The 57,671-nt window shown below is 72.2% G+C and carries 40 protein-coding genes and 1 tRNA gene (1 of these 41 running past the window's edge); 27 read left to right on the forward strand and 14 right to left on the reverse strand.

Annotation, left to right across the window (positions count from 1 at the left end; translation table 11 throughout):
- Nucleotides 1-118: 118 nt before the first annotated feature.
- Nucleotides 119-793, reverse strand: a complete 675-nt coding sequence (locus ACWGR4_RS10600) for a Crp/Fnr family transcriptional regulator (RefSeq protein WP_078976497.1) — start codon at nt 791-793, stop codon at nt 119-121.
- Between the two features lie 217 nt (nt 794-1,010).
- Between ACWGR4_RS10600 and nth the strand changes: the two genes are divergently transcribed.
- The 3 genes from nth (at nt 1,011) to ACWGR4_RS10615 (ending at nt 4,005) form a co-directional block, all read left to right on the forward strand.
- The gene (nth, locus tag ACWGR4_RS10605; RefSeq protein WP_379998890.1) at nt 1,011-1,901 is read left to right on the forward strand and encodes an endonuclease III; all 891 of its coding nucleotides are present in this window, start codon (nt 1,011-1,013) and stop codon (nt 1,899-1,901) included.
- Entirely contained in the window at nt 1,898-2,632 is a 735-nt protein-coding gene (locus ACWGR4_RS10610) for an NUDIX hydrolase (RefSeq protein WP_379998892.1), read from the forward strand. The genes nth and ACWGR4_RS10610 overlap by 4 nt, the downstream gene beginning before the upstream one ends.
- A 188-nt stretch (nt 2,633-2,820) precedes the next feature.
- Entirely contained in the window at nt 2,821-4,005 is a 1,185-nt protein-coding gene (locus ACWGR4_RS10615) for a MarP family serine protease (RefSeq protein WP_379998894.1), read from the forward strand.
- Nucleotides 4,006-4,433: 428 nt separating this feature from the next.
- On the opposite strand, the gene ACWGR4_RS10620 is transcribed toward ACWGR4_RS10615, so the two are convergent.
- The 5 genes from ACWGR4_RS10620 to ACWGR4_RS10640 all read right to left on the reverse strand — a co-directional run bounded on the left by ACWGR4_RS10620 (nt 4,434) and on the right by ACWGR4_RS10640 (nt 10,175).
- Nucleotides 4,434-5,354 (reverse strand): alpha/beta fold hydrolase, encoded by a 921-nt coding sequence (locus tag ACWGR4_RS10620; protein ID WP_379998896.1) that lies wholly within the window; start codon nt 5,352-5,354, stop codon nt 4,434-4,436.
- A gap of 76 nt (nt 5,355-5,430) precedes the next feature.
- Nucleotides 5,431-5,850, reverse strand: a complete 420-nt coding sequence (locus ACWGR4_RS10625) for a phage holin family protein (protein ID WP_379998898.1) — start codon at nt 5,848-5,850, stop codon at nt 5,431-5,433.
- Nucleotides 5,851-5,967: 117 nt separating this feature from the next.
- A complete protein-coding gene (gene nhaA / locus ACWGR4_RS10630; protein WP_452130113.1) occupies nt 5,968-7,284 on the reverse strand; it encodes a Na+/H+ antiporter NhaA in 1,317 nt (438 codons plus the stop codon).
- 287 nt (nt 7,285-7,571) lie between these two features.
- A complete protein-coding gene (locus ACWGR4_RS10635) occupies nt 7,572-8,906 on the reverse strand; it encodes a polysaccharide deacetylase family protein (protein WP_379998902.1) in 1,335 nt (444 codons plus the stop codon).
- 207 nt (nt 8,907-9,113) lie between these two features.
- Nucleotides 9,114-10,175 carry an urease accessory protein UreH domain-containing protein gene (locus ACWGR4_RS10640; protein WP_452130114.1) on the reverse strand — a complete coding sequence of 354 codons (1,062 nt, stop codon included), beginning with the start codon at nt 10,173-10,175 and terminating at the stop codon, nt 9,114-9,116.
- 259 nt (nt 10,176-10,434) lie between these two features.
- Here ACWGR4_RS10640 and ACWGR4_RS10645 point away from each other — a divergent pair, with 259 nt between their 5' ends.
- Complete coding sequence (locus tag ACWGR4_RS10645) at nt 10,435-12,783, forward strand: SulP family inorganic anion transporter (protein ID WP_452130115.1); 2,349 nt, start codon at nt 10,435-10,437, stop codon at nt 12,781-12,783.
- Between the two features lie 146 nt (nt 12,784-12,929).
- The gene (gene acs / locus ACWGR4_RS10650; protein ID WP_452130116.1) at nt 12,930-14,915 is read left to right on the forward strand and encodes an acetate--CoA ligase; all 1,986 of its coding nucleotides are present in this window, start codon (nt 12,930-12,932) and stop codon (nt 14,913-14,915) included.
- An 84-nt stretch (nt 14,916-14,999) separates the two neighbouring features.
- Here acs and ACWGR4_RS10655 read toward each other — a convergent pair whose 3' ends face one another.
- Nucleotides 15,000-15,980, reverse strand: a complete 981-nt coding sequence (locus ACWGR4_RS10655) for an ATP-binding protein (protein WP_452130117.1) — start codon at nt 15,978-15,980, stop codon at nt 15,000-15,002.
- Nucleotides 15,981-16,168: 188 nt separating this feature from the next.
- On the opposite strand from ACWGR4_RS10655, the gene ACWGR4_RS10660 reads away from it, so the two are divergent.
- Nucleotides 16,169-16,975, forward strand: a complete 807-nt coding sequence (locus tag ACWGR4_RS10660; RefSeq protein WP_126639193.1) for a Fic family protein — start codon at nt 16,169-16,171, stop codon at nt 16,973-16,975.
- A gap of 458 nt (nt 16,976-17,433) precedes the next feature.
- On the opposite strand, the gene ACWGR4_RS10665 is transcribed toward ACWGR4_RS10660, so the two are convergent.
- Nucleotides 17,434-18,240, reverse strand: a complete 807-nt coding sequence (locus ACWGR4_RS10665) for an HAD family hydrolase (protein WP_379998912.1) — start codon at nt 18,238-18,240, stop codon at nt 17,434-17,436.
- Between the two features lie 620 nt (nt 18,241-18,860).
- On the opposite strand from ACWGR4_RS10665, the gene ssd reads away from it, so the two are divergent.
- The 7 genes from ssd (at nt 18,861) to ACWGR4_RS10700 (ending at nt 24,152) form a co-directional block, all read left to right on the forward strand.
- Nucleotides 18,861-19,952, forward strand: coding sequence for a septum site-determining protein Ssd (gene ssd, locus ACWGR4_RS10670; protein WP_452130118.1), 1,092 nt, complete (start codon nt 18,861-18,863; stop codon nt 19,950-19,952).
- Nucleotides 19,949-21,319 carry a TadA family conjugal transfer-associated ATPase gene (locus tag ACWGR4_RS10675; RefSeq protein ID WP_452130119.1) on the forward strand — a complete coding sequence of 457 codons (1,371 nt, stop codon included), beginning with the start codon at nt 19,949-19,951 and terminating at the stop codon, nt 21,317-21,319. The genes ssd and ACWGR4_RS10675 overlap by 4 nt, the downstream gene beginning before the upstream one ends.
- Before the next feature lie 459 nt (nt 21,320-21,778).
- The gene (locus ACWGR4_RS10680; protein ID WP_379998918.1) at nt 21,779-22,408 is read left to right on the forward strand and encodes a type II secretion system F family protein; all 630 of its coding nucleotides are present in this window, start codon (nt 21,779-21,781) and stop codon (nt 22,406-22,408) included.
- A complete protein-coding gene (locus tag ACWGR4_RS10685; protein ID WP_452130120.1) occupies nt 22,405-23,118 on the forward strand; it encodes a type II secretion system F family protein in 714 nt (237 codons plus the stop codon). The genes ACWGR4_RS10680 and ACWGR4_RS10685 overlap by 4 nt, the downstream gene beginning before the upstream one ends.
- Before the next feature lie 83 nt (nt 23,119-23,201).
- The gene (locus ACWGR4_RS10690; protein WP_379998922.1) at nt 23,202-23,399 is read left to right on the forward strand and encodes a DUF4244 domain-containing protein; all 198 of its coding nucleotides are present in this window, start codon (nt 23,202-23,204) and stop codon (nt 23,397-23,399) included.
- A 40-nt stretch (nt 23,400-23,439) separates the two neighbouring features.
- Nucleotides 23,440-23,775: a TadE family type IV pilus minor pilin gene (locus ACWGR4_RS10695; RefSeq protein ID WP_452130121.1), complete on the forward strand. Its 336-nt coding sequence runs from the start codon at nt 23,440-23,442 to the stop codon at nt 23,773-23,775.
- Nucleotides 23,772-24,152 carry an Rv3654c family TadE-like protein gene (locus ACWGR4_RS10700; protein ID WP_379998926.1) on the forward strand — a complete coding sequence of 127 codons (381 nt, stop codon included), beginning with the start codon at nt 23,772-23,774 and terminating at the stop codon, nt 24,150-24,152. Before ACWGR4_RS10695 ends, ACWGR4_RS10700 begins: the two co-directional genes overlap by 4 nt.
- Before the next feature lie 948 nt (nt 24,153-25,100).
- Here ACWGR4_RS10700 and ACWGR4_RS10705 read toward each other — a convergent pair.
- Nucleotides 25,101-27,458: a DEAD/DEAH box helicase gene (locus ACWGR4_RS10705; protein WP_452130122.1), complete on the reverse strand. Its 2,358-nt coding sequence runs from the start codon at nt 27,456-27,458 to the stop codon at nt 25,101-25,103.
- A gap of 126 nt (nt 27,459-27,584) precedes the next feature.
- Here ACWGR4_RS10705 and ACWGR4_RS10710 point away from each other — a divergent pair, with 126 nt between their 5' ends.
- The 12 genes from ACWGR4_RS10710 to ACWGR4_RS10765 all read left to right on the forward strand — a co-directional run bounded on the left by ACWGR4_RS10710 (nt 27,585) and on the right by ACWGR4_RS10765 (nt 46,965).
- A complete protein-coding gene (locus ACWGR4_RS10710; RefSeq protein ID WP_078976516.1) occupies nt 27,585-27,926 on the forward strand; it encodes an STAS domain-containing protein in 342 nt (113 codons plus the stop codon).
- A gap of 79 nt (nt 27,927-28,005) precedes the next feature.
- Nucleotides 28,006-28,473 (forward strand): ATP-binding protein, encoded by a 468-nt coding sequence (locus ACWGR4_RS10715; RefSeq protein ID WP_452130123.1) that lies wholly within the window; start codon nt 28,006-28,008, stop codon nt 28,471-28,473.
- Between the two features lie 283 nt (nt 28,474-28,756).
- Nucleotides 28,757-31,111 (forward strand): sodium-translocating pyrophosphatase, encoded by a 2,355-nt coding sequence (locus ACWGR4_RS10720; RefSeq protein ID WP_379998932.1) that lies wholly within the window; start codon nt 28,757-28,759, stop codon nt 31,109-31,111.
- 147 nt (nt 31,112-31,258) lie between these two features.
- Nucleotides 31,259-32,029: a hypothetical protein gene (locus ACWGR4_RS10725; protein ID WP_379998934.1), complete on the forward strand. Its 771-nt coding sequence runs from the start codon at nt 31,259-31,261 to the stop codon at nt 32,027-32,029.
- 27 nt (nt 32,030-32,056) lie between these two features.
- On the forward strand, nt 32,057-33,589 hold the full coding sequence (locus ACWGR4_RS10730) for a DUF7059 domain-containing protein (protein ID WP_452130124.1): 1,533 nt from the start codon (nt 32,057-32,059) through the stop codon (nt 33,587-33,589).
- A 434-nt stretch (nt 33,590-34,023) separates the two neighbouring features.
- Nucleotides 34,024-36,894, forward strand: a complete 2,871-nt coding sequence (gene topA, locus ACWGR4_RS10735; protein WP_379998938.1) for a type I DNA topoisomerase — start codon at nt 34,024-34,026, stop codon at nt 36,892-36,894.
- Nucleotides 36,895-37,093: 199 nt separating this feature from the next.
- The gene (gene tmk / locus ACWGR4_RS10740) at nt 37,094-40,303 is read left to right on the forward strand and encodes a dTMP kinase (RefSeq protein WP_452134199.1); all 3,210 of its coding nucleotides are present in this window, start codon (nt 37,094-37,096) and stop codon (nt 40,301-40,303) included.
- A 228-nt stretch (nt 40,304-40,531) separates the two neighbouring features.
- Nucleotides 40,532-41,716, forward strand: a complete 1,185-nt coding sequence (locus tag ACWGR4_RS10745) for a DNA polymerase III subunit delta' (RefSeq protein WP_379998942.1) — start codon at nt 40,532-40,534, stop codon at nt 41,714-41,716.
- Between the two features lie 174 nt (nt 41,717-41,890).
- Entirely contained in the window at nt 41,891-43,369 is a 1,479-nt protein-coding gene (locus tag ACWGR4_RS10750) for an alpha/beta hydrolase-fold protein (protein WP_452130126.1), read from the forward strand.
- 106 nt (nt 43,370-43,475) lie between these two features.
- On the forward strand, nt 43,476-45,110 hold the full coding sequence (locus ACWGR4_RS10755; RefSeq protein ID WP_452130127.1) for an alpha/beta hydrolase: 1,635 nt from the start codon (nt 43,476-43,478) through the stop codon (nt 45,108-45,110).
- Nucleotides 45,111-45,257: 147 nt separating this feature from the next.
- Nucleotides 45,258-46,811, forward strand: a complete 1,554-nt coding sequence (locus ACWGR4_RS10760; RefSeq protein ID WP_452130128.1) for an alpha/beta hydrolase — start codon at nt 45,258-45,260, stop codon at nt 46,809-46,811.
- Between the two features lie 80 nt (nt 46,812-46,891).
- Nucleotides 46,892-46,965, forward strand: a tRNA-Thr gene (locus tag ACWGR4_RS10765).
- 56 nt (nt 46,966-47,021) lie between these two features.
- On the opposite strand, the gene ACWGR4_RS10770 is transcribed toward ACWGR4_RS10765, so the two are convergent.
- Nucleotides 47,022-48,164 carry a Dyp-type peroxidase gene (locus tag ACWGR4_RS10770; RefSeq protein WP_452130129.1) on the reverse strand — a complete coding sequence of 381 codons (1,143 nt, stop codon included), beginning with the start codon at nt 48,162-48,164 and terminating at the stop codon, nt 47,022-47,024.
- Between the two features lie 172 nt (nt 48,165-48,336).
- Between ACWGR4_RS10770 and ACWGR4_RS10775 the strand changes: the two genes are divergently transcribed.
- On the forward strand, nt 48,337-49,644 hold the full coding sequence (locus ACWGR4_RS10775) for a right-handed parallel beta-helix repeat-containing protein (protein ID WP_452130130.1): 1,308 nt from the start codon (nt 48,337-48,339) through the stop codon (nt 49,642-49,644).
- A 28-nt stretch (nt 49,645-49,672) separates the two neighbouring features.
- On the opposite strand, the gene ACWGR4_RS10780 is transcribed toward ACWGR4_RS10775, so the two are convergent.
- Complete coding sequence (locus tag ACWGR4_RS10780) at nt 49,673-50,473, reverse strand: hypothetical protein (protein ID WP_379998954.1); 801 nt, start codon at nt 50,471-50,473, stop codon at nt 49,673-49,675.
- A 184-nt stretch (nt 50,474-50,657) separates the two neighbouring features.
- Nucleotides 50,658-53,231, reverse strand: a complete 2,574-nt coding sequence (locus tag ACWGR4_RS10785; RefSeq protein ID WP_379998956.1) for an SdrD B-like domain-containing protein — start codon at nt 53,229-53,231, stop codon at nt 50,658-50,660.
- 478 nt (nt 53,232-53,709) lie between these two features.
- On the opposite strand from ACWGR4_RS10785, the gene ACWGR4_RS10790 reads away from it, so the two are divergent.
- The gene (locus tag ACWGR4_RS10790; protein ID WP_452130131.1) at nt 53,710-54,351 is read left to right on the forward strand and encodes a TetR/AcrR family transcriptional regulator; all 642 of its coding nucleotides are present in this window, start codon (nt 53,710-53,712) and stop codon (nt 54,349-54,351) included.
- A 20-nt stretch (nt 54,352-54,371) separates the two neighbouring features.
- Here the strand turns inward: ACWGR4_RS10790 and ACWGR4_RS10795 are convergent, their stop codons facing one another.
- Both ACWGR4_RS10795 and ACWGR4_RS10800 read right to left on the reverse strand, forming a co-directional pair.
- Complete coding sequence (locus ACWGR4_RS10795; protein WP_452130132.1) at nt 54,372-56,918, reverse strand: FtsX-like permease family protein; 2,547 nt, start codon at nt 56,916-56,918, stop codon at nt 54,372-54,374.
- Nucleotides 56,918-57,671: the 3' portion of an ABC transporter ATP-binding protein gene (locus ACWGR4_RS10800; protein ID WP_379998962.1), read on the reverse strand. Its footprint extends 74 nt past the window's final position; only the last 754 of its 828 coding nucleotides appear in the window; the start codon falls outside the window, past its right edge; it ends in the stop codon at nt 56,918-56,920. The genes ACWGR4_RS10795 and ACWGR4_RS10800 overlap by 1 nt, the downstream gene beginning before the upstream one ends.

Below are 57,671 nucleotides of genomic sequence, written 5' to 3' on the forward strand. Positions count from 1 at the left end.
GTGGGCCCGCGCCCTCGTGTTTTCGGTGGCGGCCGCCGCCCCCCCCTGCGCCCCCCCCCCCCCCACCCCGCCGGGGGGCCCGCCGCGGGCGGCCCCACGGGTCGATGTGTACGAAGTGCTAGCGCGAGCGGCGCGACAACCGCTCGACGTCCATCAGGACCACCGCACGCGCCTCCAGCCGCAGCCAACCCCGGCTCGCGAAGTCGGCCAGCGCCTTGTTGACCGTCTCCCGCGAGGCGCCGACCAGCTGGGCCAGCTCCTCCTGGGTGAGGTCGTGCGCCACGTGGATGCCCTCGTCGGCCGGCACGCCGAACCGGCGGGACAGGTCGAGCAGCGCCTTGGCCACCCGGCCGGGCACGTCGGAGAAGACCAGGTCGCCCAGGCTTTCGTTGGTCCGCCGGAGCCGACGGGCTATCGCCCGCAGCAGTGCCGCGGCGACCTTGGGCCGACCGGTCAGCCACGGCTGCAGGTCGGAGTGGCCCAGGCCGAGCAGCCGCACGTCGGTCAGCGCGGTCGCGGTCGCCGTACGCGGTCCGGGGTCGAACAGCGACAACTCGCCGAACATCTCGCCCGGGCCGAGCACCGCGAGCATGTTCTCCCGGCCGTCGTTGGAGCTGCGGTGCAGCTTGATCTTGCCCTCGATCACCACGTAAAGCCGGTCGCCCGGGTCACCTTCGTGGAAGAGCGAGTCCCCGCGCTCGAGCCCGACCTCCGTCATGGAGGCCCGCAGCTCGGCGGCGTCCTCATCTTCGAGCGCCGCGAACAGCGGAGCCCGCTGCAAAACGTCGTCCACGAGGTTCCTCCTAGGCCGGCCTGGTCGACACCAATGAAGCCGGACGGTCAAACAGTGCGATCGGTCACAGTCTGACGCACCGGTACCCGCAATCATCACGCGGGGTGGCCTGGATCACGAACGGGCGGATCCACAGTAACCGGACATGTCGCTCCTGTGATCGAGCGTGTGCGGACTGCTCGACCGTAGTGCCCGCGCATCTGCGTACTCTGGCCGGGTGTCGAGCAACGTGACGGAGCCCGCGCCGCGCGGGTCGCGGAGCACCGCGAAGGTCGTGAAAGCCACAAAAGCCGGGAAGGGCGAGTCCCGCCTGGCGCTGGTGCGCCGTGCGCGCCGGATCAACCGCGAACTGGGCGAGATATACCCGGGCGCGCACTGCGAACTCGACTACGGCGACGCGTTCCAGTTGCTGGTCGCCGTGGTGTTGTCCGCGCAGACCACCGACCGCCGGGTCAACACGGTCACCCCGGCGCTGTTCGCCCGCTTCCCCGACGCCGCCGCGATTGCCGCGGCGGAACCGGCGGAGCTGGAGTCGATCATTCAGCCGACCGGGTTCTTCCGGGCCAAGACCCGCTCGGTGCAGGGCCTGGCCCAGGCGCTCCTGGACCGCTACGCCGGCGAGGTGCCGGGGCGGCTCGCCGACCTCGTCACCCTGCCGGGGGTCGGCCGCAAGACCGCCAACGTGGTGCTCGGCGAGGTCTTCGACGTCCCCGGGATCACCGTCGACACCCACTTCGGGCGACTGGCCCGCCGCTTCGGGTGGACCACCGACGACGATCCGGTCCGGATCGAGAAGGAGGTCGGCGCGCTCTTCCCGCGCCGCGACCTGACCCTGCTCTCGCACCGGGTGATCTTCCACGGCCGCCGGGTGTGCCACGCCCGCCGGCCCGCCTGCGGGGCGTGCCCGATCGCGCCGTTGTGTCCGGCCTACGGCGAGGGCGAGACGGACCCGATCAAGGCCCGGGCCCTGCTCAAGTACGAGATGGCCGGACAACCCGGCCAACGGCTCAAGCCGCCGGCCAAACCGGTACTTGCCCAGCCGACCGAGCAGGCCGAGCCGACGCAGGACGCACCGAAAGCACCGAAAGACGAGGGGGACGCCGGGTGACGCAGACCGGGACCGGGATCCAGACGTGGGCCGAGGCCGACCTGCCGGAGTGGCTGCGCCCGGTGGCGCGCGCCGCCCGGTCGGTCAGCCCCGAACAGCTCAGCCGCTTCCTGCCGCCCGCCGAGGGCGGCCGGCGCTCCGCCGTACTGATCCTGTTCGGCGAGGGCCCCGAGGGACCCGACCTGCTGTTGCTCCAGCGTGCCGCGACGCTGCGCTCGCACGCGGGCCAGGCCGCCTTCCCCGGCGGCTCGGTGGATCCGGGCGACGACGGGCCCGAGGGCACCGCGCTGCGGGAGGCGCAGGAGGAGGTGGGGCTCGACCCCGCCGGGGTGCGGGTCTTCGGCCGACTGCCCGACCTGTACATCCCGGTGAGCAACTTCGTGGTCACGCCCGTGCTCGCCTGGTGGCATCAAGAGAGCGAGGTGGCCCCGGGCGCGCCGGAGGAGGTCGCGCGGGTGTTGCGGGTGTCCATCGCCGAACTCGCCGACCCGGCCAATCGGGTCCGGCTGCGGCATCCCGGCGGCCACCTGGGACCGGCGTTCGAGGTGCAGGACCTGGTGGTCTGGGGCTTCACCGCGGGGCTGATCGACCGGGTGCTGCACCACACCGGGTGGGAGCGGCCGTGGGATCCCCGGCGCGAGATCACGCTGTCCGACGCCGAGGACCGACTGGCCCGGCGCGGCTTCGACCCCTACGAGGAGACCGCCTCCGAACCCGAGGCCCGGGACTGATCGGCGCCCAGGCCCTGTCCGACGGATTCCGGCGCGGCCTCGGCGGCACCGATGCGACGCCCCGCCGGCCCGGGCGCGAGAGCGCGCCGGCGGTGTGTCGACAGGGGCTGTGTACGGCTGTGTCACCGGTGTTCGACGAACCGGCACGGCTGCGGACAGCGCGGGCTCGCACGTGAGAACGTGAGCGCGTGAATGTCCTGGACCTGTTGCTGCTCGCCGCCGCGGTGGCCTTCGCCATCTCCGGATACCGGCAGGGCTTCATCGTCGGCGTGCTCTCGTTCCTGGGCTTCATCGGCGGCGGCGTGTTCGGCATGTGGCTGGTGCCCTCGCTGCTGAACCGGTTCGAGCCGGGGCTCGGGCCCTCGATCGCGGCGATCTGCGTCGTGCTCGTGCTGGCCACCGCGCTCCAGGCGTTGACCACCGCGGCCGGCAACCGGTTGCGTCGCCGACTCACCTGGCGACCGGCGCGCCTGGTGGACGCGGCGGGCGGCGCGATCGTGAGCGTGTGCGCGCTGTTGATCGTGGTGTGGCTGATCGGCTCCTCCGTCGCGGGCGCGTCGATGCCCACCGTCTCGCGCGAGGTGCGCTCGTCCCAGGTGCTCGGCGGCGTGCAGAAGGTGTTGCCCCGGGGCGCGGACACGTGGTTCTCCTCGTTCGGCAATCTGCTCGACCGCAACGGCTTCCCGCAGGTGTTCAGTCCGTTCGTGCGCGAGGACATTCCGCAGGTGCCGCCGCCGGACCCCAAGTTGTTGTCGATGCCCGCGGTCCGGGAGAGCCAGGACAAGATCGTCAAGATCGTCGGCACCGCGAAGAGTTGCGGCAAGGTGATCGAGGGCTCCGGCTTCGTCTACGCGCCGCAGCGCGTGATGACCAACGCCCACGTGGTCGGCGGGGTGCGCAAGCCGAACGTGCAGATCGGCGGCGAGGGCCGGGAGTACCCGGCGGAGGTCGTGCTCTACGACTGGAAGCGCGACATCGCGGTGCTCAAGGTGCCCGGACTCAAGGCCACCCCACTGCTGTTCGAGCCCAAGGTGGAGAGCGGCGCGGACGCGATCGTGGCGGGCTTCCCGGAGAACGGCGCCTTCCACGTCGAGGCCGCCCGCGTGCGGGCTCGGATCCAGGCCGGCGGTCCGGACATCTACAAGCGCGGCACGGTCAGTCGCGACGTCTATTCGCTCTACGCGAAGGTCCGCCAGGGCAACTCCGGCGGGCCGCTGATCTCGCCGAACGGCAAGGTCGCCGGGGTGATCTTCGCCAAGTCGCTCGACGACGAGTCCACCGGATACGCGCTCACCGTCGAGGAGGTCCGCGCGGACGCCGAGGCCGGGGCGGTCGCCGACCGCCCCGTGGACACCCAGAGTTGCGCGATGTGACGTCGAACCGACGGGCCGCCGGGGCGCGGCGGCCCGTACCGGGTCAGCGGGGGAAGCGCAGGCGCAACGTCAACCAGCGCGCTCGCCGGCGCAATATCCCCATCAGCCCCGGGAAATGATCCCCCCGGTCGGCAACCGCGCCGACCGGCGCCCCTCGCTCGTGCTCGAACCCTTGGGTACCGGTGGTGTGGATCTCAACCATGAGGGTCTCTGCCGTCTCCGACCGGGTGTCCCCGGCCCCCGCCGCCATGCTCGGAGCGTTGTACGTCCGGCTCATACGGGGGCGCCTACCCGGGCCACCGACGGCGTAATCGCGCCGCCCATCGGGCCGGAAACGATTCCCGAGCCCACTCGGGGTGATCTGTACGGAAGTGTCGGATATGCCCATCGAGATCACACAACGAAGGCCCGAAAGCACTGTCGGAACTTCAACGTTCGGGTTCCGGATCCTTCAACCAGCCCAGCAGTTCCTCGGTGAACATCGCGGGTTGCTCCTCGTGCGGGAAGTGCCCGACGCCGTCCAGCAGTCGCCAGCGGTACGGCGCCTCCACGTAGCGCCCGGAACCGGCCGCGGTGCGCGGCAGGATCACCGGGTCGAGGGCGCCGTGCAGATGCAGCGTGGGCACCTCGACGGGAGCCTTCATCCGGGTCGAGTACTGGATGCCGTCCGGGCGCGGGATGGAGCGGATCAGCCACCGATAGTGCTCGGCCGCGCAGTGCGCGGTGCCCGGCACCAGCATCGCCTGGCGATAGCGGGTGAACGATTCGTCGACCGGCCGGCCCGGCGCCGACCACGCGCGCAGCATGTCGCCCACCATCGCCGCGTCGTCGCGGATCAGTTGCCGCTCGGGCACCCACGGCCGCTGGAAGCCGAAGATGTGCGAACTCGCCGCCATCTGATGACGGTCCGTCAGCAGCGCGCCGCGCAGTTGCCGGGGGTGCGGCATCGACACCGCGACCAGTCGGCGGACCACCTTGGGCCGCAACACCGCGGCGGTCCACCCCAGATAGGCGCCCAGGTCGTGGCCGACCACGATCGCGTCCGGCTCACCGAGCGAGCGGATCACCCCGGTCACGTCCAGGGCCAGGGTGATCGGGTCGTAGCCGCGCGGGGTGCGGTCGCTGCCGCCGTAGCCGCGCAGGTCCATCGCGACCGCGCGATAGCCGGCCCGGGCCAACGCCTGCATCTGGTACCGCCAGGTCCACCAGAACTGCGGGAATCCGTGCAGCAGCAGCACGACCGGTCCCTCGCCCGTCTCGGCGATGTGGAACCGCGCGCCGTTGGCGGCGATGTCGCGGTGCGTCCAGGGCCCGGCCACGTTGACCACGGTGCTCTCGGGAACCGTCATGCCGAGCAGCGTTGCACACTCGCGATCCCACTCCTGTTTCCGCGCCCGGTTTCCCCGGCCCGGGCGCGCCGCGAGGTCAGCCGACGTTCTTGAGCGTGGTGATCGTGTCCTGGGTGGTGGTGATCGTGCGCTCCGGCGGCCGCACCTTCTTGAACGACACGATCCCGTAGTACCCGAGCCCGCCCGCGAGCAGCAGGTAGAAGCCGCCGACGATCAGGAAGCTCCACGCCACACCCAGACCCAGGGCGTGGATTCCGTACACGACCGCGAAGCTCAGGAAGACGAACGCGAACACGCCGACGAAGGCCGCCGCGCCGAACGCGCCGCCGCCCTTCGCGACGTTGACGACGCTGACCTTGACCTCGCTCTTGGCGAGCGCGATCTCGCTGCGGACCAGGGTGGACATGTCCTTGCTGGCGGACGAGAACAGCTCGCCGAGGGATCGTTGTGCGTCGACGGGCACGTCCTGGGCCGGGGACCTGTCGGTGCCTGCCATGGTCACTCCTCGTACCGGTATGGATAAGCCGAACCCCGATCATGCCCTGCTGCGGTGATACGTATCCACCGGGGCACGTCGTACGAGTGTTTCGGATGGGAAACGAAACAATCCGGACTACGCGAGCTTGTCCCGGCGCAGCCCGTCGGCGTCCGTTCGATACACGTCGGGGATGCCGTCGCCGTCGTCGTCGCGGTTCTCCTCGACGCACAGCCGGGCGTAGGTGTTGTTCCGTATCCGCAGTACGACCGTGGCCGCCACGGCGGAGAGCACCGAGCCGACCAGGACCGCGGCCTTCGCCTGTTCGGTCAGCATCGGGTCGTCGGTGAAGGCGAGTTCGCTGATCAGCAGCGACACGGTGAAGCCGATGCCGGCCAGCATGGACATGCCGAACACGTCGGGCCAGGCCAGGTCGTCGCTGAGTTGGGCCCGGGTGAACCGGGCGACCAGCCAGGTGCCGACGAAGATGCCGACCACCTTGCCCGCGATCAGGCCGATCAGGACACCGAGCGTGGGCCGGTGCGTGAACACGTCGCCGAGCACCGGCCCCGAGACCGCGACACCCGCGGACAACAGCGCGAAGATCGGCACCGCCAGACCGGCGGAGACCGGCCGGACCAGGTGCTCGACGTGCTCGGCCGGCGAGGTGTGCTCGTCCCGGTCCGGAACCACCCGCATCAGCAGGCCCATCGCCACGCCGGCGACCGTCGCGTGCACCCCGCTCTCGTGCATCAGCGCCCAGATCACCAGCGCGAGCGGTACGTAGAACCACCAGCCGCGCACCCGCCGGCGCTGGAGCAGCCAGAAGACCACGAGCAGTGCGAACGCTCCGGCCAGGGCGAGGAAGTTCACCGAATCGGTGAAGAAGATCGCGATGATCAAGATCGCGCCCAGGTCGTCCACCACGGCCAGGGTGAGCAGGAACGAGCGCAGCGCGGACGGCAGGCTGGTGCCGATCACGGCGAGTACGGCCAGCGCGAAGGCGATGTCGGTCGCGGTGGGGATGGCCCAGCCGTCCGGCGAGCCGCCGCCGGCGTTGACCGCGAAGTAGAACAGCGCGGGGGTGAGCATCCCGCATCCGGCGGCGACCACCGGCAGGATCGCCTGGGCCGGATTGCGCAGGTCGCCGACCACCAACTCGCGCTTGAGTTCGATGCCGGCCACGAAGAAGAAGATGGCGAGCAGTCCGTCGGCGGCCCAGGTGCTCAGCGACAGGTCGAGGTGCAGTGCCGACGGGCCGAACCGGAAGTCGCGCAGGTCCTGGTAGGCGTTGCTCCACGCGGTGTTCGCCCAGACCACCGCGACCACCGCCGCGAGCAGCAACAGCGCGCCGCCGACCGTTTCGGTGCGCAGCGCGTCGGCGATGAAATTCCGCTCGGCCAGTGTGGACGGACGCCGAAAGAACTTGTTGCGTGGTGCGGACTCGGCACCCACGGGACCTCCAGGTCGGCTGCGGCTCGCGGGCGTATACCGCCCTGCGAAAACGACAAAACAGCGCCGACCAGACTTCCCGGCACGTCTCCCGACGGAGGAGACCCGTGACGCGGGAGCGGTCCGACCCGAACCCGGTCCCCGTCAGTGTATCGACAAGATTTTCGATTCTGCCGAACCGATCCGGGCCACGGCGCGCACCATGACCCGCCGCAGGCGGCAACACGAGGGCCCCGCACCGAGGTTGCGTTCGGTACGGGGCCCTCGTGGAGCAGTGGGTCGCCGGTCGGTCAGTCCTGTCGACGCGTCGGCAGCGCGTTCTCCTCGACAGAGAGCGCCCGGTTCGCGGCGGGCTTGTTCGGGCCCTGCGCGGCGGTGACGATCGAGTTCCAGTCGGCGGGAGTCTGGCCCACGCCCAGTCCCTGGAGCTTGGTGATCACCGCGGGGTCCTGCCCCTCGAGCCAGTCGGTCAGCTGACGGAAGGTCACGCAGCGCACGTCGGCCTTGGTGCAGATCGAGGTCACCGTGTCCCGGACGGCGTTCATGTAGATGCCCCCGCTCCAGTCCTCGAAGTGATTCCCGATGAACAGTGGAGCGCGGTTGGTGGTATAGGCGCGCTGGAATCCGTTCATGTAGAACTCGTGGGCCTCTTTCTCCCACGCGTCCTTCTTGGACGGGTCGTATTTACCGTGCCGCTGCTCCTGTTCGTACATGATGTTGTAGTCCATGGAGAGCTGCGACTTGTTCGCGTCACCCGGCCACGGCAGCGACTGCAGCGGGAAGTCCCAGATTCCGGTCTCCTTGCCGCGCTTGGGCCACACCTGAAGACCGCCGGGCGAACTCGCGTCGTAGCGGAAACCCATCTCCTTGGCCGCCCGCATCAGGTTCGGCTGGCCCTCCAGGCACGGCGCGCGGCCACCGATGAGTTCCTTGCCCGGTGCGTAGTCGAACGGCAGCGGCGGAAGGTCGGCGTAGCCGGTGTTGGTCTTCCAGTTCTGGACGAATTTCACCGCCTGCTCGGTTTCGTTCTTCCAGTCGGCCGGGCTCCAACTCTTGCCGCTCGTGGCGCTGTTGCAGAAGTGGCCGTTGAAGTGCGTACCGACTTCGTTGCCCTTGAGCCAGACCTCGCGCATCTGGATGATCGTGTTGCGCACGGTTTCGTCGGACATGAAGTTGATGTCCGACTGACCCGCGGTGTGCTTCGGCCCGGTGTACATGGCCTTCTTCGTCTTCGGGAGCGTGTAGATACCGCTCAGGAAGTACGTCATCTGGGCCTTGTTCGCCTCGGACACCTTCAGGAATTGCGAAACCAGCTTGTTGCCGTCCTCGGCCGCGCCATCCCACGAGAACACGACGAACTGCGGCGGTTTCTCCCCCGGCTTGAGCTTCTCCACCTTGGGCTGGTTCGGCTGGGGACCGGTGTCGGCGGTCGAGCCGTCACCGATCGGTTTGACCGGACCCCTCGGTTTGTCCGATTCCTTACCCGGATCGCTCGGATTTCCGCTGCCAGGGTTCTTTGCAGAGGAGTTACCGGAATCTTTCCCGTCCTTTGCGAAAACCACGAAACCGATAGCGGCCAGGACTGCGACAACGACGAGCACCGCAGCGCCGCGGACAGTTCGCACAGTTCACCTCTTCCCATGGACATGCCGGACCGGGCTGTATTCCCTATCGATACATACGCACGCCGGGGTCACCCGGTTGCGTGCGTCCCCGGTCCGCTTCCCCGCGTACCCGGGCCGGGATCCGTCGGATCGTCCGGAACGCGTGAGCGCGGACACATCACCGTACGGGGCGTCGGGCCCCGGAAGCGATCCGGCGTCACCCTCCGGTCACGGGTCGGCGCGGAACTCGATCCGCCCGCCGTACATGCCCATCGCACAGGTCCAGTCGACCGTTCCGGGGCGCGGTATGCCCAGGTCGATCGTGGTCTCGCCGGTCACCGGCAGGACCTGCTGCCGGTCGCGCGCGGGCAGCACGAAGCCCCGGGTACAGCCGGTGGTGTGGTCGGTGCGCAACACCAGGACGGTGGGTACGCCGGCCCGGGCCAGCGCGCGGGCCGGGTGGTAACCCTCGTTCGCCACCCGGACGGTGACCCGCTGAACACCGTCGGGCCCCGTGCTCGCCGCCGCGTGGTCGACCGCGCCGCGGGCCGCCGGGCTCCACCAGCCGGCCAGACGCAGTCCGGAGCCGACCGTCCACGCGGCCACCACGAGCACCAACACGCCCAGGGCGGCGGTCAGTCGCCCGCGCAGCACCCGCCCCGACGCGCCGACGAGCAGACCCAGGACGGTGAACAGCGGGATGGTGCCGAGTACGAAACCGGTCAGCACCGCGGCGCCGCCGAGCGCGTTCTGCGAGGTGACGGCGACCAGTTCGGCGCCCAGCGTCACCCCGCACGGGACGAACACGGTGGCCGCGCCCAGGAGCAGCGGGCCGTGCCCGGCGCCGCGGGCCGCGCCGCGCGGCAACAGCCGACCCACGCCGGGCACGCCGAGCATGGCCAATCCGAACAGCACCATCAGCGCGGCGGCGAGGAGCATCAGGATCGCCCGGGTGCTCGGCGCCGGTTGGATCGCGCCGCCGAGCAGGCCGAGCAGTGCGCCCAGGACGGCGTGGGCGACGAGCTTCGCGCCCAGGAAGGCGGCCAGCGCGCGGGGCAGCGGGCGGCGCATGGGGGAGGCGGCGCAGTCGGCGGCCCGGGCGGCCTCGACGGATTCGGCGGGTCCGGCGGGTCCCTTGCGATCGGCGCGATCGGTCGGCCCGGTGGCCGCGATCGGCCCGCACGGGCGGACCGCGCCGACCAGAAGGCCGCCCTGGACCGCTGCACAGGACGCGCCGCCCGCGGCGAACCCCGCGCCGAGCCCGGTCGCGAACAGCGTGAGCACCTGCACGGCACCACCCCCACTCCGGGGAGATTACGGGCCATCACACACAGTGTGGAAGGTGCTCGGTGTGAAACATCTGTTTCACCCATATGGGTGCACATTTTACGTTCTGAAAAGGATAGCCTTACTGTGACGAGGTAAACACTTAGAGTTAAGTTGGCCTATCCGGCCCAAACACTCTGCTTTCGACCCGCGCGCCGCCACCCCTGCGGCAGCCATGCCCGCCATGACATGACTGACATGACTGACCCCGGAGGACACGGACATGCCCGTTGCCCCTGTCACCACGCCCGCGCCGGTTTCCAGGGTCGCGTCCGCGCGGGCCGATCTCGGCGCCTCGCTGGTGGTTTTCCTGGTCGCCGTGCCGCTCTCCCTCGGCATCGCGCTCGCGGCCGGCGCCCCGCTCGGCGCCGGCATCATCTCGGCCGTGGTCGGCGGCATCGTGGTCGGCCTGCTCGGCGGCGCGCCGCTCCAGGTGAGCGGCCCCACCGCGGGCCTGACGGTGATCGTGGCCGGTCTCGTACAGAACTACGGCTGGCGGGTGACCTGCCTGGTCACCGTCGGCGCCGGCATGCTGCAGATCCTGCTCGGCGTGGCCAGGGTGGCCCGGGCCACCCTCGCCCTGTCGCCGGCCGTCGTACACGGCGTCGTGGCCGGCATCGGCGTGGTGATCGCGCTGGCCCAGTTGCACGTGGTCCTGGGCGGCGCGCCGCAACGGTCGGCCTGGGAGAACCTGCGCGAACTGCCCCATCAGATCGCCGACCTGCACACCCCTGCGGTCGCCGTCGGGGTGATCACCCTGGCCCTGCTGCTCGGTTGGCCGCTGCTCGGCCGACTGCCCGGTCGCGGGGCGGCGCTCCGCCGGGTGCCGGCGCCGCTGGTCGCGGTCTCCCTGGCCACCGCGTGCGCGAGCGTGCTGCACTTGGACGTGGCGCGGGTGGACCTGTCCTCGGTCGTGTTCACCACCCCGGTGCTGCCCCCGTCGGGCGCGTGGGGCGCGATCGTGGTCGGCGTGGTCAGCGTGGCGCTGGTCTCCGGGATGGAGTCGCTGCTCTCGGCCGCGGCGGCCGACCGGCTGCACGACGGGCCGCGCGCCCGACTCGATCGCGAACTGATCGGCCAGGGTGTGGGCAACGTGGTCTCCGGTGCGATCGGCGGCTACCCCGTCACCGGTGTGGCGATCCGCTCGGTGACCAACGTGCGGGCCGGCGCGGTCACCCGGGCCGCGACGATCCTGCACGGGGTGTGGGTGATGGTGTTCGTGGCCCTGCTCGGCGCGCTCGTAGAGCGCATCCCGCTCGCGGTGCTGGCCGCCCTGGTGATGGCGGTCGGCCTCCAGATGGTCAGCCTCGCGCACATCCGGCACGTCCACCGTCACCGCGAATTCCCGGCTTACGCCGCGACGATCGCGGGGGTGATCCTGGCCGGGGTGCTCCAGGGTGTGCTGTTCGGCGTGGTGGTCGCGGTGTGCACCGCGCTGTACCGGCTCAGCCGCAGCACCGTGCGGGTCCACCCCGGCGACGGGGTGCTGCACGTGGAGGTGCACGGCTCGCTCACCTTCCTGTCGGTGCCGCGACTGTCGCGCGTGCTCGCCAAGTTGCCGCCCGGGGAGCACGTGGTGATGGACATGACGGTGGACTACCTCGACCAGGCCGCGTTCGAGACCGTGCACTCGTGGCGCGCCGGCTACCTCGCGCGTGGGGGCCGGGTGGACATCGAGGAGATCCACGACGGTTGTTACGAGCGGGCCGCGGGCGGCACCCCGGGGCCCCGGCGGTCCCGATTGACTCCGTCGCCGCGCTGGTTCGCGCCGTGGTGGCACTGGCAGCGCGCGTGTCCGCGCGAGGACGGCACCGCGTCCCAGGCCCTGGTGGCCGGTGCCCGCGAGTTCCGTCGGCGCACCGCGCCCCTGGTCCAGCCGTTCCTGGAACGCCTCGCGCTGGAGGGGCAAAAGCCCGCGCAACTGTTCATCACCTGCGCCGACTCGCGGATCGTGCCGAACCTGATCACCGCGAGCGGTCCCGGCGACCTGTTCACCGTGCGCAACGTCGGCAACCTGGTGCCGCCCGGTGACACCGCCCGGGTCGAGCCGGGCACGGGCGACGCGTCGGTGGGCGCGGCGATCGAGTACGCGGTATCGGTGCTCGGGGTGCGCAGCATCACCGTGTGCGGGCACTCCGGGTGCGGGGCGATGAAGGCGCTGCTCGACAAGGTCGGCTCGGTGCCCGACGCCGGATCGAGGCCCGGTGCCACGCCGCACCTGGACCGCTGGCTGCGCCACGGCGACGCGTCACTGGCCCGTTTCACCGCCGAGCCCGCGCCGACCGTGACCGGTCATATCGTGCCGCCGGTGGAGCAGTTGTGCCTGACCAACGTGGTCCAGCAGCTGGACAACCTGCGCGAGCACACGGTGGTTGCGCAGGCGGTGGCGGCGGGCCGACTGCGGTTGTTCGGGCTCTACTTCGACCTTGCGTCCGCACAGATGTACCTCTACGACGCGGTGCGCGGCGACTTCGGTCCCGTGGATGCGGAACGGGCGGAGTCCGGGGCACTCCCGCAGGTCGTCCCGGCGAGCGCCGAAGATCACACTTTTCCGGCGCTCAATCCCGGGTAGCCGGCCCGTACCCTCGCGCGGTCGGCCACGATGTGTGCTGTGCATCGGAGTGGTCTAAACCAATCTCCGTGCTCCTCTTGCCGGCTCGGGCCGGTCCCTGATGAGCTACGGCAGAGAAGAGACCGCAGCCGCACGGAGGAGTACGCGTGAGCAACGCAGACCGGAACACGGGAGACAAGGCCGGCGAGGCACTGTCGAACCTGCTGCGCGAGGAGCGCCGCTTCGCACCTCCGCCCGCGCTCGCGGCCGACGCCAACGTCAAGGCCGACGCGTACGAACGGGCGGAGGCCGATCGGCTCGGCTTCTGGGCCGAGCAGGCCCGGCGGCTCGACTGGGCGGTCGAGCCGCAGGAGACGCTGGACTGGTCGACGCCCCCGTTCGCGAAGTGGTTCGCCGACGGCAAGCTGAACGTGGCCTACAACTGCGTCGACCGGCACGTCGAGGCGGGCCACGGCGACCGGGTCGCGATCCACTTCGAGGGCGAGCCGGGCGACACCCGCACGCTCACCTACGCCGACCTCAAGCGCGAGGTCTCCAAGGCGGCCAACGCGCTGACCTCGCTGGGCGTCGAGGCGGGCGACCGGGTGGCGATCTACCTGCCGATGATCCCGGAGGCGGTGATCTCGATGCTCGCGTGCGCGCGCATCGGCGCCCCGCACTCGGTGGTCTTCGGCGGCTTCTCCGCGGACGCGGTCTCCTCACGTGTCACCGACAACGACGCGCGGATCGTGATCACCGCCGACGGCGGCTACCGGCGCGGCAAGCCGTCGGCGCTCAAGCCCGCCATCGACGAGGCGCTGACGTCCTGCCCGGACGTGCGCAACGTGCTGGTCGTGCGGCGCACCGGCGGCGACGTCGCGTGGACCGAGGGCCGCGACATCTGGTGGCACGACCTGGTCGACGCGCAGCCGGAGGAGCACGAGCCGCAGCCGTTCGACGCCGAGCACCCGCTCTTCATTCTGTACACGTCGGGCACCACCGGTAAGCCCAAGGGCATCCTGCACACCTCCGGCGGCTACCTGACCCAGGCGAGCTACACCCACCATGCGGTCTTCGACCTCAAGCCCGAGACCGACGTGTACTGGTGCACCGCCGACATCGGCTGGGTCACCGGGCACTCCTACATCACCTACGGCCCGCTCTCCAACGGCGCCACCCAGGTCATGTACGAGGGCACGCCCGACACCCCGCACCAAGGCCGCTGGTGGGAGATCGTGGCGAAGTACGGGGTCACCATCCTGTACACCGCGCCCACCGCGATCCGCACCTGCATGAAGTGGGGCGACGACATCCCCGCCAAGTTCGACCTGTCCTCGCTGCGCATCCTGGGCAGTGTCGGCGAGCCGATCAATCCCGAGGCGTGGATCTGGTACCGCGAGCACATCGGCGCCGGGAAGACCCCGATCGTGGACACCTGGTGGCAGACCGAGACCGGCGCGATCATGATCAGCCCGCTGCCGGGCGTCACCTCCACCAAGCCGGGCTCCGCGCAGCGCGCGCTGCCGGGCATCTCGGCCAAGGTCGTCGACGACACCGCGACCGAGGTCGGCAACGGTGGTGGCGGCTACCTGGTCCTGGACCAGCCGTGGCCGTCGATGCTGCGCACCATCTGGGGCGACGACCAGCGGTTCAAGGACACCTACTGGTCGCGCTTCGAGGACCTGTACTTCGCCGGCGACGGTGCGAAGAAGGACGACGACGGCGACATCTGGCTGCTCGGCCGGGTCGACGACGTGATGCTCGTGTCGGGCCACAACATCTCCACCACCGAGGTCGAGTCGGCCCTGGTGTCGCACCCCAAGGTCGCCGAGTCGGCGGTGGTCGGCGCGACCGACGCGACCACCGGCCAGGCGATCGTGGCGTTCGTGATCCTGCGCGGCAGCGCCTCGGAGTCGGCCGAACTGGTCGCCGAACTGCGCGAGCACGTCGGCAAGGTGCTCGGCCCGATCGCCAAGCCCAAGCGGATCCTGCCGGTGGCGGAGCTGCCCAAGACCCGCTCCGGCAAGATCATGCGCCGCCTGCTGCGCGACGTGGCGGAGAACCGTACGCTCGGCGACGTCACCACGCTGACCGACTCGTCGGTGATGGACCTGATCTCGTCGCAGCTGCCGTCGGCCCCGACGGAGGACTGAGCGGGACGGAGTGGATGCGGGGCGGTCCGTCGTTGGTGGGCGGGCCGCCCCGCGTCGTCGGGATCTGGGCTTCGGGTGGGCGGTTCAGACCGGCGCGGAGATTGCCTGCGGGCCGAGTACGAACGCCGGGTCGACCTGCTCGGCCAGGTCGACACCGGTCTTCGCGTTGGCCCAGCCGCGTGCGTTGCGCAGGTGGAACTCGACCATCTGCGCGGTGTATTGCGCCCAGTCGCGGCGCTCGAAACCGGCGTCGGCGGCGTGCACCAACTCGTCCAGCGCGGCCCGGTTGGCCGGTTCCAGGCTGTCGAAGTCGGGGGAGTGGCCCTTCTCCAGGGCCCGTACGTAGTCGGACTGCACGGTCCAGGTGAGCAGGTCGTCGCCGACGTGCTCGCGCAGGAACTCGACGTCGTCGGGGCCCTGGACCTTGTTGCCGACCACCGCGAGCGCTACGCCCCAGTCGCGGGCGTAGTCGCGGTATTGCCGGTAGACGCCGACACCCTTGCGGGTCGGCTCGGCGACCAGGAAGGTCAGGTCGAACCGGGTGAACAACCCGGAGGCGAACGAGTCCGAACCGGCGGTCATGTCGACCACGAGATATTCGCCCGCGCCGTCGACGAGGTGGTTGAGGTACAGCTCCACCGCGCCGACCTTCGAGTGGTAGCACGCGACGCCGAGGTCGGACTCGGCGAACGGCCCCGTCGCCATCAACCGCAGTCCGGGCAGGCCGGGCACCTCGCGCGCGCACGCCGCGTGGATCGGGTTGTCCTCGGTGAGTCGGATCAGCCGCGAACCCCGGCCCGGCGGGGTGGTCTTGACCATCTGCTCGGTCGAGCCGATCCGCGGGTTGTCGCCGCGCAACCAGTCCTTGATCGTGGGCAGTCGGGCGCCCATCGCGGGCATCGCCGCCGCGGCCTGCTCGTCGAGGCCGAGCGCGGCGCCGAGGTGCTGGTTGATGTCCGCGTCCACGGCGACAACCGGGCGGCCGGCGGCCACCAGATGCCGGATGAACAACGACGAGAGCGTGGTCTTGCCGCTGCCGCCCTTGCCGACGAAGGCGATTTTCACGGCCTCTCCCTTGATATATGAGTTTGACAATCGTTTTCGATAGGATCATCCGTCGCGGACCGTGATCAGGTCAAGTCGGAAAGTAGTCGAAGTGTCGGCCGGGGGGCCGTCGACCGCGTGCGGGCGCGGCCGGGGTCGGTGCGGGCCCGTGTCGCGGGTGATTCCCGGCCCGGCGTAGGGTCGCTCGGGTGAGCACCGCAACCGATCCCCTCGCCGCCCTCGCGCTCCTGCCCGGCGTGCCGGAGTCCGTCGAGGACACCCGCACGGCGGTGGACCGGCTGCTCGGCCACCGCACGATGCGCCGCCGCAGCATGGACATCAGCGCCGAATCCGCGCTCCGGGGTGCGCGGGCCAGTGCCGCCCTGGAGGGCGTCGACTGGTCGCTGGAGGAGATTCGCCGCCGGACCGACTACTCGTCCTCGCTCGACGACGGCGGTGCGGTGGTCGCGGGTGCGTTGCGGCTGTCCGCCGAGATCGGCACGCTCCTCGGTACTTGGGGGCACAGTCCGCTCCAGGTGCTGGCCCGGCTGCACGTGGTCGCCGCGGCCGATGCGGTGCCCGCCGAGGCGCTGGGCCGGCCGCGCCGGGACGACGAGTCCTCGGCCGGGCAACTTCCGGCGGACGAGGTTGCGGCCCGCCTCGACGGGTTGTCCCGACTGCTGCTCGCGCCGTCCGCCGCGCCCGCGATCGTGGTCGCCGCGGTCACCCACGGGGAGATTCTGAGCCTGGCCCCGTTCGGCTGGGGCAACGGGCTGATCGCCCGCGCCGCGCAGCGGATCGTGCTGATCACCCGGGGCCTGGACCCGAAGGGCGCGGCGGTGCCGGAGGTCGGCCACCTGGAACTGGGCGTGGATGCCTACGCCGAGGCGCTGCGGGCGTACGAGAGCGGTACGGCCGAGGGTGTGGCGACCTGGATCCGGCACTGCGCGGAGGCGATGACGTTGGGTGCGCGCGAGAGCGTCGCGGTGTGCGAAGCGGTGATGCGCGGGATCTGACGGCCGGCGGGGTTGCTTCGGCCGGGGGCGGCTCGGGGCGGGGCGGCTCGGGTGGGCGCGGCCCGGCTCGGTGCGGTTCGTTGCGGGTGTTTCGGGTTCGGACGTACGAGACGGCGGCGCCCGTGAGGACGCCGCCGCTTTGTCACTCCCGCCGAGGTATCAGGCGTGTACCCGTTATGACGATCGGCCCCGGCATGCGCATCCACGGGGGGAAGAACATGCAGGTTGTCCGACGCGTTCGGCCCCTACGAGGGTCGGTCGCACGTGGGTTCCCGGCGGTCGTGCTCGATCCGTCTCGGCCACCCGGGTGAGCGGGGGCCGTACGGGCCGTTGGTCCCTTTTCTAGTGGGTTGCCGAGAGGAGGGGAACCCCTGACCCAAGATCTTTACTTTCGGCCTTTGTCGGATTTGCTCCGCTGTCGATGATCGTCGGGTGCCGCCGCGGCCTTGACCTTTCGGTCAGCGGCGCTTCCTGGCGAGGTACCAGACGAAGCCGGCGGCAGTGGCGCCCGCGCCGATCGCGGTCGCGGCGAGCACGGGGCGCGAGGGTACCGAGAGGCCGGGCACCCGCTGGCGCAGCGCCACGGGGCGGCTGAAGACCAGTACGGGCCACCCGCGGGCGGTCGCCTCGCGACGCAGGCCGCGATCCGGGTTGACCGCGTACGGGTGGCCGACCTCCAGGAGCATCGGCAGGTCGGTGATCGAATCGCTGTACGCGTAGCAGGAGGTGAGGTCGTAGCCCTCGGTGCGGGCCAACTCCTTGACCGCCGCGGCCTTGTTGGGCCCGTACGCGTAGAAGTCGATCTCGCCGGAGTAGTGGCCGTCCTCGACCACCATCCGGGTGGCCACCACGCGGTCCGCGCCGAGCATGTCGCCGATCGGCTCGACCACTTCGGCCCCGGAGGAGCTGACGATCACCACGTCGCGGCCGGCCGCGTGGTGTTCCTCGATCAGCGACGCGGCCTCGTCGTAGATGATCGGGTCGATCATGTCGTGCAGGGTCTCCGCGACGATCTCGCGCACCTGCTGCACGTCCCAGCCGCGACACAGCGCGGACAGGTATTCGCGCATGCGCTCCATTTGGTCGTGATCCGCGCCGCCGACGAGGAAGACGAACTGGGCGTAGGCGCTCTTGAGGACGGAGCGGCGATTGATGAGTCCGCCGTGGTAGAAGGATCTACTGAACGCCAGCGCACTGGACCTGGCGATGATGGTCTTGTCGAGGTCGAAGAAGGCTGCTGTCCGCTTCGGCGCCTGGGTTTCCACAGTTCACGAGGATAAGGGCAGCCATTCGGCGTAAACTCCGCGTCGTGGGTTTGCTAGAGAACCCCCTCGGGTACATCCTGGAAGTCACGGATCGTTCGCGACCGTGCTAACCCGGTCCGACTCCTCCCCCCCCGAGTCGGCCGCGGAGACGACCCCCGCTCTCCCCCCCGGCGGGGGTCGTCGCTTGTCCGGGGGCTTTTTTGCGTCCCGATGCGGGTGGGCGCGGGGTTGTGTTCGAGTGGTCGCCGGGGTGGTAATCCCCGATGCCGGTCGGTTCTCTCGTGATTGTCGGCGGTTGCTTGGCTGCGCTTCGTTGTGGGGAATCGGGTGGGGCTTTCGGAGTGGGGCCGGGGCCGGGGCCGGGACCGGTGCCCGGGACCGGGGCCTGGGTCGTGCCGTGGGGTGGGTGGGGGTGCGGGCCTTGTGGTCGGGGCCTGGGTCGGGGGTGGCGCCGGAAACGGCTCGGGTGTCCCTCACACGAGTGAATCCGTAATCCACAGTCGCGGGCTTGTCCACAGGTGGGAACCACCCGCTCGGCGGAGCGCGCGATCGCCGCGACGGTTGGGGTCAGTTCCCGGGAGGGCCGGTGCGGCCGGACCTCCCCGACCCCTGGAGGTTCCGTGGCAGCGCTTTCCCCACCTCGGCCGGCTCGTCCGCTCCTGGTGACCGGCGATCCGGCCCTGCTCGACGAACTCCTGCGGCTGTGCGCGGTGGCCGGGATCGAGCCGGAGGTGCAACCGGACGCGGGCGCGGCGCGGGCCGCCTGGCCGGGGGCGCCGTTGGTGATCGTCGGCGACGACGTGACGCCGGGATTGGCCCGGTGCGGGCTGCCGCGCCGCGAGGACGTGGTGCTGATCGGCGACGACCTGGACGACGGCGACGTGTGGCGGCGGGCGGTGGACGTCGGCGCGGATCATGTGGTGTTCCTGCCCGACGCGGAGCACTGGATCGTCGATCGCTTGGGCGATGTCGCCGAGGGCACCGGGCCCGACGCGCACACCATCGCGGTGCTGGGTGGGTGCGGCGGCAGCGGGGCCAGCACGCTGGCCTGTGCGCTCGGGGTGGCGGCGGTGCGGACCGGACTGGCCACCGCGCTGGTGGACGTGGACCCGCTGGGCGGCGGCCTCGACGTGCTGCTCGGCGGCGAGGACGAGAGCGGGCTGCGCTGGTCCGATCTGGCGAGCGCGCGCGGGCGGATCGACGGGGGCGCGCTTTCCGATGCGCTGCCGCACCTGCACGGGTTGACCGTGCTGTCCTGGGACCGGGACAGGCCGCCCGCGATCCCGCCGGAGACGGTCCGCTCGGTGGTGCGGGCGGTGCGCAGACGACACGACGTGGCGGTGCTCGACGTGCCCCGGCATACCGACCCGGGGGCGGCGGAGGCGCTGCGGTTGTGCGACACGGGGCTTTTGGTGGTGCCGGCCGAGGTGCGGGCGCTGGCCGCGTCGGCGCAGGTGGCGGGCCGGGTGGGCTCGATGGTGCGCGATCTGCGGGCGGTGGTGCGGCAGCCGAGTTCGTCGGGGCTGACCTCCGAGGCGGTCGCGCGGGGCCTGGGGTTGCCGCTCGCGGGGGAGTTGCGGCCGGAGGCGGGGTTGGCGGCGGCCACCGAGCGGGGTGATCCGCCGGGGCTGCGCTCGCGGGGGCCGTTGGCCCGGTTCTGTCGGGACTACCTCGCGGGCAATCCGGCCGGCGTGGCGCGGGAGGCGGCGTGAGCGCGCGCGAGGTGCCGCCGATGCCGCCGTTTCCGCCGCCGGGCGCGCCGCCGCTGCCGCCGAGGGGTGTGCGGTCGGGCCGGGTGCCGCAGCCGCCGCCGTGGCCGGTGCCGGCGCCGCCGGTCGGGGGTACCGGGGTCTTCTCCGCACCGCCGCCGCGACCTGTCGCGGTGCCGGTCGCGGCGGCCGGGCCGGTGATCGCTCCGGCGCCGGATCCGGAGTTGGTCGAGGCGGTGCGGGCGCGGTTGGCCGCCGGTGGGCACGAGCCGACGCCCGCGGCGGTGGCCGCGGCGCTGCGGGCCGAGGGGCGGGTGCTCGGCGAGGCGGCGTTGCCGGACCTGGTTCGGGCGCTGCGGTCGGAGATCGCCGGGGCCGGGCCGTTGGACGTGCTGCTGCGCGACCCCGAGGTGACCGATGTGCTGGTCAACGCGCCCGACGAGGTGTGGATCGATCGGGGCGCGGGCCCGCAGCGCACGGCGGTGACCTTCGCCGACGACGCTGCGGTGCGGCGGTTGGCCCAGCGGTTGGCGAGCGGGGTCGGGCGGCGGTTGGACGACGCCTCGCCGTATGTGGACGCCACGCTCGCCGACGGTGTGCGGCTGCATGCGGTTTTGCGGCCGGTGGCGGTGCGGGGGACGTGCCTGTCGTTGCGGGTTCCTCGGCGTACCTCGCTCGGGGTGGCCGACCTGGTGCGGGCCGGTTCGTTGTCGCCGGCGGCGGCCGAACTGCTGTGTGCGGTGGTCTCGGCGCGGGCCGCGTTCCTGGTCTCGGGTGGCACCGGTTCGGGCAAGACCACGCTGCTCGGGGCGCTCCTTGGGTGTGCGCATCCGGCCGAACGGCTGCTGCTCGCCGAGGACTCGGCCGAACTGACGCCGCGTCACCCGCATGTGGTGCGGCTGGAGTCGCGGCCGGCCAACGTCGAGGGCGCGGGCGAGGTGACCCTGCGCGATCTGGTCCGCCAGGCCCTGCGGATGCGGCCGGACCGGCTCGTGGTCGGCGAGGTGCGGGGGGCCGAGGTGGTGGAGCTGCTCGCGGCCCTGAACACCGGGCACGAGGGCGGCTGCGGCACGGTGCACGCGAACTCGGCGGCCGATGTGCCTGCGCGGTTGGAGGCGTTGGGGGCGTTGGCCGGGCTGGGTCGGGACGCGGTGCACAGCCAGTTGGCGGCGGCGCTCGATCTGGTCGTGCATGTGGTGCGCGAGCGCGATGGGCTGCGGCGGGCGGCCGAGGTCCATGTCCTGGAACGGGACACGGCGGGCTGGGTGCGACCGGTCCCGGCGGTGAGCTTCGAACGCGCCGGTGGCTGCCGCCCGGGACCGGGCCACGGCAGGTTGGCCGCGCTGCTGGCCGGGTGGTGGCGCGGGTGACGACGGTCGCGGTGGGCGGCGGCCTCGGGGGCGGAGGGTCGGCCCGACTCGGGTGTCCTCAAACGCCGGACGGGCTGGAGGGCGCTGTGTTCGCCGGTTCGGGTGGTGGTTCCCGGGGTCTGCCGCGGGCGTTCTCAAGCGCCGGGCGGGCTGGAGGGGGCCGGGTTCGGGTGGTGGTTTTCGGGGGCTTGCGGTGGGTGTCCTCAAGCGCCGGGGTTTTGTGGCGATTCGGTGGGGGTGGGGTGGGTGATTTTGGTGGTGGTGGGGGCGGTTGGGGTTGGTGGGTTGGTGTGGTGGTCGATGGCTCGGGTGGGGCCCGGGCGGTTGGCTGGGGTGTTGGGGGTCGCGGGCGGCGGGTCGGGTGGGCGGTGGGTGGCTTGGGTGGGGGTGGTGGGGCGCCATCGGGTGGTTGCGGCGGTGATGGCTGCGGGGGGCTTGGCGGCTTTGGGGTTGGGGTCGGTGGTGCCTGTGCTGCTGGCTTTGCCGGGGGCCTGGGTGGTGCGGCGGCGGCGGGATCGGGCCCGGCGCGAGCGCGATGCCGGGGCGGTGCGTTGTGGCGTGGTGCGGCTGTGTGCGGCGCTGGCGGGGGAGTCGCGGGCCGGGCGCACGCCGGCGCAGGCGTTGGCCGCCGCGGCGCATGCCGTGGACGGGCCGATCCTGGCGGTGGTGGGCGAGGCGATCGGGACCGCCCGGGTGGGTGGCGACGTGCCGGATGCGCTGGATCGCGCGGCGGCCGTGCCCGGGGCGGCCGGGCTGCGCCGGATCGCCGCCTGCTGGCGGATCGCGACCGGGCGAGGCGCCGGGTTCGCACCGGCCCTGGAGCGCATCGCGGCGGGTCTGCGGGCCGAGGAGGACGCGCACGAGGAGGTGATCGCCGAACTCGCCGGGGCCCGCTCGACCGCGCAGGTCCTGGCCGGGCTGCCGGTGTTCGGCCTGTTCCTGGGCGGCGCCCTGGGGGCGCGGCCGGTGGAGGTGTTGTTGCGCACGCCGGCCGGGATCGGGTGCCTGTGCGCGGGGCTGACCCTCGTGGTGGTCGGGCTGGAGTGGACCGATCGCCTGGTGGCCCGAGCAGGTCCGGTGCCGGGATGAGCGCGGTGGCGGTGTTGGTGGCGGTCGTCGCGGCGGCGGGTGGCGCGGCGGGCGCGGTGCGCGGGCGGGGTCCGGAGTTCCGCCGGCCGTCGGCGCGGGGGCGGGATCCGGCGCTCGGTCGGCGGGTCGCGGCGGGGCTCGGCGGGGTGGCGGTGTTCGTGGTGTTCGGCGGCTGGCCCGGGGGTGTGGCCGGGCTCGTGGTGGCGGTCGTCCTGGAACGGCGACTGACCGGCCTGGAGTCGCGGTCGGGACGGGCCCTGCGGGATCGGCTGCGGGCCGATCTGCCGCCCGCGGCCGACCTGTTCGCGGCGTGCCTGGTGGCGGGCAGCACACCGGCGGACGCCGCCGAGGCGGTTGCGCACGCGGTCGGCGGGCCGCTGGCGGGGCGACTGCGGCCGATCGTGGCCTCGTTGCGGCTCGGCGGCGACCCCGGGCGGTGCTGGTTGGGGCTGACCGACGATCCCGTGCTCGCGCCGCTGGGGCGGGTGTTGGCCCGGGCTGCGACCGGTGGTGTGCCGGCGGCGGTCCTGGTGGCGGGGATGGCCGACGAGCAACGGGCCGAGCAGCGCCGGACCGCGACCGCGGCCGCGCGCCGGGTGGGGGTGCGCGCCACCGTTCCACTCGGATTGTGCTTCCTGCCCGCCTTTCTGCTGGTCGGGGTGGTCCCGATCGTGATCGGGCTGGGCACGTCGCTGCTGCGGGCGGGGTGAGTCGGCGGGTGTGTCCGAAGTGCACATTTTTATAGACGTTTCATGCAGGTTTCATGTAGGTCCGTATCGATGAGGGGGGACTCATGCGCATGTCGATTCCGAGCGCACGTCGGGTGTGGTCGTGGCTGCGTGTCGACACCGGGATGACGACCGCGGAATACGCGGTCGGTACGGTCGCCGCGGTGGCGTTCGGCGCGGTGTTGTTCAAGATCGTGACCAGCCCGGGGGTCGCCGCGGCGCTCGCCCGGGTGATCACCAAGGCACTCGATGTCTCGTTCTGAGGCTCGTGCGGGGTGGGGGCTTCGCGGGGCGGACGGATTCGTGACCGCGGAGACCGCCGTGGTGTTGCCGGTCCTGGTGGTGTTGACCGCCGTGCTGACGGCCGGGATCGGGGCCGCCACCGCGCAGATCCGCTGTGTGGACGCGGCGCAGGCCGGGGCTCGGGCGCTGGCGCGGGGCGAGCCGACCGAGGTCGCGGTGGCGCGGGCCGCGGCCGTCGGGCCGGCCGCTGCGCGGACGGGGGTGTCCGGTGGGGACGGTCTGGTGCGCTTCCGGGTCACCGCCGAGGTCGGTGTGCCGGGTGCGGCCTGGGCCGGGGTCACGTTCCACGTGGAACATACGGCGGTGGCGGCTGTCGAGGCGGAGGCGCCGCCGTGAGGGGAGGCCGGTCGGGCCAGGAGGGTTCGGCCACCCTGTGGGTGCTTGCGTTCGCGCTGATCCCGATGTGCGCGGCGGCGTTCGTCTTCGCCTTCGCCGGAGCGGTCGCGGCCCGACACCGCGCCGGTGCCGCCGCCGACCTGGCCGCGCTGGCTGCCGCGGCCCGATCCGTCGCCGGGTCCGGCCCCGACGAGGCCTGCGCCCTGGCCCGCCGAGTGGCCCGAGCCCAGCACACGGACCTGACGAGCTGCCGGCTCACCAACGGCTTCGCCGAGGTCCGCGTATCGGCCCCCACCCGAATCGGCACAGCCCAAGCCACCGCCCGAGCCGGCCCAGCCACCCCCACACCCCCACCAGACCCCCCAAGCAGCCCTTGACCCACCCCACCCGCCCAGAGAAGCCCCCACCAACCCAAGCGCCCCCCACGGGGCCGGCCCACCCCGCCGCACCCCACACGGCACAAGCCGACCCCACCTGCCCGGCCCGTCCCACCTGCCTGCCCCTGCCCGGCCCCGCCCACCCGTCTGCCCGCCCCGCTCCGCCCCCACCTGGCGTCCACGCGGCCCGGACCGGCTTACCCGTTCGCCCATCCCTGCCCGGCCGGCCGGCCGCCCGGCCCACGCACCGGGCCTGCTCGTCTCGCGCGGCGCGCCCACCCGTCTGACCGGCCCGGCGCCCGCCCGACCCTGATCGACTCGCCTGTTCGGCTGACCCGGCGCGCACCCGACCGCCCGGCCGGCGTGTCCGCCCGGGCGGCCCGTCCTGCCTGGCAGGCCCGGCGCGCCCACCCCGTCTGGCGCCCGCCCGACCCTGATCGGCTCGCCTGTTCGGCTGACCCTGTCTGCCCCGCCCACCCACCGGGCCTGTTCGTCCCACCCGACGCGCGCCCACCCGTCTGGCCGGCCCGACCCCGGTTGGCCCGTCTGTTCGGCTGACGCCCTCCACCCTGACCGCCCGGTTGGCCCGGCCGGCCCGTTCTGCCCGCCCCGCCTGGCGCCCGCCCGGTCCGGACCGACCGGCTTGCCCATTCGGCTGACGCTGTCCGCCCCGCCCGCCCGGCCCACCCGCCGGACCTGCCCGTCCCGCCCGGCGCGCCCACTCCGTCTGGCCGGCCCGGCGCCTGCCCGACCCTGATCGGCCCGCCCGTTCGGCCGGTGCTGATCGGCCCGTCCGAGGTGCGGTTTCACCGCGCCCGCTGGGCGCGCCCGCGCCCTCGACCAGGGCGGGCAGCCCGGCCGGCGTGTCCGCCCGGGCGGCCCGTCCTGCCTGGCTCCGCCCGCACGCACGCCTGGCCAGGTCGGCGTGCTCCTGCCGCCTGGGCTTTGCTACCCCTTCGGGTTGCTCGTCCCCTCCGCCTCCCGTAGTAGTGCGTCCAGCAGGGCGATTGAGGCCGGCTTGTTCAACGGCTGGTTGCCGTTGCCGCATTTGGGGGACTGGATGCAGCTGGGGCAGCCGTGGTCGCATTCGCAGGAGGCGATGGCCTCCCTCGTCGCGGTGAGCCAGGTGTCGGCGGTGACGTAGGCGCGTTCCGCGAAGCCGGCGCCGCCCGGGTGGCCGTCGTAGACGAAGACGGTCGGCAGGCGGGTGTCCGGGTGCAGCGACGTGGAGACCCCGCCGATGTCCCAGCGGTCGCAGGTGGCGAACAGCGGCAGCAGGCCGATCGAGGCGTGCTCGGCGGCGTGTGCGGCGCCGGGCAGGTCGGTCGGGTCGATGCCCGCATCGGCGACCTGCTCGGGCGTCACCGTCCACCACACGGCGCGCGTGCGCAGGCTGCGTTCGGGCAGGTCCAGCTTGTGCTCGCCCAGCACCTCGCCGGTGACGATCCGCTTGCGCTGGAAGGAGACCACCCGGCCGGTGACCTCGACCGAACCGAAGTGCAGGCGGGCCGCGCCCCACTCCCGGCTGCGTACCGTCTCCAGGATCCGGATCTCGGTGACCTCGCGCGCACTGGTGGTCCAGTCCGGATTCGCCGGCCGCACCAGCGCCACACCCTCGCCGAGGTCGAGCTCGCGGACCAGGTACGTGTCGCCCTGGTGCAGGTGCACCGCCCCGGGGTGCACCGCCGAGTGCGCGGCGGGCGCGTCGACCGTGCCCAGGATGCGGCCCGTGTCCTGCTCCACCACCCGCACCGCCGGCCCGCCCGCGCCGCGGATGTCGGTCAGGTCGGTGGCCCGCTCCCGGCTGGTCCAGTACCAGCCCGTCGACCGCTTGCGCAGCAGCCCGCGCCGTTCCAGACCCGGCAACAACTCGGCGGCCACCGGCCCGAACAGCTCCAGGTCCTCGTCGGTCAGCGCGAACTCGGCCGCGGCGGCACACAGGTGCGGGGCCAGCACGTACGGGTTGTCCGGATCGAGCACCGTCGCCTCGACCGGCCGATCGAACAGCGCCTCGGGATGGTGCACCAGGAACGTGTCCAGCGGATCGTCCCGCGCCACCAGCACCGCCAGCGCCTCCTGGCCGGCCCGTCCCGCGCGTCCGGCCTGCTGCCACAGGGAGGCCCGGGTGCCGGGATAGCCCGCGATCAGCACCGCGTCCAGCCCGGAGATGTCCACGCCCAATTCGAGCGCGGTGGTCGCGGCCACCCCCAGCAGGCTGCCGTCGTGCAGCGCCCGCTCGATCGCCCGCCGCTCCTGGGGCAGGTAGCCCGCGCGATAGGTGGCCACCCGGTCGGCCAACCCCTCGTCCACCCGGGCCAGGTGGTCCCGGGCGATCACCCGGACCACCTCCGCGCCGCGCCGCGAGCGCACGAACGCCACCGTGCGCACCCCGTCGAGCACCAGGTCGGTGAGCAGATCGGCGGTCTCGGCCGTCGCGGTACGCCGTACGGGCGCGCCGTGTTCACCCTCGTGGCCGGTCAGCGGCGGCTCCCACAGGGCGAACACCAGTTCGCCGTGCGGCGAGCCGTCCTCGGTCACCGCGACCACCGGCGCGCCGATCAACCGTTCGGCCGCGACGGCCGGATCGGACACCGTGGCCGACGCCAGGATGAACACCGGGTCCGATCCGTACCGGCGACACACCCGACGCAGACGACGGATCAATTGGGCCACATGCGAGCCGAAAACACCGCGATAGGTGTGGCATTCGTCGATCACCACGTAGCGCAGCGTGCGCAGGAAAGCCCCCCACGAGCGGTGCCCGGGCAACAGCGCGCGGTGCACCATGTCGGGATTCGTCAGGACGTACGACGCGTGCGCGCGCACCCATTGGCGGATCTCCACCGGGGTGTCTCCGTCGTACGTGGCGGTGCGGACACACCCGAGCGCGGGGTTCGCCGCGCGCAACTCCTCGACGGCGCGCGCCTGATCCGAGGCCAGCGCCTTCGTCGGAGAGAGGTAGAGTGCGGTCGCACCGCGCCCGCTGGGCGCGCCCGCGCCCTCGACCAGGGTCGTGAGAACCGGCAACAGATAGGCGAGGGACTTGCCCGAGGCGGTGCCGGTGGCGATCACGACCGAGCGGCCCGATGCCGCAACAGAGGCGGCGCGGGCCTGATGTTCCCACGGCAGTTCGATACCCGCGCCGCGAAACGCGTCGCCCACCTCCGGCCGAACCCAGTCGGGCCAGGCCGAGGTGACGCCTTCGCGAGCGGGTATGCGCCGGACGTGCGTCACTCGTTCGGGTCGATCCCGACCCGCCATAAGGCGGCCGAGAAGACCTTCCGGGGGGCGTGTACTGGGCTGCATCGGGCACCAGTGTTACATCCAATGTCGCGGGATTCATCGTCCCCTAGTGCCCATAAGTGGTTGAATGCCTTGGCGGCTGCCGATCCATGGGGGGCGACCGCTCAAGAGCAAGGTGCTGGAGGATCCGTGGACTTGTCCCTGTCGACCCGAACCGAGGGCGGTCGTACGATCGTCGAGGTGGGCGGCGAGATCGATGTATACACCGCACCCAAGCTGCGCGAGCAACTGGTGGAACTCGTCAACGAAGGCCAGTTCCACCTGATCGTCGACATGGAAGCAGTCGACTTCCTGGACTCGACCGGGCTCGGTGTGCTGGTGGGCGGCCTGAAGCGGGTGCGTGCCCACGAAGGGTCGCTGCAGCTGGTGTGCACTCAGGAGCGCATCCTGAAGATCTTCCGCATCACCGGCCTGACCAAGGTCTTCCCGATTCATCCGTCGGTGGCCACGGCCATCGAGGCGTCCGACTGACCGACCGTACGTCCTGACCGGACGCACATCGCACCCGCGCGGATCCGGGCGGGTGCACGCACGGCTGGGGGAACGAACCATGGCCATCGTCGAGCTGCGCTTCAGCGCGCTGCCCGAACACGTCCGCACGGCGCGGCTCGTCGCCGCCGCCGTGGCGCGGCGAGCGGGGGTTGCTGAGACGGTGCTCGACGAGGTGCGCCTCGCCGTCGGCGAGGCGTGTTCCCGAGCCGTCGGAATGCACCGGAGCCGGGCGGACGACGACCGCCCGGTCACGGTCACCCTGGACGACGGCGACGGCCGCTTCTGTATCGAGGTCAACGACGGCGTACCGCAGCCGGCGTTGACCGAGGCGGGCCTCGCGGAGGGGGCCGGGCTGGTGCCCGACCTGGCCGCGAACGGCTCCGGCCTCGACCTGATCGAGAACGAGATGGGCCTGGCCGTCATCCTCGGCCTCGTCGACGATCTCGACGTGCGGGCCGGCGCCGAGGGCGGCGTGATCCGCATGTCGTGGCCCTCCGGCGCCAAGTCCGCCGAGACCGTGGTCTGACCCGGGGTCCGTCCGGCCCCACCCCGCTCCACCACGCCACGTCGCTCCACCGCATCGCCTCCGGGACACCCGGGGGCGATTTTCGGCGTTCCCGTGTATCCCGATTTCCGGGTCGTAAAACCTGATTCCGGATCGATACGCCGATTTTGGGAATCGCGCCCGGATTTCATCGGTAATTTGATCCGATCATGGCGATTCCCATGGTCTGATCTTGATCATTTGCATACACTCCTTTCGCATTGAGAAGTCCCGATCTGAAAGTGCTCCTAGCCAAGGAGGACGAATGTCCGGGATCCACCCCTCCGAACTCCAACTCGCCTCGGACGTGTCCGTGTCCGGCGGCAATCTCACCTATGTCGTGATCGTCGCGGTGATCGCCCTCGGTGCCCTGGGCGTCGCCGCCGGACTCGTGCGTCAAGTGCTCGGCGCCGACGAGGGCACCGATTCCATGCGCCGGATCGCCGGCGCGATCCAGGAAGGCGCCGCGGCCTACCTCACCCGGCAGTTCCGCACCCTCGCCGTGTTCGCGGCGGGTGTCTTCTTCCTGCTCATGCTGTTGCCGGCCGACGACTGGAACCAGCGGATCGGCCGCTCGCTGTTCTTCCTGGTGGGCGCGGTCTTCTCGGCGGTCACCGGCTACGTCGGCATGTGGCTCGCGGTGCGCAGCAACGTGCGCGTGGCCGCCGCCGCCCGAGCCGGCACCGGCGGCCGGGACACCGCGATGCGGATCGCCTTCCGCACCGGCGGCGTCGCCGGCATGTTCACCGTCGGCCTGGGCCTGTTCGGCGCCGCGCTCGTGGTCATCCTGTACCGGGAGAACGCGCCCAAGGTGCTGGAGGGCTTCGGCTTCGGCGCCGCGCTGCTCGCGATGTTCATGCGGGTCGGCGGCGGCATCTTCACCAAGGCCGCCGACGTCGGCGCCGACCTGGTCGGCAAGGTCGAACAGGGCATCCCCGAGGACGACCCGCGCAACGCCGCGACGATCGCCGACAACGTCGGGGACAACGTGGGCGACTGCGCGGGCATGGCCGCCGACCTGTTCGAGTCGTACGCGGTCACCCTGGTCGCCGCGCTGATCCTGGGCAAGGCGGCGTTCGGCGACGCGGGCCTGGTCTTCCCGCTGATCGTGCCCGCCATCGGGGTGCTGACCGCCGTGGTGGGCATCTACACGGTCGCGCCCCGCGCGGGCGACCGCAGCGGGATGAGCGCGATCAACCGGGGCTTCTTCGTCTCGGCGGTCATCTCGCTCGTCCTGGTCGCGGGCGCCGCGTTCCTGTACCTGCCGAGCAAGTTCTCGGACCTGGACGGGCTGACCGACCAGGAGATCCTGGCGCACGACGCCGACCCGCGCGTGTTCGCGCTGGTGGCGGTGCTGATCGGGATCGTGCTCGCCGCGGTCATCCAGCAGTTGACCGGCTACTTCACCGAGACCAGCAGGCGACCGGTGCGCGACGTCACCAAGACCTCGCTGACCGGTCCGGCCACGGTGATCCTCTCCGGCATCGCGCTCGGCCTGGAGTCGGCGGTGTACGCGGCGGTGCTGATCTCGGTCGCGGTGCTCGGCGCGTATCTGCTCGGCGCCGGCATCGTCATGCTCGCGCTGTTCGCGGTGGCGCTGGCGGGCACCGGTCTGTTGACCACGGTCGGGGTGATCGTGGCCATGGACACTTTCGGGCCGGTCTCCGACAACGCCCAGGGCATCGCGGAGATGTCCGGCGACGTCGAGGGCGAGGGCGCGCAGGTGCTCACCGAACTCGACGCGGTCGGCAACACCACCAAGGCGATCACCAAGGGCATCGCCATCGCGACCGCAGTGCTCGCGGCGACCGCGCTGTACGGGTCCTACCGGGACGCGGTGAGCACGGCCGTGGACGAGGCGGGCGGACTGAAGGACGCGTCCAAGCTCACCTCGCTCTCGTTCGCCACCGACATCACCCAGCCGAACAACCTGGTCGGGCTGATCCTGGGCGCGGCCGTGGTGTTCTTGTTCAGCGGCCTGGCGATCAACGCGGTCTCCCGCGCGGCGGGCGCGGTGGTCTTCGAGGTGCGCAACCAGTTCCGCACCCGACCCGGGATCATGGACGGCAGCGAGTTGCCCGAGTACGGCCGGGTGGTCGACATCTGCACCCGCGACTCGCTGCGCGAATTGGCCACGCCCGGACTGCTCGCGGTGATGGCCCCGATCGCGGTCGGCTTCACCCTGGGCATCGGGCCGCTGGCCGCGTTCCTCGCCGGGGCGATCGGCACCGGCACCCTGATGGCGGTGTTCCTGGCCAATTCCGGCGGGGCCTGGGACAACGCCAAGAAGATGGTCGAGGACGGCAGCTACGGCGGCAAGGGCTCGGCCGCGCACGAGGCCACGATCATCGGCGACACGGTCGGCGACCCGTTCAAGGACACCGCCGGACCGGCGATCAACCCGCTGCTCAAGGTGATGAACCTGGTCTCGCTGCTGATCGCGCCGGCGGTGGTCAAACTGAGCATCGGCGCGGACGAGAACGGCGCCCTGCGGGCCCTCGCGGCGGCCTTCTCGGTCGTGGTGATCGTGGGCGCGGTCTGGTACAGCAAACGCAAGTCGGTGGTCGTCGGCGACAGCGACGGCGACCGTGAGGGGCAGCCGACCAAGGCGGCGGCCTGATCCCCCGATCCGAGGTACGTACGGGCGCGGAACCGGAGAAACCGGGACCGCGCCCGTGCCGCGTTCGGGCCCGCGGTTTGACCGGACACCTTCACGCTGTGCGAGTCTGCGTCCGGCTCCGAGGGAAGTCCGAACGAAGGTGGAAGCGTGTCGAGGAAGTTCCTGGTGGTCTCCGCGCTGGTCCTGGCGTCGGCCCTGACCGCGTGCGGCGGCGGCGACGGCAAGAGCGACGAGGACAAGAAGAAGCAGGCCGACCTGAAGGCGTGGGCCGCCAAGGTCTGCGCGACGGAGGTCACCGCGCGGATCGACGAGGCCCGGGCGGCGCTCGCCGACGTGGACAAGGTGGTCCCCAACGAGCCGCCCACGACGCTGCGCACCCGGCTCGCGGTGGACGTGTCCCGGCTCGCGGACGCGGACAACGCGCTGGCCGACGCGATCGACAAGGCGTCCATACCGGCGGTGCCCGACGGCGCCACACTGCGGATGTCCGTAGTCGACGAACTGCGCAACGCGGCCAAGGGCTGGACCGGGATCCAGCACCGGATCGAGGGCTTGGCGACCGACCAGCAGAACACGTTCGCCGACGGGCTGCGCTCGCTGGGACCGGAGATCGACGCGCTGCGGGCGTCCTCGAACACCGCGCTGAACAAGCTGCACCGCGGCGAGGCGGGCAAGGCGCTCGCGTCGGTGCCGGGCTGCGCGGCGGGCAAGGCCGATGTGATCCCGACCGCGCCGGCGACCTCCGCGCCCACCACCGGCGCGTCCCCGAGCGGCACGCCGAAGGGGTCCACGGCGCCGAGTTCGACCGCCCCGTCCGGATCCACCGCGCCGAGCAGCCCACCGCCGTCGAGCGCCGGCACGGGCTCCTCGTCGCCGCCCCCGAGCGGCACCACGAGCGCGCCGCCGGCGACCGGCTGACGTTCCGGCCGACCGGTAGCGGGCAGGATGGTGCGCGTGACGATGAACGACACCTCACAGGTGGCCCGCCTCCGCGAGGCCCTGATCGCGGCCGACTACACCGTCGACGGCTGCCTCGACGTGCTCGGCCCGCAGGCGTACGCGGCGCTGTCGCGCGGTGAGACCGTGCCCGCGCTGCGCGCGCTGCGGGCCGACGCGGCGAGCCCGCTCGCGGTGCTGATCCGGATGTTCCTGCTCCAGACCTCGGCGCCCGAGGCGCACGTGCGGCGCGCCCTGCCGCTCGAGGAAGCGCTCGCCGGGGGCCTGCTGGCGCGCGACGGCGACGCGGTGCGGCCGCTGGTGGACATCCGGCCCTACGGCGAGGCGGACACCGACTGGTGGGTCGTGTCGGACCTCGGCGCGGGCATCGGCGGGGTCAACGGCCCGGTGCGCGCCGACCACGTGCTCGGCATCGGCGGCGCCTCCACCACGCTCGCCGGGATCACCGTGCGCGAGCCGGTGGGCCGCGCGCTCGACCTGGGCACCGGGTGCGGCGTCCAAGCCCTGCACGCGTCGCGCCACGCCGAATCGGTGCTGGCCACCGACGTGAACAAGCGGGCGCTCGACCTGACCCGGCTGACCATGGCGCTGTCCGGGGTGGGCAACGTCGGCCTCGCCGAGGGCAGTCTGTTCGAGCCGGTCGAGGGCGAGCGGTTCGACCTGATCGTGTCCAACCCACCGTTCGTGATCACCCCGGTGGGTGAGCGGTACACCTACCGCGACGCGGGTCTGCCCGGCGACGAGGTGTGCCGGCTGCTGGTCGCGCAGGCGCCCCGCCACCTCGCCGAAGGCGGCTACTGCCAGCTGCTGGCCAACTGGCAGCACCTGCGCGGACAGGACTGGCAGGATCGGCTGGCCGCCTGGCTGGCGCCGACCGGGTGCGACGCGTGGGTGGTCCAGCGCGACGTCCAGGACCCGGCGCAGTACGCCGAGTTGTGGTTGCGCGACTCGGGCGACCACCGCGGCGAGGCGTACGCGCAGCGCTACGACGCGTGGCTGGCGGCGTTCGAGCGCGACGGCGTGGAGGGGATCGGATTCGGCTGGATCACGCTGCGCGCGTCGGGCGCCGACACGCCGACGGTGCACATCGAGGACTGGCCGCACACGATCGAACAACCGCTCGGCGCGGAGGTGCACGCCTGGTTCGACCGGCAGGACCGGCTCGCCCGGACGGACGACGACGGGCTGCTCGACGTCGCCTTCCGGCTCGCGGAGCACGTGGTCCAGGAGCAGACCGGCGCGCCCGGCGCGGAGGACCCGGAGAGCGTGGTGCTGCGTCAGCGGCGCGGGATGTGCCGGGCGGATCGGGTGGACACGGTCGGCGCGGCCCTGGCCGGGGCCAGCGACGGGCAGCTTCCGGCCGGCGTCATCGTGGACGCGATCGCCCAGTTGCTGGAGGAGGACCCGGCCGCGCTGCGCGACGCGGTGCCCGGCGAACTGCGCGGTCTGGTGGCCGACGGATTCCTGCTCTTTCCCGAGGCCGGCGACGCTCCGTCGGCGCAGTCGCGCACCGCCGACTGAGCGCGGCTTGGCCCGGTGCACCGTGATCCGGGCCGACACGCCTGTACAGTCGCAGGTGTTGTCCCCACCGGATGCTCCTTGCCGTTGCCAAGAAAATGTGTTGTATGGAGGCGGCGGCTCCCGACTCGGCCGCGAACCACGCTCGGCCGCGAACCAACGGGGTCGGGAGGCGGGAACCGCGATGCGCGCGTTACCGTTCGAGGGGCGTGGGACCCGGCCGTCGGAGTAATCGCCGGATCCGGGGGGACCGTCCGGACGGACAGCCGCGCCGGGACGACTTTGCGACGCAAGCCGAGCAGCACCGGTTTGACACGCGGGGCCGACCACCGGTCACGCTCCGCCACAGGTCGACCGCAATGTGAATACGAAGCCGCAGTACGGCCGTGCCCGATCGGGCTCGGCCGCAGCCGACGACGATGGAGAGAGAAGCGAAGGTGTCCCCGAGCAGCGAGACCGCGCGCGACGGCCTGAGACTCGTCATTGTCGAGTCCCCGGCCAAGGCGAAAACGATCAAGGGCTATCTCGGCCCCGGTTACGTGGTCGAGGCGAGCGTGGGACACATCCGCGACCTGCCCAACGGCGCCGCCGAGGTGCCGGCCGAGTACGCCGGCAAGCCTTGGGCCCGCCTGGGTGTCGACGTCGACGCCGACTTCGAGCCGATCTACGTGGTCAACGCGGACAAGAAGGCCCAGGTCGCCAAGCTCAAGAAGCTCCTCAAGGACGCCGACGAACTCTTCCTCGCGACCGACGAGGACCGCGAGGGCGAGGCCATCGCCTGGCACCTGCTTGAGGTCCTGCGGCCCAAGGTGCCGGTGCACCGCATGGTGTTCCACGAGATCACCAAGGACGCGATCCGCACCGCGGTGAGCAACCCGCGCGAGCTCAACCAGCGCCTGGTCGACGCGCAGGAGACCCGGCGCATCCTGGACCGCCTCTACGGCTACGAGGTCTCGCCGGTCCTGTGGAAGAAGGTCGGCCCGCGCCTGTCGGCCGGCCGCGTGCAGTCGGTGGCCACCCGCCTGGTGGTCGAGCGCGAGCGGGAGCGCCGCGCGTTCACCTCGGCGTCCTACTGGGACCTGCTCGGCGTGTTCGGCACCGGCCGCCCCGGCGACCCGACCGACCCGAGCACGATGAACGCGCGCCTGGTCTCGCTCGACGGCAAGCGGGTCGCCTCGGGCCGCGACTTCGGCCCCGACGGCAAGCTCAAGAACGCCGGCGTGCTCCAGCTGGAGGAGGCCGGCGCCCGGGCGCTGAGCGCCGCGCTCGAATCCGCCGCGTTCTCGGTGCGCGCCGTCGAGCGCAAGCCCTACCGCCGCTCCCCGTACGCGCCGTTCCGCACCACCACGCTCCAGCAGGAGGCCTCGCGCAAGCTCGGCTACGGCGCGAAGCGGACCATGCAGGTCGCGCAGAAGTTGTACGAGAACGGCCACATCACGTACATGCGTACCGACTCCACCACGCTCTCCGACACGGCCGTCACGGCCGCCCGGGCGCAGGTGCGGGACCTGTACGGCGCCGAATACCTGCCGGACGCGCCCCGGGTGTACGCCGGCAAGGTCAAGAACGCGCAGGAGGCGCACGAGGCGATCCGTCCCTCGGGCGAGAGCTTCCGCACCCCGGCCGAGACCGGTCTGTCCGGCGACGAGTTCCGGCTGTACGAACTGATCTGGATGCGCACCGTCGCGTCGCAGATGAAGGACGCGATCGGCCAGTCGGTCACCGTGCGCATCGGCGGCGTCGCCCAGGGCGCGGACCTGCCCGGGCGGGACGCCGAGTTCACCGCGAGCGGCAAGATCATCACCTTCCACGGCTTCCTCAAGGCCTACGTCGAGGGCTCCGACGACCCGGACGCGGAGCTGGACGACCGCGAGCGCCGGTTGCCGATGGTCACCGAGGGCGACGCGCTCAGCGCCGATCAGCTCACCCCGGAGGGCCACGCGACCAAGCCGCCGGCCCGCTACACCGAGGCGTCGCTGATCAAGGAGCTGGAGGACCGGGAGATCGGTCGCCCGTCGACCTTCGCCTCGATCGTCGGCACCATCCTCGACCGCGGCTACACGTTCAAGAAGGGCACCGCGCTGGTGCCGTCCTTCCTGGCGTTCGCGGTGGTCGGGCTGCTCGAGGGCCACTTCGCCACGCTGGTCGACTACGACTTCACCGCGAAGATGGAGGACGACCTCGACCGGATCGCGCGCGGCGAGACCGAGGCCGTGCCGTGGCTGCGCAGGTTCTATTTCGGCGACGAGAGCCGGCCCGACGAGGACCACCTCGGCGGCCTCAAGGCCCTGGTCACCGACCTCAGCTCGATCGACGCCCGCGAGGTCAACTCGTTCCCGGTCGGCGAGGGCATCGTGCTGCGGGTGGGCCGCTACGGCCCCTACGTCGAGCGCGGCGACCGGCGTGCCGACGTACCCGACGACCTGCCGCCGGACGAGTTGACCGTGGCCAAGGCCGAGGAGCTGCTCGACAAGCCCAGCGGCGACCACGAGCTGGGCATCGACCCGGTCAGCGGCCACATGATCGTGGCCAAGGACGGGCGCTACGGCCCGTACGTGACCGAGGTGCTGCCCGAGCCCGAGGCCCCCGCCGCGCCCGCCCCGGCCGCGGACGGCGCCAAGCCGGCGAAGAAGACCGCCAAGAAGACCGCCGCGAAGAACGGTCCCAAGCCGCGCACCGCGTCGTTGTTCAAGTCGATGTCGTTGGACACGGTGACCCTCGACGACGCGCTGCGGCTGTTCACGCTGCCGCGGGTGGTCGGCAAGCACCCGGAGACCGGGACCGAGATCACCGCGCAGAACGGCCGCTACGGCCCGTACCTCAAGATGGACACCGACTCGCGCTCCCTGGAGACCGAGGACCAGTTGTTCACGGTGACCCTGGAGGAGGCGCTGGCGATCTACGCCCAGCCCAAGGCGCGTGGTCGGGCCGCGGCCAAGCCGCCGCTCAAGGAACTGGGCTCCGACCCGGTCAGCGGCAAGGCGGTCACGGTCAAGGACGGCCGGTTCGGCCCGTACGTGACCGACGGCGAGACCAATGCCACGCTGCGCGCGGGCGACGCGGTCGACACGATCACCCCCGAGCGCGGCTACGAGCTGCTCGCGGAGAAGCGGGCCAAGGGTCCGGCGAAGAAGACGGCGAAGAAGGCGGCGGCCAAGAAGGCGCCCGCGAAGAAGGCGACGGCGACGAAGACCGCCGCGAAGAAGACGGCCGCGAAGAAGTCCGCGGCCGACGGCAAGACCACCAAGGCCGCCGCCGCGAAGGCGACCGCGAACGCCGGCGCGAACAACGCCGCCGACAAGGCGTGACGCGGTAGGACCGAGGTAGGGATGTCCCGGTGGGGACGTTCCTGGTACGCATCGATCGGGCGGCGCCGGCGGGATCCGGCGTCGCCCCGGTCGGTTGCGGCGACGACCGCGGGCCCTGTGCTACGGTCCCGCCGCCGGAACACGGGGATCCGGTCCAGGTTGCCGTTTCCCGTCAGATGACGACGTTAGGGTTCTCCGTATGACGAACGCGGAGCAGCAAGCGCCGGATTCGGCGATACCGCCCCGTCAGGTCGAACCGACGGAGAGCGTCGGGGGCGTGCTGAGCATCCGCCCGTTCCGGCGCTTTTGGTTCGCGGTCGCGGCCTCCGCGCTCGGTGACTGGCTCGCGCTCCTCGCGCTGACCTCGGCCGCGCTGTGGACGGTCGAGGGCGACTACCGCAAGCACGCCACGGCGGTCGCAGTGGTGTTCGCGCTGCGGATGGTGCCGGCCGCGCTGACCGCCTCGGTGGCGGGCGCGATCGTGGACCATCTCGATCGGCGCTGGACGCTGGTCACGTGCGACGTGGTCCGGGCCCTGGTGCTCGTGTCCGTGCCGTTCGTGGACCGGATGTGGTGGATCTGGGGCGCGACCGCGGTGGTCGCCGTGATCGGCGCGCTCGCCGGGCCCGCGCGGGACGCCACCGTGCCCAACCTGGTGCCCCGGCAACGGCTGGGCACCGCCAATCAGTTCAACCTCGTGACCTCCTACGGCGCGGCCCCGGCGGCGGCGCTGTTGTTCATCCTCGGCGCGCTGGTCGGCACCGCGTTCTCGCACGACGTGTCGATGTTCGTCGAGCACCCCTCGAACCTGGCGTTCTACCTCGCGGGCGCGGTGTTCCTGCTCGCCGCGGTCTTCGCGTTCCTGATCCGGATGCCCACGCGCGGGCGCTCGGTCAGCACTCGGCGGCCCAATCCGTTCAAGGTGCTCGCCGACGGACGCCGGGTGTTCGGCCACGGCCGGACCGCGCGCGGTCTGATCGTCGGGATGGTCGCGCTGTTCCTGGCGGGTGGCGCGCTGGTGTCCACCGCGCCGCTGCTCGTGGTCGGGCTGCACGCGGGCAACGCGGCGTACGGCACCGTGTTCCTGATGCTCATCGCGGGTGTCAGCGCGGGCATGTTGTGGGGCCCGAGGGTGGTGCCGGCGTTCAGCCGGCGGCGGCTGTACGGCATGGCCGTGATGTGCGCCGGGCTGACCCTGCTGATCCTGGGCGCGGTCGCCAACGTGGTCATGGCGGCGGTGCTCGCCGCCGTGCTCGGGGTGTTCGCGGGCGTCGCCTGGGTCACCGGATACACCATGTACGGCCTCGACTTCGGCGAGGACATGCGGGCCCGGGCCTTCGCGTTCGCCCAACTCATCGTGCGCGTCGTGCTGTTCGTGGCGCTGGTGGCCGGGCCGATTGCCGCGGGCTACGTGGGCGTGCGTTCGTGGGTGGTCGCGGACCGGTTCACCTTCGACTACAGCGGCGCCGCGTTGGTCCTGGGCGGCACCGGCGTGCTCGTGGTGATCCTGGGCTGGATCGCGCTGCTGAGCGTGGACGATCGGCGCGGCGTGCCGATCCTGCGCGACCTGGCCGCGGCGACCCGCAACGAGGACCACATCACCGGCCGACCGGCCGGCGCCACCGGCTTCTTCATCGCCCTGGAGGGCGGCGAGGGAGCGGGCAAGTCGACCCAGGCCAACGCGATCGCGGCCTGGATACGGGCCAAGGGCCACGAGGTGGTGGTCACCCGCGAGCCCGGCGCGACCGAGGTCGGCAAGCGGCTGCGGGCGATGTTGCTCGACCTGGACGGCGAGCCGGTCGACCCGCGCACCGAGGCGCTGCTGTACGCGGCGGACCGGGCCGAGCACGTGCAGACCGTGATCCTGCCCGCCCTGCGGCGCGGCGCGATCGTGATCAGCGACCGCTACATCGACTCCTCGATCGCCTACCAGGGCGCCGGGCGTTCGTTGGGCGCGCGCGAGATCGGCCGGGTCTCGCGCTGGGCCACCGACGGTCTGCTGCCCGACCTGACCATCCTGCTCGACCTGGACCCGGCGGTCGGACACGCGCGCTTCACCGAGGCGCCCGACCGGATCGAGTCCGAGTCGAGCGAGTTCCACCTGCGGGTGCGGCACGCGTTCCTGGACCTGGCCGCGCACGACCCGGACCGCTACCTGGTGGTGGACGCCGACCAGGAGCCGGACGCGGTCACCACGCCGATTCGGCACCGGCTCGACCGCGAACTCCCGCTCTCCGAGCAGGAGAAGCGCCAGGCGCTGGAGCTGGCCAAGCGGATGCGCGAGGAGGACGCCCGGCGCAAGGCCGAGCAGGCCGCCCGGGACGCGGAGAAGGCCGCGCTGATCGCCCGGTTGCGGGCGGAGAGCGAGGAGCGCCAGCGGCAGGCCGAACAGGCCCGGCTGGACGAGGAGTCGGCCCGGCTCGCCGAGGAGGAGCAGCGGTACGCCGAGGAGCAGGCCCGTCGGATCGCGGCCGAGGCCGACGAGCGGGCCCGTGCCGCGGCCGAGGCGGCGGAGGAGGCCCGGCTGCACGCCGAGTCGGAGCGACGCCGGCTGGCGCTGGAGGCCGAACGACGGGCCGAGGAGCAGCAGCGGCTGGCCGAGGAGGCCAAGGCCCGGGCCGAGGAGGCCAGGGTGCGCGCCGAGGAGGAGGCCGAGCGCCGGGACGAGCAGCGCCGCCGGCTGGAGGAGGCGTCGGCGCTGCAGGCCGAGCAGGCGCGGGCCAGTGCCGAGGAGGAGCGCGAGGCCGCCCTGGAACGGCAGCGGTCGGCCGAGGAGGAGCGCGAGCGGCTGGAGGCCGAGGCGGCCCGCGAGGTCGAGCGCATGCGCGCCGAGGAGGCCGTGCGGGTGGCCGACGAGCGGCGGCACGCCGAAGAGCGCCGCCGGGCGGAGGACGCCCTGCGCCGCGCCGAGGCGGATCGTCGGCGGGCCGAACGGGAGGCGTCCCGGGCCGCCGAGGCCGCCGCGTCGGCGCGGGCGCGGGCCGCGCAGGAGGCCGCCGCGCTCGCGGCGGAGGCGGGCCCGGTGCCGGACACGGACATGGTCGAGACGCCGGTGCACGGCATCAGGCGCCCCGACCCCGCCCTCGCGGACACCCCCGTGCACGGCATCCCGAAGGTGTCGCCGGACGACGCCGACACCACCGAATTGCGGCAGATCCGGTTGCGCGAGGCGGCCGAGGACACCCGGGAGATCCCGCAGGTGAGCCTGGACGAGACGCACGCGCTGCCGGTGCTGACGCCGCCGGCCGCCGGGAGTCAGTCGCTGGCGGACGATCTGCTGGGGCCCTGGAAGGCCGAGGACGACGCGGACGCGGCCGAGGCCGAGGGTGGCGATGCGGAGGGTTCGTCCGCCGCGGACTCGGCGCAGGAGGCGGGGCGCAAGCGACGTTGGCGTCGGAACAAGTCCTGACGCACGGTCCGACGCGTGGGTCGGGTGACCCGACCCACGGGTCGTGACCTGTAGGTCCGACCTACAGGTTCGATCTACAAGTCCGACCTAGAGGTTCGACCTACAAGTCCTGACCCCGGGTCCCGCCGGGGTGTCGCGGACGAGCGGTACCGGGGTGACGTGGCGTCGATTGTCACGGCGCCCCGGTACGGTCGTATCGGGCACACCGGAACGAGGAGACAAGAGCGCGTGACCGTCTGGGACGACCTCGTCGGGCAGGATCGGGTCGCCGAGCAGCTGCGCACCGCGGCCGGCGCGGCCCGGGCGGTGCTCGCGGGCGAGGGCGTCGGCGGGATGACCCACGCGTGGTTGTTCACCGGCCCGCCCGGGGTGGGTACGGCGACCGCCGCGCGCGCGTTCGCGGCGGCGTTGCAGTGCGTCAGTCCCGATCTGGCGCTCGGCGCCGAACCGGGCTGCGGACACTGCGACGGCTGCCACACCGCGCTCACCGGCACACACGCCGACGTCGACGTGGTCGCCACCGAACTGCTCTCGATCGGCGTCAAGGAGACCCGCGACCTGGTGCGCCGCGCGGCGATGACGCCGGCGGGCGGGCGCTGGCAGGTGATCGTCCTGGAGGACGCGGGGCGGCTCACCGAGGGCGCGGGCAACGTCCTGCTCAAGGCGATCGAGGAGCCCGCCGACCGCACCGTGTGGCTGCTGTGCGCGCCGTCCCTGGAGGACGCGCTGCCCACGATCCGCTCGCGGTGTCGCCATGTGGCGCTGCGTACTCCGCCCGCCGGGGCGGTGGCCGATCTGCTGATGCGCCGGGACGGGATCGACCCGGCGATGGCCGCGTTCGCCGCGGCGGCGTCCGCCGGCGACATCAAGAGCGCTCGCCGGCTGGCGCTCGACGAGCAGGCCCGGGGGCGGCGCGCCGATGTGCTGCGGATCCCGATGGTGGTCGGCGACATCGGCTTGGCGATGGCCGCCGCACAACGTCTGGTGGACGCGGCGGCGGAGGACGCGAAGCAGGTCGCGGCGGATCTGGACGGGCGCGAGACCGAGGATCTGCGGGCCGCGCTCGGCGCGGTCGGCGGCGGTCGTATGCCCAGCGGTACGGCGGGCGTGATGAAGGAGTTGGAGAACAAGCAGAAGAAGCGCGCCACCCGTACCCAACGCGACTGCCTGGACCGCGCGTTGGTGGACCTGACCGGCTTCTATCGGGATGTGCTGGCGCTGCAGTTGCGGGCTGCGGTCCCGTTGGCCAACGACGTGTTGCGGGCGGACCTGGACACGGTGGCCCGAACGTCCACGCCGGAGGCGACGCTGCGGCGGATCGAGGCGATCCTGGCCTGCCGGCGGGCGATCGACGCCAACGTCGCGCCGCTGCTCGCGGTCGAGGCGATGGTGTTGACGCTGCGGACCGGCTGAGGCCGTACCGACCCGGGATGAACGCCGCTTCACTCCTTGGAGCGGAGGTGTTCGCCGGACGGAACCCGAAACCCCCACCCGGACGTCATCGTGGGAGAGTTCCCGAGAACATGCGGGAACTGCGGGAACATTGTGACGGGTGAGGCTCGGAAGGACGGTGCGGGGTTGCGTTCCGTGACCAGGACGCTCAAAGGTCTGCTGATCGCGGTGACCCTCGGGGCGGTTGTCGTTCTCGTGCTGAGGGCGCGCAAGAGCCGTGATGCCGTTTCGATCGCCGGTCCGGAGGGCGAACCCGGGCCCCGGCCCGCCGAGTTGCCGCCGGTCGTGCCACACGTGTCGGTGCGGGAGCGGGCGATGGCGCCGGCGCGCGAGATCGAGCCCGTTCGGGACTCTGTTCGGGAAGTCGGCTCGGCGCCGGCGATCGCATCGGGGGCGACGGTTGCCTCGGGGTCGGCGATCGCTCCGGGGTCGGCGGTCGCTTCGACCTCTGTCGGGCGGGACGCCGGCGCGGCCGGGGCGACGCCGCAACGGGCCGATGTGCCACTGCCGTTCGCGCCGGTCGGGCTCGCCTCCTCGGCGCCCGCCGCGTTGGCCCGGCACGAGCCGGTACGACCGGCCGAAACCGAAGCCGCCCCACCCGACCCGGCGCCGCGGCGCCGTCGGCGCGGGGTGCGCTCGCCCGCGGGTGTGGGCCTGCTCGCCTTCGCGGTGATCGCCGCCGGGGTCGGCGGTACCTTCGCCTACCGCAACATGTCCCACGACGACGCGCAGAACGTCGCCGCCACCGGGGTCGACCCGTCGGCGGAACCGGTGGCGACCTCGGGCCAACCCAAGGCCGCACCGCAGAAGTTCACCAAGGTCGGCACCAAGTCCGGTGGCACGCTCAACCGGATGACCGTCACGGGCCGGCAGTCCGCGGTCACCGCCGACGTGTGGGTCTGGCTGCCGCCGGGCTACGACACCCCCACCAACCAGGGCCGCAACTACCCCGTCCTGGTCGCCCAGTCGTCGCTGCCGGGCGTCGAGTCGAACAGCTTCACGGACGACTCGTCGGCGTTCCTGAGCAAGCTCGCCGCGGGCATCGAGTCCGGCACCGTCCCGCCGTACATCGTCGTCGCGCCCGAACTGATGCCCTACTCGAAGCAGGACGTGGAAGCCGGCCTGACCACGGCCAAGGACACCGAGTGCAGCGACATCCCGAAGGGGCCGAAGATGGCCACCTTCCACAACGAGGACGTGCGCGAGGCGGTGCTGACGACCTACCGCGCGAGCGCCGACCGCGCGTCCTGGGCGCTGATCGGGGACGGCTCGGGTGGGCTGTGCGCGGTCAAGTACGCCCTGCAATACCCGCAGTACTACGCGAGCGCGGTCAGCCTGTCCGGCCGGACCACGCTCAAGTCCGCGCTGTGGGGCGGTGATTCGGCGGCCAAGACGGCGAACGACCCGGTTCGCCTGCTCGACGCGCGACCCGACGTGACGATCATGCTGTCCGGCCACTCGGGCACCACCGGCAGCGAGTTCGCCGCGAAGGCGAAGGCCCCGACCACGGTCAAGGCGGTCGCGGGCGCGGGCGGCACCTCCACCGACATCACGCGTCAGTTGCCCGACGCGCTCACCTTCCTCGGCCGCAACACCCGGAACCCGGCCGCGTGACGGCGCGCGGCGGGGCTCGGTACGCGGGGCGCGGCGAAAGAGTCGCGGCCCCGGTGCAGCGGGTCCCGTTCGTGCGTCGGGGTGCGGCGGATGGTAGGCAGTACGGGTGAAACGAATACCCCGAGTGGGGCTCCTCGGCCGTGCGATCCCGGTCGTGCTCGCCGTCGCGATCGTCGCGAGCTGTTCCGTCGCGTCCGACCTCGGCGACGCCGCGGGCGGTGGTCGCACCAGTGCGTCGAGCCCCGCCTCGGGCGTCGGCAAGGCACCGGCCACGCCCGGGGACCCCAACCCGGCGCTGGCCCGCTTCTACACCCAGCGGCCCACCTGGAAGTCCTGCGAGAGCGAGGACGACGACGAGCGCAGCCAGGCCAAGGCGTTTCGCTGCGCGAACTTCACCGTGCCGCTGGACTACAGCCGGCCGACCGGCCGCACGATCGACATCGCGGTCACCCGCAAGAGCGCGGCCAAGCCCGGGCAGCGGCTCGGCTCGCTGCTGATCAACCCGGGCGGCCCGGGCGGTTCCGGGGTGACGGCGGCGTGGTGGATGTCCGAGAGCACCATCGGCAAGCCGGTTCAGGACGTCTACGACCTGATCGGCTTCGATCCGCGCGGGGTCGATCGCAGCGCGCCGGTGAAGTGCATGACCGACGCCGAGCGCGACGCGTACGTGGCCGAGGACCTGCCCGAGGACCCGGTCCGCGCCGAGGCCCGGGCCAAGGAGCGGGAGCGGGCCTACGCGGCCGAGTGCCAGAGCCGATCCGGCGAACTGCTGCCCTTCGTGGGCACCGACAACGCGGCTCGCGACATGGACGTCCTGCGCGCGGCGCTGGGCGACGAGAAGCTCAACTACATCGGCTTCTCCTACGGCACCTACCTCGGCGCCACCTACGCCGAACGCTTCCCGACCCGCACCGGCCGGCTGGTCCTGGACGGCGCGGTCGACCCGGCCGCGGACAACCTGAGCCGGGCGGTCGAACAGCAGGTCGGCTTCGACCGTTCGTTGCGCCGGTTCGCCGAGGACTGCGCGGGGCGCCCGGGCTGCGCGCTCGGCGCCGACCCGAAGACCGCGCCGCGCAAGGCCGCCGACTTCCTGGACGGCCTGCAGCAGCACCCGCTGGCCGCCGCCCGGGGCGGCCGGACGTTGACCTCCAGCCTGGGCTGGACGGGCGTGGTCAGCCTGCTGTACGGCGACAAGGACACCGAGTGGAAGTACCTGCGCGACGCGCTCGCCGACGCGATCGTGCGCGGATCGCCGGACGCCCTGCTGTTCTACGCCGACAACTACAACGGTCGGGACGAGCAGGGGCACTACGACAACAGCGCCGACGCGTTCGTCGCGATCGGCTGCGCGGACGGCGCGGGGGAGGCGCCGACGCCGGCGCAGGTGCAGGCGGCGCTGGACCGGCTCAAGGCCGAGGCGCCGCTGCTGTCGCGCGATGTGACCGCGGAGGACCTGACCGGGGAGAACTGCGAGAACTGGCCGTTCAGGTCGCCGGCCAAGCCGCACGCCATCCGGGCGCAGGGGAGCGCGCCGATCCTGGTGGTGGGCACGACGGGGGATCCGGCGACGCCGTACGCCTCGGCGGAGAAGCTGGCGGGGCAGTTGGCCAACGCGACGCTGTTGACCTTCGAGGGTGAGGGGCACACGGCATACGGGGGCAACAGCCCGTGTGTGGACGGGGCGGTCGAGGGGTTCCTGTTGCGCGGGGCCATGCCGCCGAAGGGGAAGCGGTGTAGCTGAGGGGTGTCGGCGGTCGGGTCGATGGGTCGTCGGGTCCATGGGTCGTCGGGTCGTCGGGTCGTCGGGTCGTTGGGGAGTATCGCCGGCCTGCGTGGTTACCCTCCCCAGAGGTACACGGTCAGGCTGGACTACTGGAGGAGCGGTCGCATGATGCGGGGTTCGTGCGCGAGGGTCGCCGCCGCGGCGGTCGGTCTGCTCCTGGTGGCGGGGTGCTCGTCGAGTTCGTCGTCGAAGTCGCCGGACCGGGTCGCGGACACCGCCACGGCGCCGGCGACCGGTGACTCGGGCGGCGGCGGGGGCACCGAGTCGGCGCCGCCGACGCCCGCGGTGGAACCGATCGGCTGGACCCCGTGTACCGGCGGGTTCCAGTGCGGCACGCTCCAGGTGCCGCTGGATCATGCCAAGCCGGACGGGCCGAAGATCCGGATCGCGGTGATGCGCAAGCCGGCGACCGGGGCGAACCGCATCGGCTCGCTGCTGCTCAACCCGGGCGGTCCGGGCGGCTCCGGGCTGGACTTCGCGCAGTACGCGGCCACCCGCTACCCGGCCGAGCTGCGCAAACGGTTCGACATCGTCGGCTTCGACCCGCGCGGCGTCGGCCGCAGCACCGCGATCGGCTGCCTGGCCGACAACGGGATGGACGCCTTCACCCAGCTCGACGCGACGCCGGACACCCCCGCGGAGGAGCAGGCGTGGATCGAGGGGGAGAAGGCGTACGGCCGGGCCTGTGCGGACCGTTCGGGGGACCTGCTCGGCCATGTGAGCACGGTCGACGCGGCCCGTGACATGGATCTGCTGCGGGCCGCGCTCGGCGACCCCAAGCTGTACTACCTGGGCGCGTCCTACGGCACCTTCCTCGGCGCGACCTACGCCGAGCTGTACCCCAAGCGGGTCGGCCGCCTCGTGCTGGACGGCGCGATGGACCCGAGCCAGTCGGCGATGGCCGCCAACAAGGTGCAGGGCGGCGGCTTCGAGACCGCGCTGGCGGCGTTCCTGGACGACTGCGTCGGCGGCGGCTCGTGCTCCCTCGGCGCGACCCGAGAGGCGGGGCTGGCCAAGATCCGCGGCCTGCTGCAACAGCTCGACGCGCGCCCCCTCCCGGGCGACGCGACCCGCCGGGTCACCGAGTCGATCGCGACGACGGGCATCCTGTCGCCGCTCTACTCCAAGGACCAGTGGCCGGACCTGCGGCGCGCGCTCGACGCGGCGCTGCGCGGGGACGGACAGCGGCTGCTCGACCTCAACGACCAGTACTACGAGCGGGGCGCGGACGGCCGGTACAGCAATCTGATGTCCGCCAACGCGGCGGTGAACTGCCTGGACGCCCCGCCGGCGGCGACGACTCGGGAGGACGTCGAGCGCGACCTGCCGGAGTATGTGGCGGCGTCGCCGACCTTCGGCCGCAACCTCGCCTGGGCGGGCCTGGCCTGCGCGTCCTGGCCGGTCCCGCCGAGCGGTCGACCGCACCCGATCCGCGCCGAGGGCGCCGCCCCGATCCTGGTCGTCGGCACCACCCGCGACCCGGCCACGCCGTACTCCTGGGCCCAGTCCCTGGCCGGCCAACTGGCCTCCGGCAACCTCCTGACCTACGACGGCGACGGCCACACCGCCTTCGGCCGAGGCAGCGACTGCGTCGACCGCACGGTCGTCGACTACCTCACCCAGTCCACCGTCCCGCCCAAGGGCAAGACCTGCCGCTGACCCCCACCAATCGCGCGTGTCGACCACCCCGACGGGTGTGTACACTCATTCCCTGTCGCCACCACAAGGTGGAATGACAAGCCGCCTTAGCTCAGTCGGCTAGAGCGACGCACTCGTAATGCGTAGGTCAAGGGTTCGACTCCCTTAGGCGGCTCCTCGAAGGCCCAGGTCAGTAGGTTTCTGACCTGGGCCTTGTTGTTTTTCCCGGGGTCAGAGGCGGTTGCCGAGGGGTTCGCCTGGTGGGGTGCCCGGGAGGATGTAGGCGACTGCTGAGGAGCGGTGTTCGAGGAAGGGGTTTAGGGCGTCTCGGGCTGCGAGGCGGGATTGGACTCGGGTGAATAGGCCTGGGTCGCGCATGTAGGCGCAGAACAGGAGGCCTCTGTCGGTGGGGGCGTCGTCGTAGTTGTAGCTGCGGCGGAGCATGCGGGCGCCGGCGTCGAGGCGGGGGCTGGTGAGGCGGACGTGGGCCGTGGCCGGGATGATGTAGGAGCCGTCCGGGTGCTTGGCGTAGATGTCCGGGTCGTCGTGTTCGGTGGTGCCGGTCAAGGGAACGCCGTCGGTGGCTCGGCGGCCGATTATTTTGTTTTGGTGGTCTTGGGGAACGGCCGCGAAGCCGGCTACGTCCATGTGGATTTTGCGGAACACCAGGGTGGTCGCGTGTTCGTGGGCTCCCGGTGGGCCCCAGACCCAGCGCCCGGCGGTGGGGTCGTCGGGGTTGGCGGTGCCGTCCTTGAGGCCGAAGAGGTTGCGCGGGGTGATGCCCGGCGGGGTGTGGGGCAGGAAGCCGGATTGGGTCCAGCGGGGGACGGCGCCGGCGGACTGTGCGGCGGCGGTGGCCAGTTCGGCGACGATGGTGAGCGTCCAGCGGTCGGCGGCGCAGAGTTGGAGCAGTATGTCGCCGTTGCAGCGGGCCGGGTCCAGGCGGTCGCCGGGGAATGCGGGCAGGTCGGCCAGTTCGGCGGGCACGTTCAGGGCGAGGCGGGTCGCGAGAGTGGGGCCGACGCCGACGACGCAGGCGAGGCGGGTCGGCTCTCCGGTGTGCAGGCGCGGGTCGGGAAGTGTGCCGGCGGCCGCGCCGGACAGGGTGTGGGTCAGTGCGGTGAGGATGTTGCGCAGCGTCTCGCGGTCCGCGCCGGCGGTCGTCGGCGGGACGTCGAAGGACAGTATGTGGGTCGCGGGTAACTGAGGCCCCGTCACACCGGCTTGGCGCAGTCCGTGGAAGGGGATCGCGGCCGCCGGCGGAGCGTCGGACGCGGTGTCGCGGCGCTGTGGTCGGCTCGCCTTCGGTTCCGCCGCCGCGCCGACCGCCGCGGCCAGTGCCGCTCCGGTCGCGAGCAGGGCTCTGCGTCCCAAACCGGATGTGGCAGGTCGCGCCTGCTCCTGTCGACTTTCCGGGTCGGTATGCATGGGCGACATTGCAGACGATAGAACACCTGTCATGCAACTCCTGCCTCCCCAACGCTCGTTACGTCCATGGACGTCCCGACCTGTCGTCCTTCGGGCTCGGACGCGGACGCGGACGACGATGCTGCGCCACCTGTCGCTGGCGCTCGTTTGTCTCGCGCCGACGGTCGCGGCCTGCTCGTCGTCGACGGACGCCGAACCGTCCGCCGGGAAACATCCCGCCGGGAACGTGCTGCGGGTGCCGCAGGACTTCCGCACGGTGCAAAAGGCGGTGGATGTCGCGCGTGAGGGCGACACGGTGCTGGTCGGCCCCGGCGTGTACCGGGAGAGTGTGCGGGTCGCCGTGCCGCGCCTGGTGTTGCGCGGTACGGATCGCAACGCCGTGGTCTTCGACGGCGGTGTGCGGCTCGCCAACGGCATCACCGTCACCGGCGCGGGCTCCGTGGTGGAGAACCTCACCGTCCGCGGCTACCTCGCCAACGGCGTCCTGTTCACCGGTGTCACCGACGAGCGACTGCAGGGGCGGGGCGCCGGCGGCTCGGCGTACAACCCGCTGGACACCGCCCGCTTCCCGATGCTCCAGGGTTTCCGGGCCGGTCACGTGACGGCGTACAACAACGGGCTCTACGGCATCTACGCCTTCGACGCGCGTGGTGGTGTCATCGAGGACTCCTACGCGTCCGGGCAGGCCGATTCCGGCATCTACGTCGGCCAGTGCAAGCCGTGCGACACGCTGGTACGCGGCAACACGGTGGAGCGCAACGCGGTCGGCATCGAGATCACCAACGCCTCGGAGGGCCTGTCGGTGCTCGGCAACCGCGTCGTCGGCAACCGCGTCGGAGTCACGGTGAACTCCAACGACCTGGAGGCGCTCGCGCCGCAGCACGGCGCCGTGATCGCCGGCAACGTGATCACCGACAACAACGCGTCGGACACGCCCGAACAGGCCGACGGAGGCTTCGGGATCGGCATCGGGATCGGCGGCGGCCAGGAGAACCGCGTCGCGCGCAACCTCATCCGGGGCAACCGCTCGGCCGGCGTCCTCGTCACCGACCCGGCGGGGCATCCGGCCGTCGGCAACCGCGTCGAGAGCAACCGCGTCACGGACAACGGCGCCGACCTGGTGACGGCCTCGGCCGACCCCGGCAACTGCTTCAGCGGCAACTCGCCCGCGACACAGAGCCCGAGCGGCCTGGAGGACCTCGCCGGGTGCGGCGTCACCCCGCGCCGGGCCGTCCCGGCGGGTCGGGCCGTCGCCGTGCAACCGCCGCCCGGCCTCGCGTTCCACGCCGTGCCCGCCCCGCCCGCGCAGCCCTCGATGCCCGACCCGGCGGTGCCCGGCCGGCCGGCGACGGACCTGCCCGGGGCGGTCGACCCCGAGCGCTACGCCCTGCCGACCGACGCCGCCGCGATGCCGCGACCGCGCTGAGCGCCCCGCCGCCGTCGACGCGGCGGGGTCAGCCCGCGATCCACGGCGCCTCGGGCATGCGTACCTTGTCGTCGCGCCCGCCGATCTCGACGGTCGTCGGGGTGCCCAGGCCCGGCATGCGCATCGTCACCCGGCGCAGGCCGCCGTCACCGTCGACCCAGTAGGTCAGCGGCGACAACTCGCCGGCGGACGCCCCACCGCGCGCGGCGTCCTGGGCGCGCGGACCGGAGAACCTGTCGTAGGTCCGGCCCTGGATGCGGTCGCGGCCCAGTCGGCGTGCCCCCGACTGGGCGAGCAGCATCGGGTTGTCGGGCCGGTCCGCGCCGAGTTGGATCAGCAGCCGCAGTCCGGAGTCCAGGGGGTCCGCGGTGAAGGCGCGCGACGACCAGCCGGAACGGGGGATGTGTTCGGCCTGCTGCCACGGCGGCCCGTCGACGCCCGCCGGCACCGGCGCCAGTCCCAGCCCGGCGCCGTCCCACACGATCAGGCCGCGGTCGAGTGAGCCGGCGGCTCCGGTGACCTGATAGCCGCCCACGGCCCGGTGGTTGCGGTAGTCCACGACCGCCTCGACCCGGATCGTGACGCCGCCCCCTTCGGCGGCGGTGAGCGTCACCGCGACCGGACTGGCCTGATACAACGTCAGCCGCGACAGCGCCAGGCGTCCCGCCTCGTCGATGGTCACGGCCCGGTCCGGGTCGCCGTCGTCGGAGAGCGCCCGGTGCACGGCCAGCCCGCCCGCGGTGCTTCCGCACAGCGCGACCGCCACCAGGGCCGTGATCCAGAGCCGCCGCCGACGCGGCGCGCGATCGCCGGTCTTCTTCCGGGCCATGCGGATGCCTTCTCTCACGTCGATCAACACACGGGCGGGCCCGCGGACCATCGGTCCGCGGACCCGCCCGCTCCATCTCTTTCGGCAGTCGACAGTCGGCAACAGGCGGCCATCAGCCGTCAGCCGCCGGCCGCCCGCCGGGCGATCGGCGCGCGGTATCGAACCCCGCCCGCCGACCCCGGAGTTACTGCTGCCGCGCTCCGCGCCTACGGAACAACACCAGCGCCCCGCCACCCAGCGCGATCATCGCCGCCGAGACGCCGAAGACCAGTGGCAGGTTCCCGCCCAGACCCGTCCGAGCCAGCGGCCCCGACGACCCACCGTGGTTTCCGCCCGACGTGGACGGAGCAGATGTCGTCGGCGCGCTCGTCGTCGGCGGAGGCGTGGTCGGCGGCAGCAGCTTGTTGACCGCCGTCACCTCGACTCCGGCGTCCAGGTTCTGCGCGTTCAGCACGAGCGGGCCGAGCACCGGCTTCTCCGGAGGGGCATAACCCTCGGGAGGGCTGATCTCCTTCCAGAAGTACGTCCCGGGCAGCACGTCGCGCTTGCAGATGCCGTCCGTCCCGGTCGTACAGGGCTCGCCGACCTTCGTATCGGGAGTGGTTCCGTCGGACTGCAAGCCCTCGGTCCCGTTCGTCTCCCGCCACAACTCGAACTTCGCCCCGGCCAGCGCCTTGCCGTCCTGGTCGTGTTTGACCAGGCGCACCGCGCCCTCCTGTTGGCGGAATCCGAAGTCGTACGTGTGGTCGTTCTCGCCCGGTCCGCCGGTGGTCAACGCCCGTTCCGGATAACGCCCGCCGGTCGGGACCTTGCCCTTGGAGTCCACGAAGCGGTTGTCGCCGACACCCTCTTCGGTCGGCACCCACTGGTACAGCGGCCCGTTCGCCGCGTAGTCGGCCGGGTTGTCGAGCCGGATCGTGTACTTGGTCTTCGGCTTCAGACCACCGGTCACGTTCGAGTCGTCGAAGTAGTACTCACCACGCTTGTTGGTCTTGGTCGTGCCGACCACCTTGCCCGACTCGTCGTACAGGTTGACGGTCGCGCCCTCGACCGGACGCTGGCTCGGGCCCTGGACACCCTTGCGCTCGGGGTCGTACCAGACCCGGTTGCCGATCTGGAGCGGTGCCTGGTCGCAGAGCACTTCCAGGTCGCCCATCGAGGCGCCCTTGCCGAAGGAGGCGTTGCCCTCGGTGTTCAAGCGCAGGCCCGCGGCGGGCTGCCGCGTCCCGTCGCGCTTGGTGAACATCGTGCCGGCGCTCCACGGCGTGTCGATGGGGTCGACACCGGCGGTCGCGACGAACTCCTCCACCTTCGACAGCGCGAGGCCGGCGTAGGCGGCGTTCGGGTGGCCGCCGCCCATGGTGTTCACGTCGAAGAACCTGGTACCCCGCGGCGTCTTGCCACAGCCGAGGTTCGTGTCCATGACGTACTTGCCCTCGGACAGGCACGCCTTGTTCAGGTCGCCGCCGGCCACCATCGCGATGGCGGTCGTCGGCTCCCCGGGCCGGGCGTACGCCGTCGTCCGGTCGGTGAACCGGTCCCGGAAGGCCAGCAGCATCGAGCCGTCGGTCTCGAACGCGATGTCGGCCAACTCGGGTTCGGGGTTGGCCATGGCGCCGGCGCACGTCTGCCCGTTCTGCTGCGCCGGGAAGGTGTCCGTCCACGGGAACCAGGCGGCTCCCGGGCAGGCACCGCCGAGCGTGGCCTTGCGCGGGTAGTCCAGCGGCTGGTTCAGCACCTGCTTGCCGAAGGTGCCCGACGCCGGGTCGAAGGCCAGGACCACGGCGCGCATGTCCGAGAGCTTCCCGGTCGAGGCGCCCGAGCAGACGCCGCCGACGTATCCGACGCCGTCCTGCAGTCCCAGACCGAACGGCCGCCAGTCGCCCGGCGCCGGGCAGCCCGGGTCCGGGATGGCGTACGAGGCCGCCGGCGCCGTCGCGGTCGCCGCAGTGGCGTCGTAGCGGTACAGCTTGCGGTTTTCGAGGTTGACCACGAACAGGTCGCGGCCGTCGTCGGAAACCTCCAGGTCGCCCAGGCCCTCCTTGCCGGGCGCGGCGAGGAAGGCGTTGTCGCTGGTGCCCACGCCGTGCGCCGAGGTGCCGGCGTCCGGGACGGTGGTGAACAGCGACGTCTTCTTCGTGGCGACGTCGGTGACGTAGATGCCGCCGGCGCCGCCGGGGCCGTACACCGTGTCGCGCTTGGCCAGCGCCGAACTGAACAGCCGCTTGCCGGGCTTGCTCCAACCGATGCCGTACAGGTTGCCCGTCGCGGCGTTGGTGGACAGGTCCGTCACGTTGGTGTTCGTGCCGCGCGCGTTGTACGGGAACGTCACCAATGTCCGCGCGGACGTCGGTTCGTTCGTCGCGGGCTGGCAAGCGGTGGCCAGCGGCGCGTTCTTCTGGCAGTAGTCGCCGGGGCTCCACAGCCCCGTCGTGTACGCCACATCCTTGCCGTTGCCGAGGTCGACGAACTCCTCGTTGCTGCTCAGTTCGTTCGGTCCGCCGCCCAAGCCCTTCCGCGACGCGAACGCCGGGAACAGCACACCCGGCTTCGGATTCACCACCTGAATCCGATACTTGCCCGAAGGCGTCCGAGCCGTACCGGGCGCCAGCTTGACCGTGCCGTCGGCGGCCGTCACCCCGGTGACCTTGGCGCCGTCGTCGTTGGTGAGCGTCACCGTGACGCCGCCCATGCCCGGTTCCAGGGCGGGACTCCATACCCCGGTGGTGTCCACGGCCCGCACGACGCGGACGGTCACGGAGCCGTCCTCCGTCGCCGGATACGCAGGCGACGCCGCCAGTGCCAAACCGCCGAATCCGACGGCGAGTGCCGCGAGGCCCCCTATGGAGCGGGGCGCGCGTAACGCCGATCGCAGTCGGCGTCCTCCCTGCGCGGCGCCGTGCGTCCGTTCACTTGAAGGTGTCATACCTACTCTCATCACCTCAAAGGGCCCGACGGCGATCCCCCCACGGATCGGTCGTGACCCGGTTTGTTGGCCGAAGCCTAAAGGGGATTCGGCAAGTACATGACGGCAAGGGGAAGTTGACGTTGAACCCATTTTTCGCCGTCGTCGCGGGCGTGGTGCGCCCAAATGAATCCGATTCGGACGGCAACGGCTAATCCGGATTCGCATGGGATCCGCAGGCCCGGTCCGGCTCCCTCGCTCCCGTTTCAAACCGATACCATAGACGGAGATAAAGTCTCCGATTAGCTCTCGACATCGAGGACGGTGCGCCATGCGGGCGGACGCGGCACGCAGCAGACGACGGATCCTCGACGCGGCGCGCGACGTCTTCCTGGAGCGTGGACCGGACGCGCCGCTGGACCTGATCGTGCGCCGTGCCGGAGTCGGCCCCGCCACGCTCTACCGGCGCTACCCCGACCGGGAGTCGCTGGTCCGCGACCTCACCGGGGACCTCCTGGGCCGACTGGAGACGGCCGCGCACGAGGCGGCGAGCGTCGACGACGACGCGTACGCGGCGCTGCGTCGCTTCGTCCACGCCGCCGCCGACCTGCGGATGGGCGCGGTCATCCCGGTGCTGCTCGAAGGGCTGGTCGTGGACGCGGAGTTGGTGCGGGTACGAACCGCCACCGTGCACGCCGTCGAGGCCCTGATCGACGCCGCCCACGCGGCGGGCACGCTGCGCCCGGACATCGGCATGGGCGACCTGGTCCTGCTCTCGGTCCGGCTCTCCCGCCCGCTGCCCGGCGGCCTGGCCCGGCTCGACACCGACGACACCCTCCTGCACCACCACCTCGACGTGGCCCTGGACGGCCTCGGCCCACGCCCGACCGAAACCGCCGAGCCGCCCCGCGCCCCGTTGTCCTTCACCGCCTTGGTGACCGCCGCCGACCGCCCGACGATGGCCGGGCCCTGAGCGGAGCGTGACCGCGCCGGTCAGCCCTGCGTCACCGCCACCGGGTTCGTCCGCAGCACCTTCCAGGTCGGCAGCAGCGTCGCCGCGAAGGTCAGCACCGCCGCCGTGCCGACCACGGCCGCGTAGATCCGGATCGAGCCCATGGGCAACCACGAATCGGTCAACGACAGGCTGAACGGGACCACCGCCGCGGCCGCCGCCGCGGTGCCCAGGATCACCCCGATGAGCGTGGTCAGCGTCGCCTCTACCGCGGACATCCGCATGATCTGGCCGCGGGTCGCGCCGCTCAGGCGTTGCAGCCCGAACTCGCGCCGGCGATTGTGCGTGGCCAGGATCAGCGAGTTGACCAGGGACAACGCGGTGTACAGGGTCAGCATGCCGATGATCAGATAATTGACCCACGCCTGGGTCTTCGACTCCTCGGCGTGCGTTTCGAGCAGCGCGTCGCGCGAGGCCGCCCGCAGCCCCGGGTGCTCCTTGGCCCAGGCGCCCAGCGATGCGACCAGCCGGTCGGGATCCGTGCCCTCGGCCGCGCGGACCAGGATCTGCGCGGGCAGCCCGTCCGTGGTGTGCGGCGCGAGCAGGGACACCGGCAGCAGCATGGTGTCGTAACCGGGCCGGCTCTCGAACAGCGCGACCACCCGTACGTCCGCCGAGGCGCCGTCGCCGAGCCGCAACCGGATCGTGTCGCCGAGCCCACGATGGATCGACCGGGCCAGCGCCCTCGGCAACGCGACCGTGTCGCCGCGCAGTTCGGCCAGCGAGCCGGCGGAGGCCGTCACCCCGACGGTTGCCGGGCCCGTGTCCACGTCGATGCCCTGCATCGGCACCCCGTGCCTGCTGTCCGGCGCGACACGCGGGTTCTCCACGAAGCCCGCGCTCGCGGTGTACGCGCTCGCGCTCGCCACGCCCGGGATCGCCCGCACCCGCTCGACCAGGCCCGGGTCCACGCCGCCCACGGCGGCGGTCACCACCGCGTCGGCCCGCAGGCTTTCCGTGTACACCCGCTCGGCCTGCCCGGTCGTGGTGGTCTGGAGGTACAACTCGCCGGTGCTGATCGCGACCGCCAGCATGATCGGAGTGACCACCGCGGCCGTGCGGATCGAGGTGACCCGCGCGCCGAGCATCGCGATCCGGCCGGACCGCCCGGTCAGCGCGCCCAGCGGGCGGTACAGGACCCAGGTGAGCAGTTTGGTCAGCCCGGGGGCGAGCAGGGCCAGGCCGATCGCCGCGCAGATCACCGCCGGGCCGGCGGTGCTCGCCGCCATCGGACCCTCCAGGACGTTCACCGTGACCAGGCCCAACGCGGTGGCGCCGGCCAGCGCGATCAGCGCGAGCACGAGCCGGAACCAGTTGAACCATCGCTGCTGGAAGGCGGATTCGGCCAGCGCCTCGGTCGGCTTGGCGGTCACCGCGCGCCGGGCGCCGACGAACCCGCCCACCAGCGCGGTCAGCAGCACTGCGCCCGCCGCAGCCACCGCCGGGATCCAGCCCTGCTCGAACTCCACCGTCTCGGCGACCATCCCCGAGGCGACCAGCCGATCGAAGAGCACCCGCCCGGCCGCCGGGCCGGCGAACCAGGCGACACCCGCCGCGAGCACGGTGACCAGCAGTGTCTCGCCGAGCAACATCCGGCGCAGTTGGCGCGGGGTGGCGCCGATCGCCCGCATCAGCGCGAACTCGCGCCGCCGCTGCTGTACGGACAGCCCGATCGTGCCGGCCACCACGAACACCGCGACCGCGACGGCCAGACCGCCGAACACCGCGGACAGCGAGATCAGGTCGGACTTGTTCGCCAGGATCTCGGGATGCTCGACCGCGCCGCGATCGTCCCCGGCCACGATCCGGATCCGGTCGTCGTGCACCGCGCGGGAGACCGCCTTGCGCAGCGCGCCGAGGTCGGTGCCCGGTGCGGCCACGATCGCGATGTCCGCGACGGCGCCGGTGGGCGCGGACAGCCGGTCGGCCTCGGCCGCGGCGAAGAACATCGTTGCCTGCGGCACCGTGCGGGCGGGCCGGGCGATCCCGCTGACCCGGTAGGCGCGCGCCCCGCCGTGTGCGGCGATCCGGACCCGGTCGCCCACGTCGACCGCCGCGCGGCGCGCGAGCGTGGTGTCCAGGACCACCTCGTCCGGCCCGGTCGGCGCGACGCCCCCGGCCAGGGTGTACGGCGTCAGTTGGGCGGAGTCCCACGCGTGGCCCTGTGCCTTGCGGTTGCCGTCGGGACCGATCAGCGCGGTGCGGAACGTACGCTCGCCGACCACTGCTTGCACCCCGGCGACGCCGCGCACCCGCTCCACCATGCCCGCGTCCAACGGGACGCGCTCACCCAGTGCGTAGTCCCGCTCCCGGTCGCCGTCGCCGCTGCGCGGGCCGGTGTAGGTGGGGTCGCCGATCACCGCCAGCGAGGCCCGCTCCAGGCGTTGCGGCGGGGCGTTGTTGCGGACGCCCGTCTCGAGCAGGCCGCCGCAGGCCATCACCACGGTGGCGCCGAAGCACAGCGCGACGAAGGTCGCGACGAAGCTGCCCGCCCGAAAACGCAGCGTGCGCAGCGCGAGTCCCCACATCAGCGCACCCCGCCGAGCGACCGGCCCGGGCCGGCCTCGAAGGCGCCCAGGTGGGTCATGCGGTCCGCGATCGCGTCCACGGTCGGCGCGGCCAGCCGGCCGGCGATCCGGCCGTCGGCGAGGAAGACCACGTGGTCGGCGTAGGACGCGGCGACCGGATCGTGGGTGACCATGACGATGGTCTGGCCGTCGACGTGTACCGATTCCCGGAGCAGCCCGAGCACCTCGGCCGCGGTCCGGGTGTCCAGCGCGCCGGTCGGCTCGTCCGCGAACAGCACGGCGGGCCGGACCACCAACGCGCGGGCGATGGCGACCCGTTGCTGCTGACCGCCGGACAACTCGTGCGGGCGGTGTCGGGCCCGGTCGGTGAGGCCGACCCGCGCGATCACCTCGGTGATGTGGCGCCGGTCCGCCCGCTTGCCGGCGAAGCGCAGCGGCAGGGTGACGTTCTGCTCCACGGTGAGCGTGGGCAGCAGGTTGAACGCCTGGAAGACGAAGCCGATCCGTTCCCGACGCAGCTTGGTCAGCGCGTTCTCGTTCAGCTCGGCGAGATCCCGACCGGCCACGGTGACCGCACCCGAGGTCGGCCGGTCCAGACCGGCCGCGCAGTGCAGGAAGGTGCTCTTACCCGAGCCGGACGGCCCCATCACGGCGGTGAACGAGCCGGGTGTGAAGGCGATCGAAACCCCGTCGAGGGCGGCGACCGAGGCGGAACCCTTCCCGTAGACCTTGCGGACCGCGTCGAGCCGAACC

Source organism: Embleya sp. NPDC055664 (genome assembly GCF_053618075.1).

Bases quoted from the DNA above. Each gene is read 5' to 3' on its own strand.
- ACWGR4_RS10775 (WP_452130130.1), top strand. From the start codon at position 48,337: ATGCTGCGCCACCTGTCGCTGGCGCTCGTTTGTCTCGCGCCGACGGTC.
- ACWGR4_RS10730 (WP_452130124.1), top strand. From the start codon at position 32,057: ATGGTGCGCGTGACGATGAACGACACCTCACAGGTGGCCCGCCTCCGC.
- ACWGR4_RS10720 (WP_379998932.1), top strand. From the start codon at position 28,757: ATGTCCGGGATCCACCCCTCCGAACTCCAACTCGCCTCGGACGTGTCC.
- tmk (WP_452134199.1), top strand. From the start codon at position 37,094: ATGACGAACGCGGAGCAGCAAGCGCCGGATTCGGCGATACCGCCCCGT.
- ACWGR4_RS10645 (WP_452130115.1), top strand. From the start codon at position 10,435: ATGCCCGTTGCCCCTGTCACCACGCCCGCGCCGGTTTCCAGGGTCGCG.
- ACWGR4_RS10790 (WP_452130131.1), top strand. From the start codon at position 53,710: ATGCGGGCGGACGCGGCACGCAGCAGACGACGGATCCTCGACGCGGCG.
- ACWGR4_RS10780 (WP_379998954.1), bottom strand. From the start codon at position 50,473: ATGGCCCGGAAGAAGACCGGCGATCGCGCGCCGCGTCGGCGGCGGCTC.
- ACWGR4_RS10690 (WP_379998922.1), top strand. From the start codon at position 23,202: ATGCGCATGTCGATTCCGAGCGCACGTCGGGTGTGGTCGTGGCTGCGT.
- ACWGR4_RS10685 (WP_452130120.1), top strand. From the start codon at position 22,405: ATGAGCGCGGTGGCGGTGTTGGTGGCGGTCGTCGCGGCGGCGGGTGGC.
- ACWGR4_RS10715 (WP_452130123.1), top strand. From the start codon at position 28,006: ATGGCCATCGTCGAGCTGCGCTTCAGCGCGCTGCCCGAACACGTCCGC.
- ACWGR4_RS10705 (WP_452130122.1), bottom strand. From the start codon at position 27,458: ATGCAGCCCAGTACACGCCCCCCGGAAGGTCTTCTCGGCCGCCTTATG.
- ACWGR4_RS10625 (WP_379998898.1), bottom strand. From the start codon at position 5,850: ATGGCAGGCACCGACAGGTCCCCGGCCCAGGACGTGCCCGTCGACGCA.
- ACWGR4_RS10760 (WP_452130128.1), top strand. From the start codon at position 45,258: ATGATGCGGGGTTCGTGCGCGAGGGTCGCCGCCGCGGCGGTCGGTCTG.
- ACWGR4_RS10795 (WP_452130132.1), bottom strand. From the start codon at position 56,918: ATGTGGGGACTCGCGCTGCGCACGCTGCGTTTTCGGGCGGGCAGCTTC.
- ACWGR4_RS10620 (WP_379998896.1), bottom strand. From the start codon at position 5,354: ATGACGGTTCCCGAGAGCACCGTGGTCAACGTGGCCGGGCCCTGGACG.